We start from the raw sequence: 57,671 nt of genomic DNA, 5'->3' as shown, positions 1-57,671 counted from the left end.
TACCTCGGACCCCTCGGCGCCGACCCCGACCTGGTCCACCTCACCCCCGAGAACTCCCACCGGCTGCGCGCCCTCGCCGCCTGGTTCACCCTCCGCGCCTACGGCCGCGAGGGCCACCGCGAGATCGTCGAACGGGACATCGCCTGCGCCCGCTCCCTCGGCGAGCGGCTCGACCGCGACCCGGCCCTGCGGCTGCTGGCCCCGGTCCGCCTCAACGTCGTCTGCTTCACCCTCGCCCAGGCCCCCACCCCCGAACGCCTGGCCGCGCTGCGGGAGGCCGTCGCCGCCGACGTCTTCGTCACCCCCACGGTGTACGGGGGAACCCCCGCCCTGCGCGCCGCGTTCTCCAACTGGCGCACCACGCAGCAGGACGTGCGCCGGGCCGCCGAGGCCCTGAGCACGGCAGCGAAGGAGATCGCATGACGGACCGTCCCCTGACCCTCGCCGAGGTGGAGGCCCTCGCCCGCTCCGCGCACGAGGGGCAGACCGACAAGGCCGGCCGCCCCTACGCAGAGCACCTCGCGGCCGTCGCCGAGGGCGTCCGCCTGCGCGGCGGCAGCCCCGCCCAGCAGGCCGCGGCCTGGCTCCACGACGCCGTGGAGGACGAGGCGCTCACCCCCGCGCAGCTCACGGCGGCCGCCCTCCCGGAGGAGGTCAAGGCCATGGTCCTGGCCCTCACCAAACGCCCCGGGGAACCGCTCGCGGAATACGCCGCCCGCATCCTCGCCACTCCCGGCGCCCTCCTCGTCAAGGAGGCCGACCTCGCGCACAACGCGGACCCGGTACGCCTGTCCGTACTGGACGCGCCCACCCGCGACCGGCTGACCGCGAAGTACGCCCACGTCCGCTCGCTGCTCGGCATCACGGCCCCCTGACCCGCCCCGCCGTCCGCGACGCGCCCGAAATATGCCCGATACATGCCCGCTTGGCGGTATTGGCGTGATGGCGATTCGTCACGAGGCGGGTAGCGGCGGCCGGTTGGTGGGAGGATGGTGCATGTGGGGCGCGCGCGGCCGTGCGCCCGGGCCGGCCAGGGGACGACCGAAGGTGTGATCAGTAGTGGCCATTTCGCTGTCAGTCGTGGTTCTGTTGGCGATCATCCTGGTGATCATGATCCGCGGCAAGCACATGAAGGCCGGCCCCGCGATCGTCGCGGTCCTCTTCGGCTTCTTCCTCGCGTCCAGCTCCATCGCCCCGGACGTCAACCGCTTCCTGAACTCCCTCGCGGACACCATCGCGGGCATCAAGCTCTGAAACCCGGCGCCGCGGCGGCCCCTGAAACGACCAGGGCCAGTGGGAAGACCTGGCCCTGGGTCCTCAAGAGCGTTGCCGGGAATCGAACATACGGCTCAGGAGCACATGCACTTACTCGCTGGTCCACACATCGTCTTGCAGCCGTGAGGTGCGGTGTACGCGTCCCGCGATGACAGGCCCCCACCATTTGTCGGGTGGCCTGACGAGCAATCCGCAGCCAACCCCGGTAAACCCTGGATGAGTCAGCCGCCTGATGGGTAGTGTGGAGTGTCAACACCGGCCAGCCTTGCGGCACTGGCGAGGGTCACGCAGGGGGTTTTGCAGAGCACATGCCACTAGTCACTCTTACGGATCAAATGCTGCTGCATATTTCCACCAGCAAGAGTGCAGCGATATCCGCGCTACCAGCAGGCGGAAGCAAATATCCGTTCCCTACAGGGCAATTACTGCGCCAGATCGTGTCGGATCGCTTGCTTTTGGCGGGAGGGCATCTCGGGGCCGGGGATGCTCTCCTCTTCGCGATGCAGTACAGATCCGCTATCAGTCGTTTCTATTACGCAATGTATCAAGCTGCGCGCGCCATCGCTTTCGCCGAAACAAAGGGTGACGATCACGAGCGCCACAATATATTGCCACGTAATCTGCCGCCAGGTATCGACAATCCGGCCGCGCGTGAGGCGGAGCTCATAGATGCGCGCCTCCTGCGGAACCAAGCCGACTATGACATCTATCCGATGAAAGAGTCGGATTGGGAGGGTGACGCTCGTGCGCTCTCGGCAACCTCGGCCAATTTTGTCCAGATGTGCGAATCCTTCGCCCTGACGAACGGGTATATTTGATGGCGGCAAGTGAATATGAGTCCCGTATTGCTCGCATTCTTGATGACGCCGAGATTTCCATTGTGCGAGCCGAGGAAAGGTCATTTCCGGGTGAGCGATGGTTTCTTGTTTGGGTGCACGAAGATTCGATAGCCGCTGCGCAGAGCCTGGCCGGTGCTATCGAGCAGGAACTGAACTCGATCCATGATACGGAGAATGAATCTCTCGCCGTCACCTTCAGGCCGCATCGCACTGAGGCTGAAAAGCCGCGCGACTCTGCACCGAAGAGTGCTCTCGCGTCGTCAAAGGTTGATCAATTGATTCAACTGTTGGAGGCCCGGTCGCGGACATCCGACGCGCTTCCCAGCCTCAAATACATGGAGGATCCCCGGGCGAGCCTGGCTGCTGTCGGCGCGTCGCGGCACCACCTCGTGTACGGCCGGCGCGGCGTGGGGAAGACGGCGCTCCTTCTCGAGGCCAAGAACCTCGCGGAGAGAGAAGGGCATGTAACGGCGTGGATGAACGCCCATACTCTCCGATTGATGGACTCCTCTTCCGCATTTCTCATGATCGCGGACACAGTGCTTACCTCACTGATCCAGCACGCAGGCACGTCTCAGGGAGACTCTTTCGCTCGTCTGAAAGATATCAGCGAAAGGCTGTCTTCGCTCAAGGATGTCGGGGCAGGTGCCGAACTCGGTGAGGCTATTGCCGATTTGAACAGGGGGCTGCGAACCGTTCTTCGCGCAGGTATCGTTCGCCTCTACCTGTACTTGGACGACTTCTACCTATTCCCCATTTCGTCGCAGCCGCACCTTCTGGACTACTTGGCCAGTATGCTGCGCGATTGCGACGGGTGGTTGAAAATTGCGAGCATCGAACGCCTGACGCGGCCCTTTGAGCCTTCCTCGCACATCGGCATCGAAATTCCGCACGACGCATCCAAGATCGACCTCGACGTCACTCTGGAAGATCCGGAAGCCACGCAAAAGTTCCTGGAATCTGTGCTTACAAATTACACGGAAACCGTCGGCATCAGTAGGCCGTCGAGCATTACCCGCAATGCAGCGCTTGGCAGGCTGATCCTGGGTTCGGGCGGAGTGCCCAGGGACTACCTGAATCTTTTCGCGTCCTCTATTGTGGCAGCGCGATCTCGTGCAAATGCTAGGGAAGTCGGGCAGGAGGACGTCGCAGATGCTGCCGGAAGGGCAGCGCGAGGAAAGCTCAGGGATCTGGAGCAGGATGTATCCGCCGACAATGCCGACTCCTTGACCTCGGCTCTCGATTACCTTTCGTCATATGTTCGGGGGGAGGGGTATACCTATTTCCGAGTAAACGTTGCTCAGAAGTCTCACCCGGCGTACGAGGCTCTGGCACGCCTTGTTGACCTTCGATTCGCGCACCTGATTCAGGCAACGCTCTCGGATCAGCATCGCCAAGGAGTCAAGTACGAGGCGTATATTTTGGATCTGAGTCAGTACTCGGATGTCCGCCTAAAGCGAGGGCTCCACGTACTTGACCTCGAGGATGGGAAATGGACCTTCAGGCTAAGCGGTAAGGCCAACACACTCAGGAAGCTGAAGAGCACATTGTTTCGAGATGAGTTGCGGCGATCTCCGGTGCTCGACCTGGAGGCGCTGGGTCGGCATGCTGGACTGAACAGCGTGTGAGGTCGGCGGAGCGGCATTGGACGGCAGAGGCTCTGGCGAGTGACTGTGGCTCACTAAGCTTCCCGGCGCGTCGGGCGGCTCGTGAACCTGCCTGGTGTGGCCCGGCGTCGGGCACCTTAGAGGGGCACCCGAAGGGGTTGTCTGCAGCAGTGGAGCCGACGCCCCCATCCCCAAGCGGGCTCTTCCACCGTCCACTCGAGCCAGGCGGGTCGACGGCGGCCCGGGGGAGGGGCGCGGAGACACGAACGCAGGACCGGGTGCCGGGTCGCACCCGTCGCGCTGTCCGCGAGAACTCGTTCAGAAGCCGACGATCCCGCCGTCGCCGGTGGCGCAGGTTTGGTCCTCATCGCCGGTGCCGTGCTCGCCTCGAAGTTTCTGGCCGTAGCGGAACTGGCGTCTCGGTCGCCTTCTGCGCATAGTCCTGCGCTCGCTTTGCAAGCGCCACCCGGAGCCGTTCAGGGCGGGCAACGCCGTGGAAATCCAGGCCCCACCACTTCGGCGCCGGCGTGCCGACCAGCTTGCCGCTGGGACCAGGCCGATCACCATGGCAAGGCATGAGCCTTGCTGCAGGCGATCCGCCCGGACAGCCCTCCCCGGCTAGTTGATCAGGCGCAGCTCGTGCCAGATCACAGGCGCCAGCAGCATGCGCACACCGGGACAGGTCTACGGGCGGGAGGGCCCTGCAGTCCCTCTACCGCCGGTTGATCATGATGGCCGGGTTCCTCCGCCTGAGCTGGAGCTGATGGGGCGGCACCGCCTGGACGTCGACCTGGCGAGTGGGACCGTCTGTCTCCGCCCGTCCGTCGCCCAGCTGGGGAACGGACGGCGGGAGATCAAGGCACCGAAGAGCGCGGCCGACAAGAGGACGACCCTGACTCCGGCGCGCCCGTCGGCCCCCGGTTCGGTGTGCTGCTGTCTCCGTCAAGGCCAAGGGAAAGACTCCGCGTCGGAACCACTTCAACCTGTTGTGGAACGAGGCCTGTGTGTACACCCGATCTCCGGCACATCGGCACTGTGGCTGCGTCGCCCCGGGCCGGCACCTGCGGGCTGACGGCGAGGACGGGGCGGCAGCACCGCCCATGCTGCGCTTATCTCCCAGCACGCCGACGCCGGCTGTGACGGCGTGATCGTCGAGGCGCTGAACAAGCTGGTGCGGTGGAGGGGGGAGGACACGGAGCGCGCGGGAGTGATCACAGCGCCTGAAACGACCCCGGGAACGACTCAGGGCCAGGTCGGGGAGAATATCTCCGACCTGGCCCTGGGCCCTCGAGAGCGGGTGACGGGAATCGAACCCGCGTAGCTAGTTTGGAAGACTAGGGCTCTACCATTGAGCTACACCCGCAGCACGCGCGCCGCAGGTCCGGGGACCGCGGCACGGACAGCATCCTAGCGGGTCGCGCGGGGGGAGTGCACACCGCTTTTCCCGCCGTGTCCGGGCCCGCCCCTCCGCGCGCGTGCGCCCGCCGGGGAAACCACTGGCGTCGGAGGGTCTCCGGGCATGTACCCTACGTGTCGCACCGACGGGGTGTGGCGCAGCTTGGTAGCGCGTCCGCTTTGGGAGCGGAAGGTCGTCGGTTCGAATCCGGCCACCCCGACCACCAGTACCGCCCGCCACCGGGATCGTTCGTGAAGATCGCGTTGTGGGCTGATTGCCGCTTGCGGTTACTATGCAAGCTGCGTGCCCGTGTGTCTGATGTACCGGGCCGAATCCGTCGAGGCCGCTGAATCGCAGCGTTCCGGCAGAACCCCCAGCAGTCAGCCACAAGGAGACCGAACCGTGAAGAGCGCCGTGGAGACCCTGAACCCGACTCGGGTTCGGCTCACTGTCGAGGTGCCCTTCGAGGAGCTCAAGGACAGCCTCGACGCGGCGTACAAGAAGATCAACCAGCAGGTCACGGTGAAGGGCTTCCGCAAGGGCAAGATCCCGAACCGGGTCATCGACCAGCGCTTCGGCCGCGGTGCGGTGCTGGAGGAGGCCGTCAACGACGCCCTCCCGAAGTTCTACACCGAGGCCGTCAACGAGGCCGACCTGAACCCGCTGGGCCAGCCCGAGGTCGACATCACGGAGCTGAAGGACAACGAGCTCCTGAAGTTCACCGCCGAGGTGGACGTCCGCCCCGAGATCGAGATCCCGGACTACTCCGGCATCGAGGTCGAGGTCGACGCGGTCGAGGTCTCGGACGAGGACGTCGAGAAGTCGGTCGAGCAGCTGCGCAGCCGCTTCGCGTCCACCAAGGACGTCGAGCGCGCCGCGGCCGAGGGTGACGTCGTCACCATCGACCTCGAGGCCAAGGTCGACGGCGAGGTGCTCGCGGACGGCGTCGCCACCGACGTCTCCTACACCATCGGCTCGGGCGAGCTCCTCGACGGCATCGACGAGGCCGTGACCGGCCTGGAGGCCGGTGGCGAGGCCACCTTCACCTCGCAGCTGAAGGGCGGCTCCGCCGAGGGCAAGGACGCCGAGGTCACCGTCAAGGTCACCAAGGTTTCCGCCCGCGAGCTGCCGGAGCTGGACGACGAGTTCGCCCAGATGGCGAGCGAGTTCGACACCCTCGAGGAGCTCAAGGCGGACAGCCGCACGCGCCTCGAGAACATGAAGCAGTACGACCAGGCCACGCAGGCCCAGGAGCGCGTCCTGGAGAAGCTGCTGGAGCTCGTCGAGGTCCCGATCCCCGAGAAGCTCCTCGCGGACGAGGTCCAGACCCGCAAGCACAACCTGGAGCACCACCAGCTCGGCCAGATGGGCCTGAACCTCGAGAAGTTCCTCGAGATCCAGGGCAAGACGGCCGAGGAGTTCGACGCCGAGACCTCCGAGCAGGCCGTCAAGGGCATCAAGACCCAGTTCGTCCTCGACGCGCTGGTCAACAAGGAGAAGCTGGGCGTCAACCAGGAGGAGCTCACCGAGCACCTCATGCGCCGTGCCCAGTCCTCCGGCATGTCCCCCGACCAGTTCGCCCAGGCCGTCGTCGAGGGCGGCCAGGTCCCGATGCTCGTCGGCGAGGTCGCCCGCGGCAAGGCCCTCGCGGTCGTCGTCGAGGCTGCCAAGGTCGTCGACACCAACGGCGAGGTCGTCGACCTCTCCGACGACGAGGACGAGGTCGAGGCCGAGGCTTCCGCCGAGGTCACCGAGGCCGCCGCCGAGGGTGACGACGAGGCCAAGTAACACCCCGGGAGGATCCCTGGCGGAGTCTCCCGCAGTGCCCCGGAGGGCCCGGACGCAGCCGCGTCCGGGCCCTTCCCCGTGCCCTCGTGAAGTGCTCGGGAGCTTGCGCTCCGAGCGAACAGTTCGGGAAGCGGGATGGCGTTGTCCTACCTGCGCGTTAGGGTCCATGAATACGAGGGCACGGGAGTACCCGACGCCGGCGGGCATCGCCCCCTGGTAGGTCCGCGCCCCAGAACGAGACGCTGAGACGGCATGTGGCCGTCGGAGACGAGCAGGTGGATACGTGACGAATCTGAAGCCTTACGCCGCGGGTGAGCCGTCCATCGGTGGCGGCCTCGGCGACCATGTCTACAACCGGCTGCTCGGCGAACGCATCATCTTCCTCGGCCAGCAGGTCGACGACGACATCGCGAACAAGATCACGGCGCAGCTCCTCCTCCTGGCCGCCGAGCCGGAGAAGGACATCTACCTGTACATCAACAGCCCCGGTGGCTCCGTGACGGCGGGCATGGCGGTCTACGACACCATGCAGTACATCCCGAACGACGTCGTCACCATCGGCATGGGCATGGCGGCCTCCATGGGCCAGTTCCTCCTCACCGGCGGCGCGACGGGCAAGCGCTTCGCGCTCCCGAACACCGACATCCTGATGCACCAGGGCTCCGCCGGCATCGGCGGCACCGCCTCCGACATCAAGATCCAGGCCCAGTACCTGCTGCGCACCAAGCAGCGCATGGCCGAGATCACCGCCCACCACTCGGGCCAGACCGTCGAGGCGATCATCCGCGACGGCGACCGCGACCGCTGGTTCACCGCGGAGGAGGCCAAGGAGTACGGCCTCATCGACGAGATCATCTCCGCCGCGTCCCTGGTCCCGGGCGGCGGCGGCACCGGGGCCTGATCCCGGCCCGGCGTACGGGGGCCCGTACGAGGACCCGTACGCCAGCCCGCCCGAGCCAGGCACCCCCAGCCCGCAGAACGCCACCAGGACGGTGAACACCCAGATGCAGAACAACTTCTCCGCGAGCGGCCTCTACTCCGGCCCCCAGGTCGACAACCGCTACGTGATCCCGCGCTTCGTCGAGCGCACCTCGCAGGGCGTGCGCGAGTACGACCCGTACGCGAAGCTCTTCGAAGAGCGCGTGATCTTCCTCGGCGTGCAGATCGACGACGCCTCGGCCAACGACGTCATGGCGCAGCTGCTGTGCCTGGAGTCGATGGACCCCGACCGCGACATCTCGATCTACATCAACAGCCCCGGCGGCTCCTTCACCGCGCTGACGGCCATCTACGACACGATGCAGTTCGTGAAGCCGGACATCCAGACGGTCTGCATGGGCCAGGCGGCCTCCGCCGCCGCGGTCCTGCTCGCCGCCGGCACCCCCGGCAAGCGCATGGCCCTGCCGAACGCCCGCGTGCTGATCCACCAGCCCTCGGGCGGCACCGGCCGCGAGCAGCTCTCCGACCTGGAGATCGCGGCCAACGAGATCCTGCGCATGCGCGACCAGCTGGAGACGATGCTGGCCAAGCACTCGTCCACGCCGATCGAGAAGATCCGCGAGGACATCGAGCGCGACAAGATCCTCACGGCCGAGGACGCCCTGGCGTACGGCCTGATCGACCAGATCGTCTCGACCCGCAAGATGAACGCGGTCTGATCCTTGCCGGCAACTGGCGTGGCGACAGAGCGGAATCCCGCGATGTGAACCGCGTCAAGGGGGCCCCGAACGGGGCCCCCGGCAAGGTACCGTCGGATATGAGGCACCAGGAGCGCTGAACCAGGCGTCTCCCAGGCGAAGGGGAAGCACCTCGTGGCACGCATCGGTGACGGCGGCGACCTGCTCAAGTGTTCGTTCTGCGGAAAGAGCCAAAAGCAGGTGAAGAAGCTCATCGCAGGACCCGGTGTGTACATCTGCGACGAGTGCATCGACCTCTGCAACGAGATCATCGAAGAGGAACTCGCGGAGACCTCCGAGGTCCGGTGGGAGGAACTCCCCAAGCCCCGTGAGATCTACGAGTTCCTGGAGAGCTACGTCGTCGGCCAGGAGCCGGCGAAGAAGGCGCTCTCGGTAGCGGTGTACAACCACTACAAGCGCGTCCAGGCCGGCGAGAACGGCGGCGCGCAGGGCCGCGACGACGCGATCGAGCTCGCGAAGTCCAACATCCTGCTGCTGGGCCCCACGGGCTCCGGCAAGACCCTGCTGGCGCAGACGCTGGCCCGCATGCTCAACGTCCCGTTCGCCATCGCCGACGCGACGGCGCTGACGGAGGCGGGCTACGTCGGCGAGGACGTCGAGAACATCCTGCTGAAGCTGATCCAGGCGGCCGACTACGACGTCAAGAAGGCCGAGACCGGGATCATCTACATCGACGAGATCGACAAGGTCGCCCGCAAGAGCGAGAACCCGTCGATCACCCGGGACGTCTCCGGCGAGGGCGTCCAGCAGGCCCTCCTGAAGATCCTGGAGGGCACCACGGCCTCGGTGCCCCCGCAGGGCGGACGCAAGCACCCGCACCAGGAGTTCATCCAGATCGACACGACGAACGTGCTCTTCATCGTGGGCGGCGCCTTCGCCGGCCTGGAGAAGATCATCGAGTCGCGTGCGGGCGCCAAGGGCATCGGCTTCGGGGCGACGATCCGTTCGAAGCGCGAGATCGAGGCGAGCGACCAGTTCCAGGAGGTCATGCCGGAGGACCTGGTGAAGTTCGGGATGATCCCCGAGTTCATCGGCCGCCTGCCCGTCCTGACCTCGGTGCACAACCTGGACCGCGAGGCGCTGCTCCAGATCCTCGTCGAGCCGCGCAACGCGCTGGTGAAGCAGTACCAGCGCCTGTTCGAACTCGACGGCGTCGAGCTGGACTTCGAGCGCGAAGCCCTGGAGGCCATCGCCGACCAGGCGATCCTGCGCCAGACGGGCGCGCGCGGCCTGCGCGCCATCATGGAGGAGGTCCTGATGTCGGTGATGTACGAGGTCCCGTCCCGCAAGGACGTGGCCCGCGTGGTCATCACCGCCGACGTGGTCCGCTCCAACGTCAACCCGACGCTGGTCCCCCGCATCGTCCCGAAGGACCAGGGCCCGCACGAGAAGTCGGCGTAGCGACCCGCAGCGCACACGAAGGAGGGGCGCCCCGGACATCCGGGGCGCCCCTCTTCGTTTCCGGACGAAAGTGACCGATATTCGGTCGACAGTTCTGTCGCCCCATGGCGCGTGGCCCGAGTCCTTGATCGACTCCCTCTCGACCATCTTCTTGGAAGGGACGAGACATGAAGAAGAAGCGCGCAGGCGCCGTTCTGGCGGCGATGTTCGCCGCTGCTGCGCTGCCGATCGTGGTGGCTTCACCCGCATCGGCCGATCAGGGCGATTGCCAGTATGCGCTGCATCAGGCGGGCTACGTGATCGGTCCGAACGTGGAGAGTGCCTGCGCGGCGGGTGCCGCTCACCAGGCGTGGTCCTTCAGCCAGTGTTACGGATCTCTGCTCAACATAGGAGTCAGGCCTGCTGACGCCTTGGCAGCATGCTTGGAGGCGTAGGCATCATGTCGCGCCCGGTGCGGAACCGCCCGCACCGGGCGCCGGGCGATCAGGACTTGACGCGGGCGGTGTTGTAGAGCTTCGCCGTGAAGTCGGCGGTCTGCTCCAGGGTGTAGCCGGGCTTGCCGGCGAGGATGGAGACGGCGTCGCTGGCGCTGACCGCGGCCAGGGTGCTGTAGTCCCCCCAGATGCAGACGGGCAGCGTGAACTCCTTGATTCCCTTGCTCGGGTCCTTCGGAGTCGCCTTGATCTCCTGGCACTTGAGCACGGCGCCGTCGAACCCTTCGGGAGTGATCTCCTTCGGGCTGCCGACCAGTTCGACCGTCGACTTGTCGTTCTTCTGAGCGGCGTTCATCTTGAACATGGCGAAGTAGGCGTCGACCGACTTCTCCGGGTCGGCGATGTCGCCGTAGACGCCGCTGAAGTTGATCCCCTTCTGCGTGAGCGGATTCTTCGGGTCGCCGGCCATGTAGCTCATGCCCACCTGGGTGGGGTTCTTGATGCCGACGGCCTCGGCTTCCTGCTTGTCCTTGTCGCTGATGGGCTTCTCTTCGTACTTCGGGTTCTTCTGGAACTCGCCCACCGACTCCGGGGCGACCAGCTTGTAGCCCTTCGTGTCGTCCGAGACCGGGCCGCCGGCGCCCAGGAACCACCAGGCGCCGCCCGCGATCACGGCCACGGCGACGACCACCGCGATGATCGGGCCGGCCTTCGACTTCTTCGGGGGCTGCGGCGGGGGCGGCGCGTACGCCGGCTGCTGCGGCTGCTGCTGGTAGCCGTACGCGGGCTGCGGGGCCGGCGGGGGAGGAGGCGTCTGGTAGCCGCCCTGCTGTGGGTAGCCCTGCGGCGGGCCGGGCGGCGGCGGGGCCTGCTGGGGGTAGCCGTAGCCCGGCTGCTGCGGCTGCTGGCCGTACGGGTTCGGGGGCGGCGGGGGCTGCTGCCCGTAGGGACCCGGCTGCTGCGGCTGCTGGCCGTACGGCCCTGGCTGGTGGTAACTCATCCCGCGTCCCCCTGTGAGGTCTGCTTATCCGTTTCACACATCCTTGCGGAAGGCATGGGCGAGAGGGCACTCGGGCCCCCGCATTACCGGTTTCAGTACCGGACCGTTACGGCCCTAAACTGTGCCCGTGACCGAGAACACGCAGACACCCAGCGCCCCCGACTCCGAACTGCCGACCCAGTACGCGCCGGCCGAGGTAGAGGGGAAGCTCTACGAGCGCTGGGTGGAGCGTGGGTACTTCACGGCCGATCCCGCGAGCGAGAAGCCCCCGTACACCATCGTCATCCCGCCGCCGAACGTCACCGGCTCGCTCCACCTGGGCCACGCCTTCCAGCACACGCTCATGGACGCCCTGACCCGCCGCAAGCGCATGCAGGGCTTCGAGTCGCTGTGGCTGCCCGGCATGGACCACGCCGGCATCGCCACCCAGAACAAGGTCGAGCAGCAGCTCGCCGAGGAGGGCAAGTCCCGCCACGACCTGGGCCGCGAGGAGTTCGTCGAGCGGGTCTGGCAGTGGAAGGAAGAGTACGGCGGCAAGATCCTCGGCCAGATGCGCCGCCTCGGCGACGGCGTCGACTGGAGCCGTGAGCGCTTCACCATGGACGAGGGCCTGTCCAAGGCCGTCCAGACGATCTTCAAGAAGCTCTACGACGACGAGCTGATCTACCGCGCCGAGCGCATCATCAACTGGTGCCCCCGCTGCCTGACGGCCATCTCCGACATCGAGGTGGAGTACCAGGAGGACGCGGGCGAACTCGTCTCCATCCGCTACGGCGAGGGCGAGGACAGCCTCGTCGTCGCCACCACCCGGGCCGAGACGATGCTCGGTGACACGGCCATCGCCGTCCACCCGGACGACGAGCGCTACAAGCACCTGGTCGGCCGGCTCATCAAGCTGCCGCTCACCGACCGCTCGATCCCGGTCGTCGCGGACACGCACGTCGACCCGGAGTTCGGCACCGGCTGCGTCAAGGTGACGCCCGCCCACGACCCGAACGACTTCGCCATCGGGCAGCGCCACGACCTGCCCAACATGACGATCATGGACGAGCACGGTGTCATCACCGTCCACGGCCCCTTCCTCGGCCTGGACCGCTTCGAGGCCCGTTCCGCGGTCGTCGGCGCGCTGCGCGAGCAGGGCCGGATCGTCGCCGAGAAGCGCCCCTACCTGCACTCCGTCGGGCACTGCTCGCGGTGCAGCACCACCGTCGAGCCCCGCCTGTCCCTCCAGTGGTGGGTCAAGGTCGAGACGCTGGCCAAGGCCGCGGGCGACGCCGTCCGCGACGGCCGCGTCGCGATCCACCCGCAGGAGATGGAGAAGCGCTACTTCGACTGGGTCGACAACCTCAACGACTGGTGCATCTCGCGCCAGCTGTGGTGGGGCCACCGCATCCCGGTCTGGTACGGCCCGGACGGCGAGGTCGTCTGCGTCGGCCCCGACGACGAGGCGCCCACGGGCGAGGGCTGGACCCAGGACACCGACGTCCTGGACACCTGGTTCTCCTCCGGCCTGTGGCCGTTCTCCACGCTGGGCTGGCCGGAGAAGACCCCGGACCTGGAGAAGTTCTACTCCACCGACGTCCTGGTCACCGGCCACGACATCATCTTCTTCTGGGTCGCCCGGATGATGATGTTCGGCCTGTACGCCATGGACGGCGAGGTCCCCTTCAAGACGATCGCGCTGACCGGCCTGGTCCGCGACGAGCGCGGCAAGAAGATGTCGAAGTCCTTCGGCAACGTCGTCGACCCGCTCGACTGGATGGACAAGTACGGTTCCGACGCCGTCCGCTTCACCCTCGCCAAGGGCGCCAACCCCGGCACCGACGTGCCGATCGGCGAGGACTGGGTCCAGGCCTCCAGCAAGTTCGCCAACAAGATCTGGAACGCCACGCGCTTCGCGCTGATGAACGGCGCGACGATCGAGGGCGACCTGCCGCCGGTCGAGCGGATGTCGGCGACCGACCGCTGGATCCTGTCCCGGCTGAACAAGACGGTCGCGCAGGTCGACGGCTACTACGACGACTTCCAGTTCGCCAAGCTCAGCGAGGCCCTCTACCACTTCGCGTGGGACGAGGTCTTCGACTGGTACGTCGAGCTGTCGAAGACGACCTTCTTCGCGGGCGGCGAGCAGGCGAAGGTCTCCAGCCGGGTCCTCGGCGAGGTCATCGACGTCATGCTGCGGCTGCTGCACCCGGTGGTCCCCTTCGTCACCGAGACGCTGTGGACCACGCTGACCGGGCGTGAGTCCCTGGTCGTCGCCGAGTGGCCGAAGGACAGCGGCTTCCGCGACGACGCCGCCGAGGCCGAGATCGGGAGCGTCCAGGCCGTGGTCACCGAGGTCCGCCGGTTCCGCAAGGAGCAGGGCCTGCAGGACGGCCAGAAGGTCCCGGCCCGCCTGGAGCTGGCGGGTACGCCGCTGGCCGCGCACGAGGCCGCCATCCGGCAGCTGCTGCGCCTCCAGCCGGAGGGCGATGCCTTCAGCGCCACCGCGACCCTGCCGGTCGCCGGCGCCACCGTCGCGCTCGACCTGTCGGGCACCATCGACGTGGCCGCCGAGCGCAAGCGCCTGACCAAGGACCTGGGCGCGGCCGAGAAGGAGAAGCAGCAGGCGGAGGCGAAGCTCGGGAACGAGGCGTTCATCGCCAAGGCCCCCGACAACGTCGTGGACAAGATCAAGGGCCGTCTCGCCAAGGCCGAGGCGGACATCGCCCGGATCCAGGCGCAGCTGGCCGGGCTGCCCGCCGCGTAGCCCGTCGCGGCGCGCGGCGTCGCGTACTCGCGTACGAAGGCCCCCGCACCGTCGCAGGACGGTGCGGGGGCCTTCGCGCGTGCCGGCACCGGGACACGTGGGTGCTGTAGATCACCGGGTGGGTCCCACCCCCCGATCCGAACCCGGGGGACGACCACGGATGATGGGGGAATGCACGTCAAGCCCGCCCTCTCGGCGTTCCACCGGGCCCTGGCCCGCGGCCGCCGGATGGCCGGGGCCCGGGGCGCGTCGCCCCGGGCGCAGGACGTCCTCACGGCGCTGAGCTGCCTGGGGCTGATGGCGCTGGACCTGCCCGGGCTGGCGGCCGCCGACAACTCCCTGAGCGGCGCGGGCGCCGCCGCCGTGCTCACCGTGGGCTGTTCGGCGCTGCTGGTCCGGCGCCGGATGCCCTGGGCGGCGTACCTGACGGCCCTGCTGTTCATCGGCTGGCTGCACGAGCTGACCCTGATCCAGTTCGCGCTGTACTCCGTCGGCCGGTACCGGGGGCGCCGCGCCGCGGTCCTGGCCACCGCCGGGTACGTGGCCTTCGCGCTGGCGGTGTTCAGCGTGCCGGGCTGGCCGGAGCCGCGGGCCGAGACGCTCAGTGCCTTCCTCAGCCTGGTGGTGCCGATCGGGGTGCTCGCCTCCGCCGTCGGGATCGCCGCCTACCGGCACGACCTGGTGTGCGAGCTGGAGGCGCGGCGGGCCGAGACGGCGGTGCTGAGCGCCGTGCAGCAGGAGCGGACCTCGGTCGCCCGCGACGTCCACGACTTCGTCGGGCGGGAGCTGACGCTGCTGACGGTGCGCTCGGAGGTGCTGTCGGTGCGGGCGCGCGACACGCCGTACGCGAAGGACTTCGAGGAGCTGTCGGACACCGCCCGGCGGGCCCACCTGCTGCTGAACGAGATCATCGTCCAGCGCGGGGAGCGTGCCGCGACCCCCGGTGTGGACGGGCTGGCGGCGCTGGCGGAGCAGAGCGGGCGGGCCGGGTCGCCCGTCCGGCTGGCGATGGACCCGCAGGCGCACGCCCTGTCGCCGCTGCGGCAGGCGGCGGTCTACCGGGTGGTGCAGGAGTGCCTGACCAACGCGGCCAAGCACGCGCGCGGCGAGACCATCGACGTGTCGGTCCGCGTGGACGGCCCGCACGTGCGCATCGCCGTCGGCAACGGCCTGCCGGCCGGCGCCCCGGACCGGGCCCCGGTGTCGGCGGGCTCGGGTACGGCGAGCATGGCGGAGCGGGTGCGCAGCCTGGGCGGCACGCTGACGGCGACGCGGACGCCGCACGCGTACGAGGTCGTGGCGACGCTGCCGCGCGGCTGATCGCGGGCGTGCCGGAAGTCCCGGAACGGCCGGGCCGGAAGTCCGCGGGCCCTCGTCCGTAGACTGGACCCCGTGAGTGAGCAGCAGCCCGAGAGCCACGACCGCGACCGCGACGGTACCTTCGACGAGTTCGACCAGATCGTGGCGGAAGAGTCCGACCGCGACCCCGACCTGGCGGTGATCGAGGCCGGCAGCCGCACCCTGCGCGCCCAGGCCGGGCCGCCGTCGGGTGACCCCGTGCCGTCCCGCCCCGAGGATCCGGAGGTGGCGAAGGCGCTGCTGGAGGTGGAGCAGGAGCTCGCCACCCGCTGGGGCGAGACCAAGCTGGAGCCGTCCGTCAGCCGCATCGCCGCGCTGATGGACGTCCTGGGCGAGCCGCAGCGCGCGTACCCGTCCATCCACGTGACCGGCACCAACGGCAAGACGAGCACGGCCCGCATGATCGAGGCCCTGCTGAACGCCTTCGACCTGCGCACGGGCCGCTACACCAGCCCGCACGTGCAGTCGGTGACCGAGCGGATCAGCCTGGACGGGGCGCCGATCAGCGCCGAGCGCTTCGTCGAGACGTACCACGACATCAAGCCGTACGTGGAGATGGTCGACGCCGCCGAGGAGTACCGGCTGTCCTTCTTCGAGGTGCTCACCGGGATGGCCTACGCGGCCTTCGCGGACGCGCCGGTCGACGTGGCCGTCGTCGAGGTCGGCATGGGCGGCAGCTGGGATGCCACGAACGTGATCGACGGGACGGTCGCGGTGATCACCCCGATCAGCCTGGACCACACGGACCGGCTCGGCTCCACCCCCGGCGAGATCGCGCAGGAGAAGGGCGGCATCGTCAAGCAGGGCGCCACCGTGATCCTGGCGCAGCAGCCCGTGGACGCCGCGCAGGTGCTGCTGAAGCGGGCCGTGGAGGTCGACGCGACGGTGGCCCGCGAGGGCATGGAGTTCGGCGTCGTCGCGCGCGAGGTGGCGGTCGGCGGCCAGATGCTGACCCTGCGCGGGATGGGCGGCGAGTACGACGGCATCTTCCTGCCGCTGTACGGGGCCCACATGGCGCACAACGCGGCGGTCGCGCTGGCCGCCGTGGAGGCCTTCTTCGGGGTCGGCGGGGACCACGCGCGCGAGCTGGACGCGGACACGGTCCGCCGGGCCTTCGCCTCGGTGACCTCGCCGGGCCGCATGGAGGTCGTGCGCCGCAGCCCGACGGTGGTCCTGGACGCCGCGCACAACCCGGCGGGGGCGCGGGTGACCGCCGAGGCGGTCACCGAGGCCTTCGGCTTCAGCCGGCTGATCGGCGTCGTGGCCGCGAGCGAGGGCAAGGACGTCAAGGGCGTCTTCGAGGCCTTCGAGCCGATCTTCGCGGAGGTCGTGGTCACCGAGAACACCAGCCACCGGGCGATGGGCGCCGACGAGCTGGCGGCGATCGCGGTGGAGGTCTTCGGCCCGGACCGGGTGCAGGTGGAACCGCGGCTGGACGACGCGCTGGAGGCGGCCGTCACCCTTGCGGAGGAAGAGGCCGAATACGGAGGGGCCGGCGTCCTGGTGACCGGTTCCGTGATCACGGTGGGCGAGGCCCGCCTGCTGTTCAAGAAGGGCTGAGGGATCGATGCGCACGCTCTGCGCGAGCACGCTGATCGGTGAATTCTTCATCGTCGGCTTCGCGGGCCTGGTGGCCATGAAGAACCCGGACCTGACCCAGGCCCAGGTGTGGACGGTCTGCGGTGTGACGATGCTGGTGTCGGTGCTGCTGTGCGGGATGCTGTCGCGCCCCGGCGCGGTGCAGCTCGGCTGGGCGCTGCAGATCGGACTGATCGCGAGCGGTTTCGTGGTCCCGACGATGTTCTTCCTGGGCGCGGTCTTCGCGGGCCTGTGGTGGTGCTCGGTGCACTACGGCCGCAAGATCGACGCGATCAAGGCGAGCTGGGCCGCCCGGCAGGCGGAGGCCGCCGCTCCTGACGCTGCGTGACGGTTCACCGTTCCGGCCCTGTAGATTCGTCGCACCGCACCCGTTTGCCGCAAGGAGTTTTCACATGACCCAGCGCACGCTCGTCATCCTCAAGCCGGACGCCGTCAGGCGCGGCCTGGTCGGCGAGATCATCGGCCGCATCGAGCGGAAGGCCGGCTGGACCATTCCCGCGATGGAGCTGCGCACGCTGGACGCGGAGACCCTGGAGGCGCACTACGGGGAGCACAAGGGCAAGCCCTTCTACGAGCCCCTGATGGGGTTCATGGCGAGCGGTCCGGTCGTCGTCCTGGTCGTGGAAGGGGAACGCGCGATCGAGGGTGTCCGCCAGCTGGCCGGACCCACCGACCCGATCGCCGCCGCGCCCGGGTCCATCCGGGGGGACTTCGGCACGATCGTCCGGGAGAACCTGATCCACGCCTCGGATTCCGAGGAGTCTGCGGAGCGCGAGCTGAAGCTGTTCTTCCCGGCTCTCTGAGCTTCCTCGCATATTCCACGAGCACTCCTCACTGACGAGACATCAGCCGAATAGCGCTCACGACCTGGGGCGACCGAAGTAATTTCGGTCGCCCTTCGGTATTGCGGACACCGGCCGGGAACGCATGGCAAGGACTGGTCGTCACCACTAAGGGGGCGGGTTTCCGTTCCGGCGGGATCGCCGGAGTCCCGTCGCGCGGTGTCGGTACCCACGGCACTACGATGGGGCCTCCACCCACCACACCCACCTCGCCGACCTGACAGCAGCCGCTATCAACTGGAAGGCCAGACGCTCCTCATGGGGAACAAGGGGAACAACATGTCGTTCATCGGCCGTGACATGGCGATCGACCTCGGGACCGCCAACACGCTGGTGTACGTGAGGGGCCGGGGAATCGTTCTGAACGAGCCGTCCGTGGTCGCCATCAACACGAACACCGGTGGGATCCTGGCCGTCGGCTCCGAGGCGAAGAAGATGATCGGCCGGACACCCGGCAACATCGTCGCCGTACGCCCCCTCAAGGACGGCGTGATCGCCGACTTCGAGATCACCGAGCGCATGCTCCGGTACTTCATCCTCAAGATCCACAAGCGTCGCTACCTGGCGCGTCCGCGCGTCGTGGTCTGCGTGCCCTCCGGCATCACCGGAGTGGAGCGGCGCGCCGTCATCGAGGCGTCCACGCAGGCCGGCGCACGTCAGGTGCACATCATCGAGGAGCCCATGGCCGCCGCCATCGGCTCGGGCCTGCCCGTCCACGAGGCCACCGGCAACATGGTCGTGGACATCGGCGGCGGCACCACCGAGGTCGCCGTCATCTCCCTCGGCGGAATCGTCACGGCGCAGTCCATCCGGGTGGCCGGCGACGAGCTGGACAACGCGATCATCCAGCACATCAAGAAGGAGTACTCGCTCCTCCTCGGCGAACGCACCGCCGAACAGATCAAGATCACCATCGGGTCGGCGTACGACCTCGACAAGGACGAGCACACCGAGATCCGCGGCCGCGACCTCGTCTCCGGCCTCCCGAAGACCGTGGTCATCTCCGCCGCCGAGGTGCGCAAGGCCATCGAGGAGCCGGTCAACTCCATCGTCGACGCCGTCAAGACCACGCTCGACAAGTGCCCGCCGGAACTCTCCGGCGACATCATGGACCGCGGCATCGTGCTCACCGGCGGCGGCGCCCTGCTGCGCGGCCTGGACGAGCGGCTGCGCCGCGAGACCGGCATGCCGATCCACATCGCCGAGGACCCCCTCGACTCCGTGGCCCTCGGCTCCGGCAAGTGCGTAGAGGAGTTCGAAGCCCTCCAGCAGGTCCTGGACGCCCAGCCCCGGCGGTGATCGAATCCCCGCGAACGGGGCATGCGGAACACAAGGATCCGCCGTACGGGTGCTACCGCGCCGGTACGGCGGATCGTTGATATACAGGCACAGTCCGGCGCGGCCCCGGCTCCGCCGGAGCAGCTCCGCCGCACGGGTTTTCTACGAGGAAGGCACGGCCGCCGCACGTGAGGGACACACGAGAGAGCCGGCTGCTCCTGGTGCTGCTGATCGCCATCGCGTTCGCATTGATCACGGTGGACATCAGAGCGGGTGAGGAGTCACCGGTCGACGGGGCCCGCAGGGCCGCGGCAGCGGTCCTGGGACCGGTCGAGGAGGGCGTCGCGACCGCGGTGGACCCGGTCGCCCACGCCATAGGGGCCGTACGGGACTCCGACGAGCGCCACAACCGGATCACCACGCTGGAGCGCGAGAACGCGCTCCTGAAGACCAGGCTGGGCAGCGACGACCGCACCAAGAGCCGCATCCGCGAGCTCGACGAGATGCTCAAGCGGGCCGGCGCCGGACAGTACGGCATCAAGGGCGCGGAAGTCATCGCCATAGGAGCCGCCCAGGGCTTCTCCTGGACCGTCACCATCGACGCCGGCAGCAAGGACGGCATCGAGCGCGACATGACCGTCCTCAACGGGGACGGCCTCGTCGGCCGCGTCACCACCGTCGGCCCCGACACCGCCACCGTGCTGCTCGCCAACGACCCCGACTTCACCGTCGGCACCCGCCTGGAGAAGACCGGCGAACTGGGCTTCGCCACCGGCCAGGGCGACCGCGCCCTGTCCGTCCAGATGCTCAACGGCCGCGCCAAGATCAGCCCCGGCGACCGCCTGGTCACCTTCGGCTCCCGCGCCAACAAGCCCTTCGTACCCGGGGTCCCGCTCGGCGAGGTCGTCCGCGTCGACCCCTCCGGCGGCGGCCTCACCCGCACCGTGCACGTCCGCCCGTTCGTCGGCTTCTCCCGCCTCGACATCGTCGGCGTGGTCGTGATGCCGCCCCGCGACGACCCGCGCGACACCGTCCTGCCGCCCAAGCCCGAACCCCCGAAGCCCACGCCGACGGTCACCGTCACGGTCACGCCCTCCCCGAGCGTCTCCGGCCGGCCCGCGGACGAGGAGGAACGCTGAGCCATGCGCTTCAACCGGATCCTGCTCTCCGCCACCCTCGTCGTGGTCGCCCTCGTCCTCCAGGTCACCGTCCTGGGACGGCTCCAGCTCCCCGGCGCCGTCCCCGACCTGATGCTCCTCACCGTCGTCGCCCTGTCCCTGGTGTACGGGCCGACCTCCGGCGCCGTCCTCGGCTTCGGCGCCGGACTCCTCGCCGACCTGTCCCCGCCCGCCGACCACGCGGCCGGCCGCTACGCCCTGGTGCTGTGCATCATCGGCTACCTCGTCGGCCTGGCCCGCCCCGACAACGGCCGGTTCCGCTCGCTGTGGGGCCCGATGCTCACCGTGCTCGCCGCCGCCGTCGGCTCGATCCTGCTGTACGTCGCGGTGGGCGCCCTGGTCGGCGACACCGCCGAACGCCACGTCGGGCTCGGCGGGCTGCTGTTCACCGCCGTCCTGTACGACCTGCTGCTGGCCCCGTTCACGGTGCCGTTCATCATGGCCCTGGCCCGGCGCGCCGAGAACGACCCGATGGCCGTCGAAGCCGGCGGCGGCCCGCCGCAGGGCACCGACGTGTCCTCCGGCTGGCTGGCCGGCGGCACCGGACTCAGGGTCGGCAGCCAGCGCGGCGGCCTGCGGCTGCGGGCGTCGGTCGGCCGCGCCAACCGGGCCGGCCGCATAAAGGGCGTCAAAGGCGTGAAGAACGTCAGGAAGCTGTGACGGGGGAGCACCAGGCATGACCAACATTCCCGAGACCGGCCGCACCCCCCGGGTGCAGATCCGGCTCGTCATCATCCAGATCCTCGTCTTCTCCCTGCTGTTCACCCTCGGCGGCCGGCTCTGGTACCTCCAGATCCGCAACGGCCACGAGTACGCCGACGCGGCCAGGAACAACCACGTCCAGCGCGTGGTCCAGCCCGCCGTGCGCGGCTCCGTCCTGGACGCCCGCGGCGTCCCGCTCGCCGACAACGAGACCCGCCTGGTGGTCTCCGCGTCCCGCACCGAGCTGATGCGGATAAAGGACAGGGGCAAAGCCGTCCTGACCCGCCTCGCCGGCGTCCTGGACATGAAGCCGCAGGACGTCATGGACAAGGTCCGGCTCTGCGACTCCCAGACCCCCAAGCCCTGCTGGAACGGCTCCCCCTACCAGCCCATCCCCGTCACCATGGAGGCCACCACCCAGCAGGCCCTCCAGATCCGCGAACGCCCCGAGGACTTCCCCGGCATCACCGCCGAACCCACCGCCGTACGCCGCTACCCCGCGCCCGGCGCGGCCCGCACCGCGCAGGTCCTCGGCTACCTCTCGCCCGTCACCGACGAGGAGATCCAGAAGGCCAAGGACACCGACTCGCCGCACCTGCGCTCCGACCAGGTCGGCCGCTCCGGCATCGAGCGCACGTACGACAAGCAGCTGCGCGGCAAGGCACAGGTCACCTCCTACGAGGTCGACAACCTCGGCCGCGTCATGGGCGAGACCAAATCCGACCCGGGCGTCGCCGGATCCACCCTCGTCACCAGCATCGACGCCCGCGTCCAGGCCGTCGCCGAGTACGAGCTCCAGCAGGCGATGAAGACCGTCCGCAACGAGACCGACAACATCACCGGCCGCAAGTACGAGGCCGACTCGGGCGCCGTCGTCGTCATGGAGACCAAGACCGGCCGCGTCGTCGCCATGGCCTCCCAGCCCGACTACGACCCCAACGCCTGGGTCGGCGGCATCTCCGGCCAGGACTACGCCAAGCTCACCAGCAAGAACTCCAACTACCCGCTGCTCAACCGGGCCATCCAGGGCCAGGCCCCCGCGGGCTCCATCTTCAAGGTCGTCTCCGCGAGCGCCGCCGTGCGCGCCGGCTACGGCTTCGACGACAAGTACAACTGCAGCGCCTCCTACAACATGGGCGGCCGCAGCTTCGCGAACTTCGAGTCCAAGGGGCACGGCCCCATCACCCTCGGAGACGCCCTCAAGTTCTCCTGCAACACCGTCTTCTACGCCCTCGGCCACAAGGAATGGCAGCGCGACGGCGGCCTCGAACCCAAGAAGGACGCCCACGACTGGTTCTACCGCACCGCCCGCGAGTTCGGACTCGGCTCCGAGACCCACATCGACCTGCCCAACGAGGTCACCGGCCGCATCCCCGACCGCCACTGGAAGCAGAGCTTCTGGGAGGCCAACAAGGACTCCTGGTGCAAGCAGGGCAAGAAGGGCGGCACCTACGTCGAGCAGATCGCCTACGAGAGCTGCCTCGAAGGCAACCAGCTCAAGGCCTACGACAGCATCAACTTCGCCATCGGCCAGGGCGACGTCCTCGTCACCCCCATCCAGATGGCCACCGCCTACGCCGCCATCAGCAACGGCGGCACCCTCTACAACCCCACCGTCGGCAAGGCCGTGATCAGCCCCGAAGGCAGGATCGAGGAGATCAGGCCCACGCCCCACGGCAAACTGCCCATCGACGCCAAGACCATCGGCGACCTCGACCGGGGCCTGCGCTCCGTCGTCGAACCCGGCGGCACCGCCGCCTGGCGGTTCATCGGCTGGCCGCTCGACAAGGTCCCGATGCGGGCCAAGACCGGCACCGCCCAGGTCTACGGCAAGCAGACCACCTCCTGGCTCGCGACCTACACCGACGACTTCACCATCGTGATGACGATCTCCCAGGGCGGCACCGGCTCCGGCGCCTCGGGCCCCGCCGTGCGCAACATCTACAACGCCATGTACGGCTTCACCATGGACGGCAAGGAGACCGGCAAGGCCCTCCTGCCCAAGCCGGAGACGAAACTCCCCACCGTCCACCCCGACGGCACCATCGACGCCCCCGAGATCAAGCCGTACGTGCCCCCGTCCCCGGAGGAGCTGGCGCCGCCCGCGCTCGCCGGCCCGCCGCCCCTGCGGCATGACTGAGACGTGATGATGCAGACCGCCAACAAGTTCTCCGTGTCCCGGTACGCACCCCGGAAAGGACCGCTCGCCCGGCTGACGGCCCGGGACTCGGTCCTGCGCCGCCTCGACTGGCCGATACTGCTGTCGGCGCTCGCCCTGTCGCTGATCGGCGCCCTGCTCGTGTGGTCCGCGACCCGCCACCGCGACACCCTCAACCAGGGCGACCCGCAGTACTTCCTCTGGCGCCACCTGCTCAACACCGGCATCGGCCTCCTGCTGATGCTCGGTACGGTCCTCCTCGGCCACCGCAACCTGCGCGGCGCGGTCCCGGTCCTCTACGGGCTCTCGATCGTGCTCGTCGCGGCCGTGCTCACCCCGCTCGGCGCCACCATCAACGGCGCCCACGCCTGGATCGTCATCGGCGGCGGCTTCTCCCTCCAGCCCTCGGAGTTCGTCAAGGTCACGATCATCCTCGTGATGGCGATGCTGCTGGCGGCCCGGGTGGACGCGGGCGACCTCGAGCATCCCGAGCACCGGACCGTGGTCAAGGCGCTGTGCCTGGCCGCCGCGCCCATGGGCGTCGTGATGCTCATGCCCGACCTCGGCTCCGTCATGGTGATGGTCGTGATCGTGCTGGGCGTGCTGCTCGCCTCCGGCGCCTCCAACCGCTGGGTGCTCGGGCTGATCGGCGCCGGGACGGCCGGCGCCATCCTGATCTGGCAGCTGGGCGTCCTCGACCAGTACCAGATCAACCGCTTCGCCGCCTTCGCCAACCCCGAGCTCGACCCCGCCGGCGCCGGCTACAACACCAACCAGGCCCGCATCGCGATCGGAGGCGGCGGCCTCACGGGCTCCGGCCTGTTCAAGGGCCCGCAGACCACCGGCCAGTTCGTACCGGAGCAGCAGACCGACTTCGTGTTCACGGTCGCCGGGGAGGAACTCGGCTTCGTCGGCGGCATCATCATCCTCGGCCTGCTCGGCGTCGTCCTGTGGCGCGCCTGCATCATCGCCCGCGCCACCACCGAGCTGTACGGCACCATCGTGGCCGCCGGCATCATCGCCTGGTTCGCCTTCCAGGCCTTCGAGAACGTCGGGATGAACCTGGGGATCATGCCGGTGGCCGGACTGCCGCTGCCGTTCGTCTCCTACGGGGGCTCGTCGATGTTCGCCGTCTGGGTGGCCGTCGGACTGCTCCAGTCGATCAAGGTCCAGCGCCCCCTGTCCGCGTGACCCCGGCCCGGGGGTGGCGGAATCCGCCGCTCACCCCCGCGCCGCGAACCGTTCAGGACTAGATTCGACCCATGGCGGACACGAAACGCGAAATCGAGCGGAAATTCGAGTTCACGAAGCCCGGCGCGGAGCAGCGCGGAGCCCCCGACCTGACCGGCACGGCCGGCATCGCCACCGTCGTCGACCGGGGCGTCGCCGACCTCGACGCCGTCTACTACGACACCCCCGACCAACGGCTCGCCGCCGACGGCCTCACCCTGCGCCGCCGCACCGGCGGCAAGGACGCCGGCTGGCACCTCAAACTCCCCGTCGCCCCCGGCACCCGCGACGAGGTCTCCGCCGCCCTCAGCGACACCGTCCCCGGCCCCCTCGCCGTCCTCGTCCGCTCCCGCGTCCGCGATGCCCCCCTGGAACCCCAGGTCCGGCTGCTCTCCTCCCGGCGCACCAGCCACCTCCTCGACGCCGGCGGATCCCTGCTCGCCGAACTCAGCACCGACGCCGTCACCGCCGAACGCGACGGCACCACCGCCACCTGGACCGAGGTCGAGGTGGAACTCGCCGACGGCAGCGACCCGGCCCTCCTCGACGCCGTCGAGAAGACCTTCGAGAAGGCCGGGCTCAAGGTCTCCGACGCCCCCTCGAAACTCGCCCGCGCCCTCGCCGAGACCGGCAAGGAGCCCCCCGCCCGCCCCGCACCCGACCCCGCCGACGAGACCGCCGGCGCGTACGTCCTCGCCTACCTGCGCGCACAGGTCGACACCCTCGTCACCTACGACCCCGGCGTACGGCGCAACCAGCCCGACTCCGTGCACCAGATGCGCGTCGCCTGCCGCCGCCTGCGCAGCGCCTTCAAGACCTACCGCAAGATCCTCGACCGGGAGGCCACCGACCCCATCGGCGAGGAACTGCGCCGCCTCGGCGAGGAACTCGGCGCCGACCGCGACCGGGAGGTCCTCCACGAGCACTTCCGCGCCCAGCTCGCCGACCTCCCCCACACCCTCCTCGCCGGCCCCGTCCACAAGCGCCTGCGCACCTGGAACGGGGCCCGCCGCACCGCCACCCGCCGCCGCGCCCTCGCCGCCCTCGACCACCCCCGCCACCTCACCCTCCTCGACACCCTCGACGCCCTGCTCACCGACCCGCCCCTGCTGCCCCAGGCCGCGAAACCCGCCGCCAAGGCCCTGCCCAAGGCGATCCTGCGCGACTACCGCCGGCTCGCCACCCGCGTCGACCACGCCCTCTCCCTGGACCCCGGACAGGAACGCGACCACGCCCTGCACGACGCCCGCAAGGGCGCCAAGCGCGCCCGCTACGCCGCCGAGGCCGCCGAACCCGCCCTCGGCAAACCCGCCAGGAAGCTCGCCAAGGCCATGGAGGCCGTCCAGGACGTACTCGGCGAGCACCAGGACAGCGTGGTCGCCCGCACCGCGCTGCACGACCTGACCCACCAGGCCCACGGCGCCGGCGAACCCTCCTTCACCTGGGGACTCCTCCACGGCCGCGAGGAGGCCCGGGCGGAACGCAGCGAACGCGACCTCCCGGCCGTCTGGGCCGAGGCCTCGGACCGCGCCCTGCGCTCCGCCCTCGGGTGATCATCGCGAGCAGGGGGCCGCCGCCGCCTCGGGTACTCTGGAGAGTCGCCCCCTGCCCGCTTCACGAAAGTCGCGTGATGTCCGAGTCGGTCTTCCCACAGCTCGAAGCTCTGCTCCCGCATGTGCAGAAGCCCATCCAGTACGTCGGTGGTGAGCTCAACTCCACCGTGAAGCCGTGGGAGTCGTGTGACGTCCGCTGGGCGCTCATGTACCCGGACGCCTACGAGGTGGGCCTGCCCAACCAGGGCGTCATGATCCTCTACGAGGTGCTCAACGAGCGCGAGGGCGTCCTCGCCGAGCGCACCTACTCGGTGTGGCCGGACCTGGAAGCCCTGATGCGCGAGCACCAGGTGCCCCAGTTCACCGTCGACAGCCACCGCCCCGTCTCCGCCTTCGACGTGTTCGGCCTGTCCTTCTCCACGGAGCTGGGCTACACCAACATGCTCACGGCCCTGGACCTCGCGGGCATCCCGCTGGAGTCCAAGGACCGCACCGTCGACCACCCCATCGTCCTCGCGGGCGGCCACGCGGCCTTCAACCCCGAGCCGATCGCGGACTTCATCGACTGCGCCGTCATCGGCGACGGCGAGCAGGCCGTCCTCGACATGACCGAGATCATCCGCACCTGGAAGGCCGAGGGCCGCCCGGGCGGACGCGAGGAGGTCCTGCTGCGCCTCGCGAAGACCGGCAACGTCTACGTGCCGGGCTTCTACGACGTCGAGTACCTGGAGGACGGCCGCATCGGCCGCGTGGTGCCGAACCGCTCCGGCGTGCCGTGGCGCGTCTCCAAGCACACGGTCATGGACCTCGACGAGTGGCCGTACCCCAAGCAGCCCCTGGTCCCGCTCGCCGAGACCGTCCACGAGCGGATGTCCGTGGAGATCTTCCGCGGCTGCACCCGCGGCTGCCGTTTCTGCCAGGCCGGCATGATCACGCGCCCCGTGCGGGAGCGAAGCATCACCGGCATCGGCGAGATGGTGGAGAAGGGCCTGAAGGCGACGGGCTTCGAGGAGGTCGGCCTCCTCTCCCTGTCCTCCGCGGACCACACCGAGATCGCCGACATCGCCAAGGGCCTCGCGGACCGCTACAGCGACGACAAGGTGGGCCTGTCCCTGCCGTCGACCCGCGTGGACGCCTTCAACGTGGACCTCGCGAACGAGCTGACCCGCAACGGCCGCCGGTCGGGCCTGACCTTCGCCCCCGAGGGCGGCTCCGAGCGCATGCGCAAGGTCATCAACAAGATGGTCTCGGAAGAGGACCTGATCCGTACCGTCGCCACCGCCTACGGCAACGGCTGGCGCCAGGTGAAGCTGTACTTCATGTGCGGCCTGCCGACCGAGACCGACGAGGACGTCCTCCAGATCGGCGACATGGCCGTCAACGTCATCGCCAAGGGCCGCGAGGTCTCCGGCCAGAACGACATCCGCTGCACGGTGTCGATCGGCGGGTTCGTGCCGAAGCCGCACACCCCCTTCCAGTGGGCCCCGCAGCTGTCGGCCGAGGAGACGGACGCCCGCCTCGGCAAGCTCCGCGACAAGATCCGCGGCGACAAGAAGTACGGCCGCTCGATCGGCTTCCGCTACCACGACGGCAAGCCGGGCATCGTGGAGGGCCTCCTCTCGCGCGGCGACCGCCGCATCGGCGACGTCATCCGCGCGGTCTACGAGGACGGCGGCCGCTTCGACGGCTGGCGCGAGCACTTCTCGTACGACCGCTGGATGCGCGCGGCGGAGAAGACCCTGCCGGCGTACGGCGTGGACGTGGCCTGGTACACGACCCGCGAGCGCACGTACGAGGAGGTCCTGCCCTGGGACCACCTGGACTCGGGCCTGGACAAGGACTGGCTCTGGGAGGACTGGCAGGACGCCCTCGACGAGACGGAGGTCGAGGACTGCCGCTGGACCCCGTGCTTCGACTGCGGCGTCTGCCCGCAGATGGACACCCACATCCAGATCGGCCCCACCGGCAAGAAGCTGCTGCCGCTGACCGTCGTGAAGTAGCCCGCCGTGCCCGTGCCCCCCACCGTCCGACGGTGGGGGGCACACCTGTGCCCGCGCCGCTCGGCAGGGCGGTGGGGGGCCGGGCGCAACGGATGGGGTGGTTCTGGTGTCCTTAGCGGCATGCAGATGGAGAAGTCGCAGGCCGCGCAGGGTGGGGACGGGTGTCTGGCCGGGGTGGTCAGGGTGCCGGTGAAGATCGTGGCCGTGCTGGTGGTGCTGCCGGTGCGGGCGGTGTGGGACCTGCTCGTGCTGGGGGCGCGGGCCGCGCAGCGGCATGTGCTCGCGCCGCTGGGGCGGGCCGCCGGCTGGGTCCTCGTACGGGTGTACCGCCACCTGCTGCGGCCGGTGCTGCTCGTCCTCTTCTACTGGCCCTGGGTCGGCGCGTGGCGGTACCTCGTCGTGCCCGTCGCCACGGTGGTCCACCGGTACCTGCTGCGGCCCCTCGGGACGGCGGCCGCCTGGCTGTGCGTCGCGTTCGGGCGGTACGTGCTGGTGCCCGTCGGGAGCGCGATCGGGTGGGTGCTGCGGCACGTGGTGGTGCTGCCCGCCGGCTGGCTGTACCGGGAGGTGCTGGCGCCGTTGGGCCGCGGGCTGCGGTGGCTGGTGCGCGGGCTGTGCATGCTGGTGTTCGTCTGGCCCTGGGTGGGTCTGTGGCGGTACGTCCTGGCCCCCGTGGGGCGCGGGCTCCTCTGGGTGGGGCGGTACGTGCTCCTGCCGCCGCTCGCGCTGCTGTACCGGTACGTCCTGACGCCCCTCGGCCACCTCCTCCTTGGCGCCTGGCACATCGCCGGCCGCATCACCCGCGCCCTCGGCCGCGGGCTGCGCCTGCTGTGGCGCGGCTGCGTCGCCCGGCCCGCCGCGTGGGTCTACCGGCAGGTGGCCACTCCGGTCGGGCACGCCGTGCGCGAGGTGTGGCGTACCTCCCGCGCCGCGGTGCGGGAGGCGCGGGCCGAGGTGCGGCGCGTGCTGTTCGGGGGGCCGCCCGTGGAACCGGCGAGGTCACGGGCGCGTACTCTGGGTAGTACGACAGCCGCCGACGCGGCACCCGCTCCCGAGATCTCCCTGCGCAACCGGCGGGGGTGAGCCGGACGGGTCGACAGGACTCAGGGCGGCGCGCGAGCCGTGACGCCCCGCACAAGGAGAAGAACCACTGGGCAAGCGACAGCCCGAAGGCCCGCCTCCCGCACCGGTGGTGCAGCGCATCCGACTGCGCTACACCAAGCGTGGCCGCCTCCGGTTCACCAGTCACCGAGACTTCCAGCGCGCCTTCGAGCGCGCCCTGCGCCGCGCCGAGGTACCCATGGCGTACTCGGCCGGCTTCACCCCCCACCCCCGCGTCTCGTACGCGAACGCCGCTCCCACCGGCACCGGCAGCGAGGCCGAGTACCTGGAGATCGGCCTCGCGGCGGCCCGTGACCCCGAGAAGCTCCGCGAGCTGCTCGACGAGTCCATGCCGGTCGGCCTCGACATCGTCGACGCCGTCGAGGCCCGGACCTCCGGGCTCGCGGACCGGCTGACGGCCTCCGTGTGGGAGCTGCGGCTGGAGGGCGTGGAGCCCGCCGACGCCGCGCGGGCGGTGGAGTCCTTCCTGGCCGCCGAGACGGTGGAGGTGCAGCGCCGGACCAAGAACGGCATGCGGACCTTCGACACCCGTGGCGCCGTCGTCAGTCTCGAGGCGGTTCCCGCCCAGGCTGATAGGCCGCTGGACAATGCCTGTGCGATACTGCGGCTGGTTGTTCGGCATTTGACACCTGCCGTGCGACCCGACGACGTCCTGTCCGGTCTCCACGCTGTGGCCGACCTGGCGCCGCCGGTCCCCGCAGCGGTGACCAGGCTGGCGCAGGGGCTCTTCGACGAGGAGTCCGGCACGGTGACCGACCCGCTCGCGCCCGACCGCGAAGCTGTCACGGCCGCCCCACCCACGGCCGCCGTGAACGCCGACGCGAAGGCGCCGGAAGGTCCCGCCGCGTAGGGATCGTCGTCGTCGCGCCGCCCTGGCACTCGGGAGCCACCTGGGTCGGGCAGCGCACAGACCTGAAGACTTCCGCCAGGCCGTACGGACAAGACGTACGGAACCGGCGGCCATGGACTACAGCTCCCGTGTGGCGAACGCGCCCCGGAGGCCGGCTCCGCGCCCATCGCGCGGAGCCGTGCCGGACCGGACGTCAGCCGCGGCGCCCGGGAGCGTGACGGGAGAACCGCCCGCATGCTCGAGAACGAAAACGACAACACCCCCGCCGCCGACAGTGGCAGCCCCAGCGACAACCTGCCCCCGCGCAGGCGTCGCCGCGCGGCATCCCGGCCGGCCGGCCCGCCCGGCGGCGTCGCCGAGACGCCCGTAGAGGCCGCTCCCGCTCCCGCCGCCGCGCCCGTCGCGGAGGAGGCTCCGGCCGCTCCCGCTCCGCGTGCCCGCCGTCGTGCCACCCGTGCGGTGGCCGCTCCGGCCGCCGAGGCCGCCGAGGTGGTCGTGGAGTCGGCTCCGGCTGCTGCTCCGGCCGCCGAGGAGGCTCCGGCCGCGCCGGCTCCGCGTACCCGCCGCCGCGCCACCCGCGCCGTCGCCGCCCCCGCTGCCGAGTCCGCGCCGGAGGCGCCCGCAGAGGCGGCCCCCGCCGCGCCGGTCGAGGAGGAGGCTCCGGCCGCTCCCGCTCCGCGTGCCCGTCGCCGTGCCACCCGTGCGGTGGCCGCTCCGGCAGCCGAAGCCGTCGAGGCCGCCGAGGTCGTCGAGGCCGTCGCGGAGCCGGCTGCCGCCCCCGCGGTGGAGGAGGAGGCTCCGGCCGCTCCCGCTCCGCGTGCCCGTCGCCGTGCCACCCGCGCCGTAGCCGCCCCGGCCGCTGCCGAACCCGTCGAGGTCGTCGTGGAGCCGGCCCCGGCCGCTGCTCCCGCCGCCGAGGAGGCTCCGGCCGCGCCGGCTCCGCGTACCCGCCGCCGCGCCACCCGCGCCGTCGCCGCCCCGGCCGTCGAGGAAGCGGAGGAGGCGGAGGAGGAGCAGGCCCCGGCCGCCGCGGTGGAGGCCCCGAAGGCCACCCGTACCGTCGCCGACGCCGTGGACGCCCCGAAGCGCGGCCGCCGCCGCGCCACCCGTTCCTCCGCCCCGGCCGCTCCCGCTGCCCCGGCCGCCCCCGCGCAGCCGGCCGCCCCCGCGCAGCCGGCCGCCGCCGCCGAGCCGGAGGCCGCCCCGTCCGGCCGCCGCCGCGCCGTGCGCCCCTCCGTGGCCGTCTTCCAGGCCCCGGTCTTCGCCGAGCCGATGTTCCAGACCCCGGAGACCGCCGCCCTCGCCGCCGCGGCCGCTGCCGCCGCCTCGGCGGAGGAGGCCGAGGAGGTCGAGGAGGAGGAGACCGAGGCCGAGGCCGAGGTCCAGGCTCCCGCCCCGCAGCCGGCCGGCCGTCGCCGCCGCCGTCGCGGTGGTGTCGAGCCCGTGGCCCCGGCCGAGCCGGAGGCCGTGGAGGAGGAGCCGGAGGCCGAGGCAGCCGAGTTCGACGAGGACGAGACCGACGAGTCGGGCGAGCGTCCCTCGCGCCGTCGCCGCCGTGGGGGCCGCCGTCGCCGCCGCGGTGAGGCCGCCGACCTGGACGAGTCCGCGTACGAGGAGGGCGAGGCCGCCGCGTCGGAGGCCGAGTCCCGCGAGGACGAGCACGAGGACGACGAAGACGAGGCGGAGGAGGCCCTCGGGTCCGCCTCCAGCCGCCGTCGCCGCCGTCGCCGTCGTCGTAGCGGTGACGGTGCCGTCGAGGTCGAGGCGGGCGAGGAGGACGGTGTCCGCACCGTGCTCAAGGTCCGCGAGCCGCGCCCGGCGCGCGAGAAGGCCGAGCCGTCCGACGAGGTGCAGTCCATCAAGGGCTCGACCCGTCTGGAGGCGAAGAAGCAGCGCCGCCGCGAGGGCCGTGAGCAGGGCCGCCGCCGCGTGCCGATCATCACCGAGGCCGAGTTCCTGGCCCGCCGTGAGGCCGTCGAGCGCGTGATGGTGGTCCGCCAGGCCGGCGAGCGCACGCAGATCGGCGTCCTCGAGGACAACGTGCTCGTCGAGCACTACGTCAACAAGGAAGAGGCCACCTCGTACGTCGGCAACGTCTACCTGGGCAAGGTCCAGAACGTGCTGCCGTCGATGGAGGCCGCCTTCATCGACATCGGCAAGGGCCGCAACGCCGTCCTGTACGCCGGTGAGGTCAACTTCGAGGCGCTCGGCATGGCCAACGGGCCGCGCCGCATCGAGTCCGCCCTGAAGTCCGGCCAGTCCGTGCTGGTCCAGGTCACCAAGGACCCGATCGGCCACAAGGGCGCCCGCCTGACCAGCCAGGTCTCGCTGCCGGGCCGCTACCTGGTCTACGTGCCCGAGGGTTCGATGACCGGCATCAGCCGCAAGCTGCCCGACACCGAGCGCGCCCGGCTGAAGACCATCCTCAAGAAGATCGTCCCCGAGGACGCGGGCGTCATCGTGCGCACCGCCGCCGAGGGCGCGAGCGAGGACGAGCTGCGCCGTGACGTCGAGCGTCTGCAGGCCCAGTGGGAGGACATCCAGAAGAAGTCGAAGCAGATCACGACCTCTTCGCCGAGCCTGCTGTACGGCGAGCCGGACATGACCGTCCGCGTCGTGCGCGACATCTTCAACGAGGACTTCTCGAAGGTCATCGTCAGCGGTGACACCGCCTGGGAGACCATCCACGGCTACGTGAACCACGTGGCTCCGGACCTGGCCGACCGGCTGTCGCGCTGGACCTCCGAGGTCGACGTGTTCGCGACGTACCGGATCGACGAGCAGCTCGCCAAGGCGCTCGACCGCAAGGTGTGGCTGCCCTCGGGCGGTTCCCTCGTGATCGACAAGACCGAGGCGATGATCGTCATCGACGTCAACACCGGCAAGTTCACCGGTCAGGGCGGCAACCTCGAGGAGACCGTCACCAGGAACAACCTGGAGGCGGCCGAGGAGATCGTCCGCCAGCTGCGGCTGCGCGACCTGGGCGGCATCGTCGTCATCGACTTCATCGACATGGTCCTGGAGTCCAACCGCGACCTGGTGCTGCGGCGCATGCTGGAGTGCCTGGGCCGCGACCGTACGAAGCACCAGGTGGCCGAGGTCACCTCGCTGGGCCTGGTCCAGATGACCCGCAAGCGGGTGGGCCAGGGTCTGCTGGAGTCCTTCTCCGAGACCTGTGTCCACTGCAACGGCCGCGGTGTGATCGTGCACATGGAGACCCCGACAGCGGTCGGCGGCGGTGGCAACGGCAAGCGCTCCAAGCGCCGCGCCGGCCGCGCCCTGGAGCACGAGCACGAGCACGAGCTGGAGACGGCCGGGGCCGTCGAGGCCGAGGTGCTGGAGGCCGAGACCGAGACCGAGGCCGAGGTGGCCGCGGAGCTCGCCGCGCCGCGGGCGCTGCCGGAGCCGGCGTTCGCGCCGGACGAGGAGCTGTACGGCAGCGCGGCGGAGGCCGAGGCCGCCGCCGGCATCAGCGGGCGCCGCAACCGCCGCCGTGCCACCCGCAAGGCGACCGCTCCGGCGGGCGCGCCGCGTGGTGCCCGGTCCGCCGCTCCGGAGCCGGTGACCCCGGTGGTGGAGGCCGAGCCGGTCACCGAGCCCGCCGACACGGTGCTGGAGCCGGCCACCGAGGTCGTCGCCGAGGCCGTGGAGGCCGCGGAGACGGTCGAGGCCGCGCCGGCCGCCCCGGTGGAGGAGGCCGCGCCGAAGGGCCGCACCCGTCGCCGGGCGACCCGTAAGGCGACGGCCGCGGAGCCGGAGCCGGTCGTGGCCCCGGAGCCCGTGGCCGAGGCCGAGCCGGAGCCTGAGCCTGAGCCGGTCGTGGAGGCCGTCGCGGAGCCGGTCGCCGTGCCCGTGGTCGAGGAGCCGGTCGTCGCGCCCGAGCCCGTGGTCGCCGAGACCCCGGCCGAGCCCGTCGTGGCGGCCGCACCGGCCCGTCCGCGCCGTCGTGCCGTACGCAGGGCCACCGCGCCCGCCGGTGCGGCGGAGGCGGCCGTCGTGGTCGTCGAGGCCCCGGCCGCCGAGCCCGCGCCGGTGGAGGCGCAGGCCCCGGCCGAGACCGGAGCCGAGGCCGAAGCCGAGGCGCCGGCACCCGCCAAGAAGGCCACCCGCAAGGCTCCGGCCAAGAAGGCGGCCACCACGGCGAAGAAGGCCCCGGCCAAGAAGGCGGCGGCCGCCAAGAAGACCGTCGCGAAGAAGGCGACGGCGAAGAAGACCACGGCGAAGCGGGCCACGAAGAAGACCGCGGCGGCGGAGCAGAGCGCTCCGTCCGTCTCGGCTCCGACCGAGGACTGATCCGTTCCGTGACCGTGGACCCCGCCTCCGGGCGGGGTCCACGGTGCCGCGGGGCCCGGTTTGACCCTCCGGAACCAGCCCCGTAACCTAGACCGTCGGCGTGTCTTGAACGATTACCCGTTCAGCGTGCGTCGCGCTCCTGAGCACCTTCCTCCTGTACGCCCGCGCGAGCGGGTGGGTCGCGGGAGAGGCCGCTCGTCCAATTCCGGATCACCGCGGGCCCCGGCCCGCGTGAGCGGCTGGCTTCAGGAGCATCCGTCCCGAGTGAGAGAGAGATCCGCGTGTACGCCATCGTGCGCAGCGGTGGTCGCCAGCACAAGGTTGCTGTCGGCGACATCGTTGAGGTTGACAAGATTTCCACTGCCAAGGCTGGCGACACGGTCGAACTCTCGACCCTGCTCGTTGTCGACGGCGACGCCGTGACCAGCGACCCGTGGGTGCTGGCCGGGATCAAGGTCACGGCCGAGGTCGTGGACCACACCAAGGGCGCCAAGATCGACATCCTGCGCTACAAGAACAAGACCGGCTACCGCCGTCGCCAGGGTCACCGCCAGCAGTACACGGCGATCAAGGTCACCGGTATCCCCACGGCTGCGAAGTAAGAGGGACTGAGACATGGCACACAAGAAGGGCGCATCGTCCACCCGGAACGGGCGCGATTCCAACGCTCAGCGGCTCGGCGTGAAGCGCTTCGGCGGTCAGGTCGTCTCCGCCGGCGAGATCCTCGTCCGCCAGCGCGGCACCCACTTCCACCCGGGTGCGGGTGTCGGTCGCGGTGGCGACGACACGCTGTTCGCGCTGCTGCCGGGTGCGGTGCAGTTCGGTACGCACCGTGGCCGCAAGGTCGTCAACATCGTTCCGGCCGCCTGATCCAGCTTCCCGCTGCATCACACGCGTTCGTAACATCCCGAGGGCGGATCTCAGCTCTTCCCGGCGCATGCCGGGAAGAGGGGTCCGCCCTCGGCGCGTTGTCACATAGACACGTTTAATGGGCAGCAAGGTCTGCCCGGGACATTCCCGTATGTATCTGGAGGAACACCCATGACCACCTTCGTGGACCGCGTCGAGCTGCACGTCGCCGCGGGTAACGGGGGCCACGGCTGCGCCTCCGTACACCGGGAGAAGTTCAAGCCGCTCGGCGGCCCCGACGGCGGCAACGGCGGCCGTGGCGGCGACGTCATCCTGGTGGTGGAGCAGGCGATCACCACCCTGCTGGACTACCACCACAGCCCGCACCGCAAGGCCACCAACGGCAAGCCCGGCGAGGGCGGCAACCGCTCCGGCAAGGACGGCCAGGACCTGGTCCTGCCCGTGCCGGACGGCACCGTCGTCCTCGACAAGGAGGGCAACGTCCTCGCCGACCTCGTCGGCCAGGGCACCACCTACGTCGCCGCCGAGGGCGGCCGTGGCGGCCTCGGCAACGCAGCGCTCTCCTCCGCCCGCCGCAAGGCCCCCGGCTTCGCGCTCCTCGGTGTCCCCGGCACCACCGGCGACATCGTCCTGGAGCTGAAGACCGTCGCCGACGTGGCGCTGGTCGGCTTCCCGAGCGCCGGCAAGTCCTCGCTGATCTCGGTGCTCTCCGCCGCCAAGCCGAAGATCGCGGACTACCCCTTCACCACGCTCGTCCCGAACCTGGGCGTGGTCACGGCCGGCTCGACCGTCTACACCATCGCCGACGTCCCGGGTCTGATCCCCGGCGCCAGCCAGGGCAAGGGCCTCGGCCTGGAGTTCCTGCGCCACGTCGAGCGCTGCTCCGTGCTGGTGCACGTCCTCGACACGGCCACCCTGGAGTCGGACCGCGACCCGCTCGGCGACCTCGACCTCATCGAGGAGGAGCTGCGGCTCTACGGCGGCGGTCTGGAGAACCGTCCGCGCCTGGTCGTGCTGAACAAGGTCGACATCCCCGACGGCCAGGACCTCGCCGAGATGGTCCGCCCGGACCTGGAGGCCCGCGGCTACAAGGTCTTCGAGGTCTCCGCGGTGGCCCGCACGGGCCTGAAGGAACTGTCGTACTTCCTCGCCGAGGTCGTGGCGAAGGCGCGGGCCCGCAAGCCCAAGCAGGAGGCGACCCGTATCGTCATCCGGCCGAAGGCCGTGGACGACACCGGCTTCACCGTCGCCTACGACGAGGTGGAGGAGGTCTACCGGGTGCGCGGCGAGAAGCCGGAGCGCTGGGTGCGCCAGACCGACTTCAACAACGACGAGGCCGTCGGCTACCTCGCCGACCGGCTCAACCGCCTCGGTGTCGAGGACGCGCTGCGCAAGGCCGGTGCCAAGGCGGGCGACGGCGTCGCCATCGGCTCCGAGGAGAACGCGGTCGTCTTCGACTGGGAGCCGACCGTGATGGCCGGCGCCGAGATGCTGGGCCGCCGCGGTGAGGACCACCGTATGGACGCCCCGCGTCCGGCCACCCAGCGCCGCAAGGAGAAGGACGCCCGGCGCGGCGACAGCGCCCAGCAGGAGTACGACGAGTTCCGTCCCTTCTGATGCGGTTCCCCGGACGCGTGACGCCGTGCTCGCCCGAACGCGGCTGCACGCCGTTCGCCTAGGATCCTGCGGGTGAGCAGCAGCCATTCCAGCAGTGACACCCCCGCGGCCCCCGGCGTCTCGGTGGTGGTGATCGCGTACAACGACGCCGGGCTCGTGGGCGAGGCCGTCTCCTCGGCCCTCGCCCAGGGCCCGGTGGTCGCCGAGGTCATCGCCGTGGACGACGCCTCCTCGGACGGGACCGGGCGCGTGCTGGACGAGCTGGCCGCGGCCCACCCGCGTCTGAGGGTCGTCCACCGCACGGAGAACAGCGGCGGCTGCGGCACCCCCCGCAACGACGGGATCGCCGCCGCACTCTCCCCGTACGTGCTGTTCCTGGACAGTGACGACGTCCTGCCGCCGGGCGCCGCCGAGGCGCTGCTGCGGGCGGCCGAGGAGCACCGGGCGCCGGTCACGGTCGGCGCGTGCGTGCGCCGCGAGCTGCCGGAGGGCCGCGAGGTGCCCTGGATGCCCGGCCTGTACACGCCGGGCGAGGTGATCGAGCGGCCCGCCGACCGGCCCGAGCTGGTCCGCGACACCCTCTGCGTCAACAAGCTGTACGAGCGGGCCTTCCTGGAGGAGCACCGGATCCGCTTCCCCGACGGCCGGTTCGTGTACGAGGACTTCGTCTTCACCTCCCGCGTCCTGGCGGCCGCCCCCCGGATCGCGGTCATCGGCGACCTCGTCTACGTCTGGCACGTGCGCCGCAGCGCCGCCCGGGTGTCGATCTCCCTGGACCGCAAGGACGTCGGCAACTGGCGCTCCCGCGTCGAGGCGCACCGCACCGCCTCCCGCACCCTCGCCGCCGCCTCCCCGGAGCTGGGGCGCGCCTGCCAGGTGAAGTTCCTGGACTACGACCTGCGGATGTACCTGCGCGAGCTGGGCCGGGACCCGGAGTACCGGGCCGCCTGGTGGACGCTGACCCGTGCGTACCTGGCGGGCTTCGACCCCGCCGACGTCGAGGCGGCCCCCGCCCGCGCCCGCTGGGCCGCGCGGGTGCTCGCGGCGGCCGAGGCGCCGCCCGGCGACGTGGAGCGGCTGATGCGCTTCGCCGCCGAGCCGGCCCGGCTGCTGCCCCCGTACGCCCGTGACGCGGCGGGGCGGCCGGTGTGGAGCGCGGAGCTGCCGGTGCCGCTGGACGGGCTCGACGCCCTGCCGGTGTCCGAGCTGCCCGTCTGCGTCGACGCCGAGCCCGCCGGGGGCGCCGCCGTACGGATCCGGGTGCGCGACCTGTACGGGCGGCTCGCCGCGGCCGGTCCGCAGACCGTCCGGCTGAGCTTCCCGCCCCGGGCGGGCGGCGATCCCGTGCTGGGGCCTCCGGTGGAGCTGCGCGCCGCCGCCGACGGGGACGGGTGGACCGCCGAGGTGCCGTTCCGGCCGGCCGGGCTGGCCGCCGAGGGGCGCCGCCGGGGGCTGCGCGGGATGCAGGCCTGGGACGTCCGGGTGGGCGTGGGCTGCGCCGACGGGAGCTCCCTGGTCACCTCCCTGCGCCCCCTGGGCGGACTGCTCCGCCGCAGGGCCCTGCCCAGCAGCCGGTACGGTGTTCTGCTGGCGCAGCCCTACCGCACGGCCGCCGGGGCGCTGGCCGTGCGCCTCGCGCCCGGTGCCGGGGGCGCGCTGACCTTCGTACGCAACCGCCTCGACCGCGCCCGCACGCGCAGGTCACGCTAGAGCTCGGGAGATACGCATGACATTTCTGATCACCGGTGGCGCCGGCTACATCGGCGCGCACGTCGTCCGGGCGATGCTGCTCGCGGGGGAGCAGGTCGTGGTTTTCGACGACCTCTCCACGGGCAGGGAGGAGCGCGTACCCGAGGGCGTCCCGCTGGTGACGGCGTCGGTGCTGGACCGCCTCGCCCTGGACCAGGCCCTCACCGAGCACAGGATCACCGGCGTGGTGCACCTGGCGGGCAAGAAGCAGGTCGGCGAGTCCGTCGAGAAGCCGCTGTACTACTACCGCGAGAACGTCCAGGGCCTCACGGTGCTGCTGGAGGCCGTGGCGCAGGCCGGGATCCGCAACTTCCTCTTCTCCTCCTCCGCCTCCGTGTACGGCATGCCCGACGTGGACTCCGTCACCGAGGAGACCCCGTGCCGGCCGCTGAGCCCGTACGGCGAGACGAAGCTGGCCGGTGAGTGGCTGGTCCGCGCCGCCGGCAAGGCGCACGGCATCTCCACCGCCTGCCTGCGCTACTTCAACGTGGCGGGCGCGGCCACCCCCGAGCTCGCCGACACCGGGGTCTTCAACCTGGTCCCGATGGTCTTCGAGCGCTACGACGCCGGCGAGGGCGCCCGCATCTTCGGGGACGACTACCCGACGCCGGACGGCACCTGCATCCGCGACTACATCCACGTCGAGGACCTCGCGGACGCCCACGTGGTGGCCGCCCGCCGGCTGGCCGAGTGGGGGGCGGCGGGGGAGTACAAGGACCTCACCGTCAACATCGGGCGCGGCGAGGGCGTGTCCGTGAGGGAGATGGTGGAGCTGCTGAACGCGGGTACCGGGCACAGCTACGCGCCCGTCGTCACCCCGCGCCGTCCCGGTGACCCGGCGAAGGTCGTGGCCTCCGCCGACCGGATCGCGGCCGAGCTGGGCTGGAAGGCGCGGCACGACGTCCGCGAGATGATCACCTCGGCGTGGGCGGGCTGGGAGGCCAACCGCACGTCCGCCCACCGGGACCACCACAAGGACATCCACACGGTCTGACCCACCCGGCCCCGCCGCGCAGGGGGCTGCGGCCCGCCGGGTCGCCGTGTACGCAAGCCGCCCGCCCCGGACCGGGTCCGGGGCGGGCGGCTTGCGTACACGGCGGTGGTCAGCGGTCGAGGAAGGCGAACAGCGCTTCCCACCGGTCGGTGATCTCCTCGGGCGCGTAGCGCCGCACGTTGCGGAAGGCCTCGTCGCCGAGTGCCTCGCGCGTGTCGCGGTCCGACATCAGCGTGTCGAGGTGCCCGGCCAGCTCCATCGTGTTGCCCAGGCGGGCCAGCAGGCCGTCCTCGCCGTGCCGCACGATCTCGCGCACGCCCGGCGCGCAGTCGAAGGCGGCCACGGGCAGGCCCGCCGCCATCGCCTCCAGCAGGGTGATCGGGAACCCCTCGGCGCGGGAGGCCTGGGCGAAGACGGAGGCCTCGCGCAGCGCGCCGAGGACGTCGCAGGTGCTGCCCATCCACTCCACGGAGTCGTCCAGGCCGAGCGAGGTGCAGTGCGCCCGCAGGGTCGCCTCCTCGGTGCCCGCGCCGTAGATCCGCAGGGTCCAGTCGGGGTGGCGCGGGACCGCGTCCGCCCACGCGTCGAGCAGCAGGTCCACGCCCTTCTCGAAGGCGAGGCGGCCCACGCTCGCGACGACCTTGGCGGTACGGGGAGCGGGGGAGTCCGGCGTGAACGGCAACGGGTTCGGCATGCTGTCGACGTTCTGCATGCCGGCCCGGATCCACAGGTCCGCGTCCTCCGGGGTGAGCACCAGCATCCGGTCGGCCTCGGGGTAGAAGCGGCGGACCCGCTCGCCCCGGCTGGACTTGTGGCTGGCCTCGAAGGACTCGTGGCTCATCCCGATGACCGACAGCCCCTTGGTGTCGGCGAGGGCCACCCACTCCATCGCCCAGACCTGCGTGACGATCACGACGGCGCCGGGCCGGGCCGCGCGGAACAGGGCGCTCAGCGTCTCCGCCTTGGCCCGCATCAGGGCCCGCCGGGCCGCCTGGCGGCGCCGCTCGGGCGCGTTGAGGCGGCCCTTGATGCCGTGGAGCCTGCGGGCCTTCGGCGGGTGGGTCTCGTACAGGGTCGTCATCTCGTACGGGAGGCCGTCGGGCAGCTGCTGTCGGATCTCCGCGGCGACGGGCGCGATGCCGACGACGTGCACCCGGTGGCCGCGGTCGGTGAAGAGCCGGGCCATCTGGTGCGACCAGGTGGTCACGCCGCCCAGCTCGTCCACGCTGTTGGAGACGAGGAAGATGTCGCGGCCGCCCGGCGCGTCGGACTCGTGGGGCTGCTGGCTCACTTGCCGCTCCTGGTGAAGAACTTCTCGACGATCCGGCGGGCGGCGTCCCCGCGGTCGTACTCCCCGAACTCGGTGAGGAAGCGCCGGCGGGCCTCCGCGTACTTGGCGTCGGCCTCGTCGAAGGCGGAGACGGCCTGCATCAGCTCGTCCGCCGTGGCCACCACCGGTCCCGGCGCCTTCTCCTTCAGGTCGAAGTAGGTGCCGCGGATGTCCGTCGCGTACTTCTCGTAGTCGTAGGCGAAGAACAGCATCGGCCGGTCCAGCACCGCGTAGTCGAACATCACGGACGAGTAGTCCGTGATCAGCCCGTCGGCCAGCGCCAGCAGCGGGGTGATGTCGTGGTGCCGGGACACGTCGATCACCCGGCCGGCCACCGACGGCGGCAGCGAGACGCTGTTGAGGTAGTGGGTGCGCACCAGCAGCGTGAAGCGGTCGCCGAGCCGGTCCGCGAACTCCTCCACGTCGAAGGGGAACTCGAAGCCCTCCACCGTGCCGTCGGCGGCCGCCCGGAAGGTCGGCGCGTACAACAGCACCCGCTTGTCCGGGTCGATGCCCAGCTCCGCGGCGAGCGGACCGCGCACGCGCTCACCGCTGTCCGTCTCGGCGCGGTGCGCCTCGACGAGGGCGTCGTTGCGCGGGTAACCGGTGCGCAGCAGCACCTCGTCGCGCAGCCGGAAGCCCCGGGCGAGGGTGCGCACGTCGTGCTCCGAGCGGACCAGGAAGTGGTCGAAGCGGTCGACGGCCGCCTGGAGGCGGTCCTGCGCCGGCCGGCCCTGCGCCTTGGTCCGGGGCTCGTGGAAGCCCATCCGCTTGAGCGCGGAGCCGTGCCAGGTCTGGATGTACGTGGTCCCCGGGCGCTTGCGCAGCGCCAGCGGGAAGCCCTGGTTGTCGACCCAGTACTCGGCCTGGGCCAGCGCCCGCAGGTAGGGCCAGCTCCAGCGCCGCACCAGGGTGGCGCCTTCGGGGAAGCCGGTGGGCTTGCCGCCCGCGTAGGACCAGATCGCCTCGAAGGGCGCGCCCTGGCGGACCATCTCCTCGTAGATCGCCCTCGGGCTGTCGCTGTACTGCTTGCCCATGTGGCTCTCGAAGACGACCGTGCCCTTCTTGACCGGCAGCTTCGAGAAGACCTCGTGGTAGACCTTCACCTTCTGCTCGCCCGAGCCCAGGTTGCGGCGGGCCCTCAGGGCCCGGCGCAGGCTGCGCTTGACCACGCCGGCGGCCTTGCCGTGCATGGCGCTGCTGATCAGCTTCTGGGTGCGTACGGCCGGGGCGCCCTCGGCGGTCAGGACGTAGGAGAGGTTGCCCTTCTTGGTGATCTCCGGCTGGAAGCGGTCGGAGACCAGCCGGGTCAGGCGCGGGCGCACCCGCAGGCGGGCGGCCGACTCCAGGTCGACCCCGCCGGCCGACACGCGGGTGGTGATCCGGTCGCCGCCGGCGGTCAGCTTCAGGCGCACGTCCCAGACGGCGTCGATGATGCCGAGCGGGCGGACGGTGCTGCCGATGTCGGCCGTGGCGGTCCACTCGATCGTGTCACCGGCGTGGCGCACGGTTGCCGCCGGGAAGCTGAAGGAGCGCACCCCGATCTGCCGGCGGGCCCGGAACTCCAGGGAGGCCTTGAGCGCGGTGCCCTCCTTGATGCGGCCCAGGGGGTTCACGACGGCGCCGGACAGGGTGACGGTGCCGCGCCCGTCGTCCTCGTACGAGGTCAGGCGGTTGCCCAGGATCAGGGAGGAGAGCGGGGCCGTGTGGAAGCCCTGCTCGGTGACGTCCAGTATCCGGCGGCCCTCGGCGTCGTCGAGGTGGGCGCCGCACCAGTAGACGCGGCCGTCGCGCTCGGCGAGGGGGGAGGACAGCCGGCCCTTGTTGGTCATCGCGTCGGCGGCCGGGAGGAGGTTGTCCCAGTCCTCCTTGCCGAGCAGGTAGGCGCAGATGGCCTGGAGGTGGTTGACGCTCTCGTAGGCCGCCGGGTCGATGCCGGCCAGGTAGCCGTTGGCGAGCCGGGCGAACTCCCGGCGGTACTCGTCGCCCAGCAGCGGCAGGTCGCGCAGGTGCAGGACCAGGTCGTGCTTGAGGAACTTGGCGTCCTTCGCGGTCCTGATGGCGGTGTGGCCCTCGGCCGCCAGCAGCTCGTCGACCCGGCGGTGGATCTCCATCCGGTGGACGAAGTTCTCGATCTCGTGGCGCCGGTTGCTGATCGACTTCGACTGGGCCTTCTCGACCACGTTCCAGAAGTAGACGTGGTTCGGGATCAGGGTGATGCGCCGGGCGGCGACGTAGGCCTGGGCCGAGAACAGCAGGTCCTCGTAGTGGATGCCGACGGGGAACTCCAGGCCCTGTTCGAGCAGGAAGGAGCGCCGGTAGCACTTGTTGGTGGAGAGGGTGTCGTAGACCAGCAGGTCCGGGTACTCGGTGATCGACTCCAGCGTGCGGGTGTGGGAGTAGATCCACGGGTACCACTCCGTGGTCTTGCCCCACCGGTTGTCGAGGTGCACGCGCACGCACATGCCCGAGACCAGGTCGGAGCCGGTGCGCTCGGCGGCCGCCAGCATGTTCCGGCAGGCGTTGCGCTCCAGTACGTCGTCGCTGTCCAGGAACATGACGTAGCTGCCGGTGGCCTGCCGGATGCCGTGGTTGCGGGGCGCGCCGCAGCCGCCGCTGTTCTCGGGCAGCCGGAAGGCGCGCACGCGTCCCGGGTGCGCGGCCTCCAGCTCCTGGGCGACCGCGTAGGACCGGTCCTTGCTGCAGTCGTCCACGATCACGACTTCGACCCCGCGCAGGGTCTGGTCCAAAACCGACTGGACGGCTGTCGGAAGACGCTCTGCGTCGTTGTAGACGATGACGACCACGGAGACGTCAGGCACGTGCACCTCGATCCCTTCGTTCCATTCCGCTTATTCAGTCAAAGCTACCGTGTGCGGCACGCGACTCGGGCAGGCCGGCCACCGGCGTGCATACTTCTAAGGAAGAGGTGAGTGGCGGGTCCGGTCGCCGACAATCACCCGTAAGGACGCAGCAGGAAGTGCTCATGACCAAGCTGTCGGTAGTTGTCCCCTGTTACAACGAAGAAGCCGTCATCGACCGGTTCGACGCCGAGATCCGCAGGGTCCTGGACGCCCTGCCCGTCGAGTACGAGGTCTGCTACGTCGACGACGGCAGCCGTGACGGGACCCTCGGCAAGCTCCGCAAGATCGCCGCCGAGCACGGGGAGCAGACGCGGTACGTCTCCTTCAGCCGGAACTTCGGCAAGGAGGCGGGCATGCTCGCCGGGCTGCGCGAGGCCACCGGCGACGCCGTGGTGATCATGGACGCGGACCTCCAGCACCCGCCGGAGCTGATCGCCACCATGCTGGAGCACTACCGGCAGGGCCACGACCAGATCATCGCCCGGCGCACCCGCGAGGGCGACAAGAAGGTCCGTTCCGCCCTCAGCCGCCTCTACTACCGCGGGGTCAACCGCTGGGTGGACGTGGAGCTCACCGACGGGGTCGGCGACTTCCGGATGCTCTCGCGCCCCGCCGTCGACGCCCTGCTCGCGCTCCCCGAGTACAACCGCTTCTCCAAGGGCCTCTTCTCCTGGATCGGCTTCGACACCGTCCACTTCGACTACCAGAACGCCCAGCGCGAGGCCGGCGAGACCAAGTGGAAGTTCGGGTCCCTGCTGAACTACGGCATGGACGGGCTGATCTCCTTCAACAACAAGCCGCTGCGCCTCGGGATCTGGCTCGGCGTGTCGCTGGTGGCGCTGACCGGCCTGTACGCGCTGTGGATCACCGTCATGGCGATCACCCACGGCATCGACTCGCCCGGTTACGTCACGATCGTCGCCATGATCGCCGGTATCGGCGGCATGCAGATGATCATGCTGGGGCTGATCGGCGAGTACATCGGCCGCATCTACTACGAGAGCAAGCGCCGCCCGCACTTCCTGGTGAAGGAAGCGCACGGGGCCGAGCGGGTGCCCGGCATCTCCGAAGCCGTGATCGCGGAGCGCAGCCGCTGATGGGCGACCGCGACGGCCGGCGCGGGCAGCTCGGCCAGATCTTCCGGTTCGCCCTCGTGGGCGGGGTGAACACCGGCACCTTCTTCGGCATCTACCTGCTGCTGCACCCGTGGATGCCCTACTTCGCCGCGTACACGCTGGCCTTCCTGCTGTCGATGGTCGGGTCGTTCTTCATGAACACCTACTTCACCTACCGCACCCGGCCCACCTGGAAGAAGTTCCTCCTCTTCCCGCTGACGAACGTCACCAACTACGTCATCCAGTCCGCGGGCCTCTACGCCCTCGTCACCTGGGCGGGGATGGACACCCGGATCGCGCCGCTCGTCGCGGCCGTCGTCGCCATCCCGTTCACCTTCCTCCTCTCGCGCAGGATCCTGATCCCGGGCACCGGCGGCCGCGCCGGTGCCGCCTCCGGGCCGGAGCCCGAGCGGGTGCCGGGGTGCTCCTCGTCCACGGTCTGAAACCGGCGGGCGGGCCCGGCGCCCCACCCCGTAGCCTGGGCCGGTCGCACGGATCGGTCGGTTTGGTGAGGGGAAAGACGTGTCAACGGCTAGGCAAGGTGTCGTGGACGCCCGCAGGATCGTGGTCAAGGTCGGCTCCTCCTCCCTGACCACCGCGGCGGGCGGACTCGACGCCGACCGCGTGGACGCGCTGGTCGACGTACTCGCCAAGGCCCGCAGCGGCGGGGAGAAGGAGATCGTCCTGGTCTCCTCCGGAGCCATCGCGGCGGGCCTCTCCCCGCTCGGCCTGGCACGCCGCCCCAAGGACCTCGCCCGGCAGCAGGCCGCCGCCAGCGTCGGACAGGGCCTGCTCGTCGCCCGGTACACCGCCTCCTTCGCCCGCTACGGCGTCCGCGTCGGACAGGTCCTGCTGACCACCGACGACACCAGCCGGCGCGCCCACTACCGCAACGCCTACCGGACCCTGGACCAGCTCCTCGCCATGGGAGCCCTGCCGGTGGTCAACGAGAACGACACCGTCGCCACCGACGAGATCCGCTTCGGCGACAACGACCGGCTCGCCGCCCTCGTCGCCCACCTCGTCCGCGCCGACCTCCTCGTCCTGCTCTCCGACGTCGACGGGCTCTACGACGGCGACCCGTCCCTGCCGGGCACCACCCGCATCGACGAGGTGCGCGGTCCCGAGGACATCGCCCACGTCTCCATCGGCAGCGCCGGCAAGGCGGGCGTCGGCACCGGCGGCATGGTCACCAAGGTCGAGGCGGCGCGGATCGCCGCCGCCGCCGGGATCCCGGTGGTCCTCACCTCCGCCAGCCAGGCCGCCGACGCGCTGGCCGGCCGCGAGACCGGTACGCACTTCCACGCCACCGGCCGCCGCTCCGCGGACCGGCTCCTGTGGCTCCAGCACGCCTCCACCCCGCAGGGGCACCTCGTGCTGGACGACGGAGCCGTCCGCGCGGTCACCGAGCGCGGCAGCTCCCTGCTCGCCGCCGGCATCGCCGCCGTCGAAGGCGACTTCAGCGCGGGCGACCCCGTGGAACTGCGCGCCGCCGACGGCCGCGCCGTGGCCCGGGGCCTCGTGAACTTCGACGCGAAGGAACTTCCGCAGCTTCTCGGCCGCTCCACCCGTGAGCTTGCGCGGGAGCTCGGACCTGCGTACGAGCGGGAGGTCGTCCACCGCGACGATCTGGTGCTGCTGCAGGGCTGAGATCCGGCAAAACCGCCGCGCGGCGGGCGGGGGACTGGTCAACTGTGTGGGGCGGACACGTGTAGCGCAGACAGGAGGCGGGCTGGTGAGACGAGCGCTGACCAGCGTGGGCGGCGGTGGGGACGAGCAGGCCGAGGTCTCCCGGCTGTGGCACATCACCCTGAGCGTCTCCGGCAAGCCGGCGCCGCTGTCCGAGGTGCGGCGCGGGCTGGAGCAGCTCGCGCACGACCACCCCTTCCTGCTGACGAGCCGGTACGCCGACGACCACGCGGAGATCCGGTACTGGGAGGAGGCCCGCGACCTCCACGACGCGGCGGCCGTCGCGCTGCGGCTCTGGGGCGAACACCGCTCCTCGGCGCAGCTGCCGCCGTGGGAGATCGTCGGCCTGGAGGTCATCGACCGCCCGACGTACCACCAACGCGTGGCGGAAGGCTACGGCCCACCCCCGGCCCACCCGGTGGGCGTGCACCCCTACTAGACGCGCCGCTCGCGCGGCTCGGCGCCTGGGCGCCTCACCGGCTTCGCGCCGCTGCGCCGGACTCCGTCCGGCGGACGCGGGGCACCTCCCAGCGGTAGGGGGGCGGAGCCCCCAGGGGGTCCGGGGCGCAGCCCCGGGGAACGGGCGAAGGGCGGGTAGGGGACCTCGCCCCGCGCAGCCAACCACCCGCACCCGACGCACCGGCCCCAGCCGGGCGGCACCGGTCCCGCCCCGGGACGGGGTCGGCGCGGCGGCGCGAGGCCGGGTGGGCGGCCCCGGCGCCGGGCCGGGCGAGCGGCGGGTGGGGAAGGGGCCGTCTCGGGGGGTGGAACCCCGGCGGCAGCCGGCGGGGCGGGGATTACCCTGGGCCGCATGACCTCGCTCGACGACGCCACCGCCACCTCCCCCGTCACCGCCACCGCGCGGGCGGCCCGTACCGCCGCCGCCGCCATCGCCCCACTGCCGCGGTCCGCCAAGGACACGGCCCTGCTGGCCATCGCGGACGCGCTGGAGGCCCGTACCGACGAGATCGTCGAGGCCAACGCCGAGGACACCGCGAAGGCCAGGGCGGCCGGCACCAGCGAAACCGTCATCGACCGCCTGACCCTCACCCCGGAGCGCGTCCGCGCCATCGCCTCCGACGTGCGGGACGTGGCGGCCCTGCCCGACCCCGTCGGCGAGGTCGTCCGCGGCTCCACCCTCCCCAACGGCATCGACCTCCGCCAGATCCGCGTCCCCCTCGGGGTCGTCGGCATCATCTACGAGGCCCGCCCCAACGTCACCGTCGACGCCGCCGCGCTCTGCCTGAAGTCCGGCAACGCCGTCCTGCTCCGCGGCAGCTCCTCCGCCTACGCCTCGAACACCGCGCTCGTCGGCATCCTGCGCGACGCCATCGAGGACGCCGGCCTGCCCGCCGACGCGATCCAGCTCGTCCCCGGCGAGTCCCGCGACTCCGTCCGCGAACTGATGCGCGCCCGCGGCCTCGTCGACGTGCTCATCCCGCGCGGCGGTGCCTCGCTCATCAAGACGGTCGTCGAGGAGTCCATCGTCCCGGTCATCGAGACCGGTACCGGCAACTGCCACGTCTACGTCGACGCCGAGGCCGACCTTGACATGGCCGTGGACATCCTCATCAACTCCAAGGCCCAGCGGCCCTCCGTCTGCAACGCCGCCGAGACCCTCCTCGTGCACCGCGACATCGCCGCCGCCTTCCTGCCGCGCGCCCTGGACGCGCTCGCCGAGGCCGGCGTCACCGTCCACGGCGACGACCGGGTGCTGGCCGCGGCCGAGGGGGGCAAGGCCACCGCCGTGCCCGCCACCGACGAGGACTGGGCCGCGGAGTACCTGTCGTACGACATCGCCGCCGCCGTCGTGGACTCCCTCGACGACGCCGTCGCCCACATCCGCCGCTGGACCTCCGGTCACACCGAGGCGATCGTCACCACCTCGCAGGCCGCCGCCCGCCGCTTCACCCAGCTGGTCGACTCGACCACGGTCGCCGTGAACGCCTCCACCCGGTTCACGGACGGTGGCCAGTTCGGCTTCGGCGCCGAGATCGGGATCTCCACCCAGAAGCTGCACGCCCGGGGCCCGATGGGCCTTCCCGAGCTCACCTCCACCAAGTACATCGTCACCGGCGACGGTCACGTGCGGTAACCGCGGAGGGGACACGGTGTGGCCGGAACCGGCTCACACCCTGCCCAAAGACGCCCCCCAGGTCTACGCTGGTCCCGTGCCGGACGACGTGGGGGGCAAGCCGTTCCCGGACGACGGGAAGCCCGACGACGACCGCGGAGGCGCGGATCACGACTTCGCCTCCGTGGTGTTCGACGAGGCCTTCGTCCGGAACGCCGAAATCCATGAACCGAGCGCGGCCGAGCGCCAGCGCGCAGCCGACCGGGCGCGCGCCGAGGCCGAGGCCGCCCGGGTCGCCGGAGGCTGGGCGGGGGACGAGGACTACGGCCACCCCGACGGGTACGGCCTCGACGACCCCGGCTGGGAGCCCGGCCCGTACGGCTACGGCTACGGGTACGCCGAGGGCCCGTACGGCGCCTACGGAGGGGCCCTGCGCCCCTACCGCGGCCGTTCGCCCTGGCTCCGCCCGGTCGCCTGGGTGCTCGCCGTCGTGATGGGGCTCGGCATGGTCGCGCTGGCCTTCAGCGCCGTCTACCGCAGCGCCTCCGGCGACCAGGACCCCGCACCCGCCCCGGCCAGTACGCCGCTCAGGGAAGTCACCGGCGTCGGCGCGTTTACCTACCCCGTCGGCCGCCAACCCTGAAGGTACGACCCCACTTCCTGCGCCGGAGCTGGGGGCTTCTCTGAAGCGGGGACAGCGGGAGAAGCGATGGCCGTTCCAGGAGATCCGCCCAACGGCACCCCCGATGGCATCGGCGGGGGTGACGACGAACTGCGCCCGGACGAGTACCGCTCGGTGGTGTTCGACGAGGACTTCGTCCGTGCTGCCCGGCTCCAGGAGTTCTCCGCCCAGGAACGCATGGGCGAGCACGCCCCGGCCGTCCGCAGCCGCTCCCTCTGGTCCGGCGGCGGCTCCGCCGGCCCCCGCACCGGCACCCCGGGCCGCGGCGCCCGCCAGGGCATGCTGCTCGTACTGCTCATCGCCACGGCCTTCGCGGTCGCCGTCTACATGGGCGTGCGCAACCCGTACGTCCCCCCGGCCGGCGGCAACGCCGAGCCGCTCATCAGCACCGTCGTCCCCCTGGCACCCGCCTCCGAGGTGCCCGGCGGCCGGCCGGGCGACCTCTACGCGGACAGCCCGGCGGCCGACTACCGCATCGGGGCGGCCGGGATCACGCTCCCCGCGGCACGGCGCACGCACCACTTCACCGAGGGCCAGGTCGTCGCCGCCTTGTCCATCGCCAAGGACTACCTGGTGCAGTCCTCGCTGGACCCGGACGTGCTCTCCGGGACGGCCTCCCGGCCCGTGCGGGTACTCCTGGACCCCGGGCAGCTGGCCCAGTTCGACGAGAGCATGGCCGCGCCCTCCGGCGACGGCCGGCACGCCGCCACCGGCTGGCTGGTCCGCTTCGACCCCGGCACCGCCGTCGTCGCCGACCCGCGCGTCCGGGTGAGCGGCAGCCTCGCCGTCCAGGAGGTGAACCCGGAGGTGCTGGAGGTGAGCACGGACCACACTTTCGTGTACGCCGTCCGTCCGGCGGCCGTCCCGCCCGCCGCCGACGGGGCCTCGCTCTTCACCGTGCGCCGCGAGCTGCGCCTGCGCTTCGACCGCGAGGACCTGACGACCCGCCGGGCGGAGGTCTCCTCGGCCTACGTGATGGCCGGGCCGCAGGACTGCGCCACCGAGCCCGCCGAAGGCTTCCGCCCCCTGCCGGCCGGAGCCGGGCCGACGACCGTGGGCCCGCCCGCGAGCGACCCGTACGCGAGCGGCCACCCCCGGCGCACCGCCGGGCTGTGCGGCGTACTCGCCCCGGCCGCCGCGCCGAGCAGCACGCCGGCGCCCTCGCAGCCGCCCCCGCAGTCACAGGCGCCCCCGCCGGCCTCCGTCAGTCCCCTTCGGTAGCGCCCGCGGGCCCTGCGGAGCCCGTGGGGCCCGGGGAGCCCTTGGCGTCGCCGGCGTCGCGCGGGGCGCCGCCCGTACCGGTGAAGCGGTCGCGCAGCTTCCCGCCCAGGTCGCCCGCACCGCCGGCTATGTCGCCGACCAGCTTCATCAGCGGATCCCTGCTGGTGCGCACCGACTCCGCGTAGTGCGACGCGGACTGGCGGAAGGAGTCGGTCACCGAGGTGTCCTTGTCCTCGTCCCGCTTCGGGTAGTGGCCGTCCATGATCCGCTGGTGGTCCCGGCTCAGGGACCACTTCTTCAGCTCGGCGGCCCGTACCGTGGTGAAGGGGTGGGTCCGCGGCAGCACGTTGAGGATCTTGAGCACGGAGTCGCGCAGGTCGCCGCTCTCCTCGTACTCCTCGGCCTGGGCGAGGAAGGCGTCGACGTTCATCTCGTGGAGGTGGTTGCCGCCGGCGATCTTCATCAGGCCGCGCATCGACGCGTTCACGTCCTGCCCCACCAGCAGACCGGCCCGGTCCGCCGACAGCTCCGACTTGCGGAACCACTCGCGCAGCGCCGTCACGATCGCCGTGACCGCCACCGTGCCCAGCGGGATCCAGGCCACCTTCAGCGCCAGGTTCGTCAGGAACAGCAGCACCGTGCGGTACACGGAGTGCCCGGACAGCGCGTGGCCCACCTCGTGGCCCACCACCGCCCGCATCTCCTCCTCGTCGAGCAGCTCCACCAGCGCCGTCGTCACCACGATGATCGGCTCGTCCAGCCCGATGCACATCGCGTTGGGCTTCGGGTCCTGCTGCACGTACATCTGGGGGACCTTCTCCAGGTCCAGGATGTAACAGGCGTCGCGCAGCATTTCGTGCAGGTGCGGGAACTGGGTCTCGCCCACCCGCACCGAGTCCGACAGGAACAGCAGCCGCAGGCTGCGCTCCGGGAGGAGCCCGCTGAGGGCCTTGAACACCGTGTCGAATCCGGCGAGTCTGCGCAGCGCGACCAGCGCCGAGCGGTCCGCCGGGTGTTCGTAGGCCCGCGAGGAGATTCCGGGGAACCTCCTCCGCTCGCGTGCCGGTGTCGTCTCGGATCCGGTGTCCGTCATGGCGCCCTCCCCCTGGATCGGCTGTGGTCACGTGCGTGCATCCTCTCCAACGCCTGAGTCGGCGTGAGCGTGCCCGAGGCCCCCGCATACGATGTGAGGGAAGTCTCCGCCCGCTCCCCGACTCGATAGGTACCTGCCTGATGAGCCTCTCCACCACCGCCCACGACCTGGTCCTCCTCGCTGCGGAGGAAGGCGGGCACGGCGGCAACCACGAAAGCCTGAGCCCGTACCTGACCGGTGGCGGTGCGTTCGTCGTCCTGCTGCTCATGCTCTGGGTGACCACCCGCCTGAACCGCGACCGCTAGGCCGCCTCCTACCGGGTTCGTTCCGGACCGGGCTCCGTACCCGACCGGGCCGCCGCGCGCACGGCACCGGGCCAGTAGGCTCTGCGCTCATGGGAGAGCAGGAAATGCCTACGGGCCCGGTCAAGCGCCGGCTCGGCGTGATGGGCGGGACGTTCGACCCGATCCACCACGGACACCTGGTGGCCGCCAGTGAGGTGGCCGCCCTCTTCCACCTCGACGAGGTGGTCTTCGTGCCGACGGGCGAACCGTGGCAGAAGTCGCAGCGGGCCGTGTCGCCCGCCGAGGACCGCTACCTCATGACGGTCATCGCGACCGCCTCGAACCCGCAGTTCTCCGTGAGCCGCATCGACATCGACCGCGGCGGCCCCACGTACACCATCGACACGCTGCGGGACCTGAGCGCGCTCAACGCCGACGCGGACCTGTTCTTCATCACCGGTGCCGATGCCCTCGCCCAGATCCTGACCTGGCGCAACGCGGACGAGCTGTTCTCCCTCGCCCACTTCATCGGAGTGACCCGGCCCGGCCACCTCCTCACCGACGACGGCCTCCCCGAGGGCGGGGTCTCGCTGGTCGAGGTGCCCGCGCTCGCGATCTCCTCCACGGACTGCCGTACGCGGGTCGCCCAGGGCGATCCCGTCTGGTATCTGGTGCCGGACGGTGTGGTGCGCTACATCGACAAGCGTGAGCTGTACCGGGGAGCCTGAGCTTCCGGAGAGAGGGGCCCCGCGGTGAACGACCCACAGGATCCGTACGACCCGTACGCCGCCCAGCTGCAGCTCATCGGCTACGACTCGTACGGCAGGCCCGTGTACGGCCAGGTGCCCGCGCAGTCTGCCCCGCCCCCGTACGGGCAGCCCTACCAGGACCACCAGCAGTACCCCGGGTACGAGCAGCCCTACGAGACCTCGTACCCGTACCCGCAGGACCCGCAGGACCCGCAGGGGCAGGGCTACGACCCCTACCCGCCGCAGCAGGAGTACTCCCAGGCGTCCGCCCCCGGGTACGGCACCCAGCAGCTCCCGCACTGGATCCCGCAGCAGAGCGCCCCCCAGGAGCCGCCGGCCGCGGCCCCGCCGGCCGCCCAGGTGCCCGAGCCGCGCCGGGCCACCGCGGAGGAGTCCGCGCCGGCCACCCCGGACACGGACGACGCCCCCGGCTACCGCACGGAACAGTTCGCCTTCATCGACCAGCCCGACGAGGACTCCGAGGTCATCGACTGGCTCGCCTTCACCGAGAGCCGGACCGAGCGGCGTGAGGAGGCCCGCCGGCGCGGCCGCAACCGGGTCGTCGCGCTGATCGTCGTCCTCGCCCTGTTCGTCGTCGGCGGCGCGGGCTACCTCTGGTACGCGGGCAAGCTGCCGTTCCTCGACGGCCCTGGGCAGAAGCAGGGCGCCCCGGCCACCGCCGGGGCGCAGAAGCGCGACATGATCGTCGTCCACCTGCACAACACCAAGCGGGGCGGCAGCTCCACCGCCCTCCTCGTGGACAACGTCACCACCCGGCAGGGCGCCACCGTCCTGATCCCCAACGCACTCGGCGTCCCCAAGCAGGACGGCACCGGAACCTCCCTCGGCAAAGCCGTCGAGGAGGGCAGCCTCGGCACCCGCGAGTCCCTCGACACCGTCCTCGGCACCCGCATCGGCGGCACCTGGCGCCTGGACACCCCCTTCCTGGAACGGCTCGTCGAGCTGGTCGGGGGCATCGAGGTGGACACCGACACCGCCGTCCCGGCCGACGAGCAGGCCAAGACCCCGGCCGTCGGACAGGGCTCACGGCAGAGCCTGACCGGCGCCATGGCCGTCGCGTACGCCACCCACCGCGCCCAGGGCGAGCCGGAGGCCAGGCAGCTGGAGCGCACCGGCAAGGTCCTCTACGCGGTCCTGCGCAAGATCCCGGGCGACCCGAAGGCGGCGGCCACGACCGTTGACAGCATGGGCCAGATCCTCGATCCGGGACTGGACGCGCAGAACCTCGGCGGACTGCTGTCGCGGATCGGCGAGCACGCCAAGGTCGCGGCGTACCGCACCGAGGTGCTCACCGTGAAGCCGGACGGGGGCCTGACCGACGACGCCAACAAGAAGGTGGTCAAGGAGATCCTCGGCGGCTCCTTCACCGCGGCCCAGCCCGGCGCCGCCCTCCGCGTGGGCCTCAAGGACGCCACCGGGAGCGAGAAGGCGCAGATCGCGGCGAAGGCGGCGCTGCTGAACGGCGGCTACGGCCTCGTGGACGGCGGCAAGGCCGACCGGACGGCCGCCACCTCGCAGATCACGTACCAGGACGACGCCCAGCGGGACCGGGCGGTCGACGTCGCCAAGACGCTGGGGCTGCCGGAGTCCGACGTGAAGAAGGCCGAGAACGCGGTGAACGCGGACGTCGTGGTGATCCTGGGCGGGGACTACAAGCCGTCCTGACCTGGCCCTCCCGCCCGCGCGGTACGTCAAGCGCGGGCGGCGTCGGCGGTACATGAGACCCTTGTAGGGATCTGCCCGCCAACCCGAAAGCATGGCCAGTGACCGCCACGGACCGCTCCATCGAGCTCATCACCACCGCAGCCCAGGCCGCGGCCGACCGGCTCGCGCACGACATCATCGCGTACGACGTCAGCGACGTGCTGTCGATCACCGACGCCTTCCTCCTCGCCTCCGCGCCCAACGACCGCCAGGTCAAGTCGATCGTGGACGAGATCGAGGAGCGGCTGCTCAAGGAGCTCGGCGCCAAGCCGGTGCGCCGCGAGGGCGACCGCGACGCCCGCTGGATCCTGCTCGACTACGTCGACATCGTCGTCCACGTCCAGCACAGCGAGGAGCGCGTCTTCTACGCGCTGGAGCGCCTGTGGAAGGACTGCCCCGAGATCGAGCTCCCCGAGGACGCCAAGCTCACCATCGGCAAGGCCGAGGAGCACGCGAAGCTGCGCGAGGCACAGGGTGGCGACGACGACCTGGACGGTGATCTGTTCTGAGCACGACCGCCACCGGCAAGACCGGCAGGAAGATCGTCCTCTGGCGGCACGGCCAGACCTCGTGGAACCTGGAGCGCCGCTTCCAGGGCTCCACGGACATCGAGCTGACCGAGACGGGTGTGGCGCAGGCGCGCCGCGCCGCCCGGCTGCTCGCCTCGCTGAAGCCGGACGCCATCGTGGCCTCCGACCTGCGGCGGGCCGCGAAGACGGCTGCCGAGCTGGCCGCCGTCACCGGCCTGCCCGTGGCGCACGACGAGGCGCTGCGCGAGACCTACGCCGGCGAGTGGCAGGGCCTCACCCACGAGGAGATCCTCGAGAAGTACGGCGAGCAGTACGCGGCGTGGAAGCGCGGCGAGCCCGTCCGGCGCGGCGGCGGTGAGCTGGAGACCGAGGTCGCCGACCGGGCCGCCCCGGTGGTGCTCGGTCACGCCGACCGGCTGCCGGAGGGCGGCACGCTCGTCGTCGTCAGCCACGGCGGCACCATCCGTACGACCATCGGGCGCCTGCTGGGCCTGGAGTCGTACTACTGGGAGGGTCTCGGCGGCCTTTCCAACTGCTGCTGGTCCGTCCTCGGCGAAGGCGCCCGGGGCTGGCGCCTGCTGGAGCACAACGCCGGCACGCTGCCGGAACCGGTGCTCGGCGACGACGACTGACGCCTTCCGCGGCGTGCCGCAGGGGCGCGAGGGGCGGCTCGGACCCGGATTTCACTTTCCGGCTGGTCACAGGCTAGAGTTCTTCTTGTTCGCAGCGAAGAACACCGGAAACGGGGGGAACGCGGCGGAGAGCGGGGCTATAGCTCAGTTGGTAGAGCGCCTGCATGGCATGCAGGAGGTCAGGAGTTCAATTCTCCTTAGCTCCACAATCAGGATCCCGTCCCCAACAGGGGGCGGGATCCTTGCGTTTGCCCCCCTTTGTGCGCTTGCTGCCCCGGGCGCTGCCGACGTGGCAGAATCGGACCGCCGGAGGGGGACACGACGGCCCGACGCGGGAGGGAGTCGCTGACGGATGGGTGCACACCGGCGGCGGTGCGACTGGTGCGACAACGGCACGCCGATCGTGCGGGACATGGAACCGGTCAATCCCGACTACCAGTACTGGTGCGAGGAATGCGCGCGGGCGCTGATCATAAAAGGCGACCCGATCGAGACGTACCGGGAGCTGGAGGGCGAGCCGATCTACGGCCGCCTGCTCGACGAACACTGCACGCTGAAGCGGTTCTACCAGTTCGCCCGCGCATGAGCATTCCGGTCAAACCGGACAGGCGTCGGGCCCCCTCGGAAGGCCCCGGGAAACCGATTTTTGGAGTGGGGCCATGACCGTGTAATGTTCTCGATGTCGCCAGGGGGAACCGGCAAGGGAAACCGAGAAGGGGCCCGGCGGCAGAGAAGCAAGGGGCTATAGCTCAGTTGGTAGAGCGCCTGCATGGCATGCAGGAGGTCAGGAGTTCAATTCTCCTTAGCTCCACAGTGAAGAAGCGGGCCACCCGGATCGGGTGGCCCGCTTCTCGTCGTGCTCCGGGTCTTCCGGTGGCCGGTCCGGGTGCCCGGCCGGTGGAACGTCCGAGCGCTCGTAGGGGCCGCTGCGGTACCCTGACGCCATGCGTGCCGTACGCCTTCTGCTTACCGAGCCGCGCTGATCAGTGCCGACCCTTCGAGACGGTCGGCATCGGCGCGGCGTCCCCTCCTGTGCGAGGGGTTTTTTCGTTTGGGCAGGCAGAGACGGCAGAGACGATCGATGGAGCTTCAGAAATCATGAGCGAGACGAACACCCCGGCCCCCGAGGCGGCCGAGGGGCACCGTTACACGGCTGCCATGGCCGCCGACATCGAGGCACGCTGGCAGGACGTATGGGACGCGGAGGGCATCTACGAGGCGCCGAACCCGACCGGTGACCTGGCCGGGGAGCCCGCGGTCGTCGCCCGGCCCAAGAAGTTCATCATGGACATGTTCCCGTACCCCTCCGGTGCGGGCCTGCACGTGGGCCACCCGCTCGGATACATCGCCACCGACGTCTTCGCCCGCCACCAGCGGATGACCGGCCACAACGTCCTGCACACCCTGGGCTTCGACGCCTTCGGCCTGCCCGCCGAGCAGTACGCCGTGCAGACCGGCACCCACCCGCGCGTGTCGACCGAGGCGAACATCGAGAACATGAAGGTCCAGCTGCGCCGGCTGGGCCTGGGCCACGACAAGCGCCGGTCCTTCGCGACGATCGACCCGGACTACTACAAGTGGACCCAGTGGATCTTCCTGCAGATCTACAACTCCTGGTACGACACCGACGCGCAGAAGGCCCGCCCGATCTCCGAGCTGGTCGCCGCCTTCGAGAACGGCAGCCGTGAGGTCCCCGGAGGCCGCGCCTGGGCCGGCCTGAGCGCCGCCGAGCGGGCCGACGTGCTGAACGGCTTCCGCCTGGCCTACGCCTCGGACGCGCCCGTGAACTGGTGCCCCGGGCTGGGCACCGTACTGGCCAACGAGGAGGTCACCGCCGACGGCCGGTCCGAGCGCGGGAACTTCCCCGTCTTCAAGTCCCGCCTGAGCCAGTGGAACATGCGGATCACGGCCTACGCCGACCGCCTGCTGGACGACCTGGACGCGCTGGACTGGCCCGAGGCCATCAAGCTGCAGCAGCGCAACTGGATCGGCCGCAGCGAGGGCGCGCGCGTCGACTTCGCGCTGGGCGACGAGGCCATCACCGTCTTCACCACCCGCCCCGACACGCTGTTCGGCGCCACCTACATGGTGCTGGCGCCGGAG

At 70.9% G+C, this 57,671-nt stretch carries 48 protein-coding genes and 4 tRNA genes (2 of these 52 running past the window's edge); 47 read left to right on the top strand and 5 right to left on the bottom strand.

The genetic code is table 11. The features are described from left to right. From ACZ501_RS03695 to ACZ501_RS03675, 5 genes are all read left to right on the top strand, one after another. Nucleotides 1-423: the end of a pyridoxal phosphate-dependent decarboxylase family protein gene (locus tag ACZ501_RS03695; RefSeq protein ID WP_468792214.1), read on the top strand. 963 nt of this gene lie to the left of the window's left edge; only the last 423 of its 1,386 coding nucleotides appear in the window; its start codon lies off the left edge, out of view; it ends in the stop codon at nt 421-423. After that, a complete protein-coding gene (locus ACZ501_RS03690; protein ID WP_361601700.1) occupies nt 420-875 on the top strand; it encodes an HD domain-containing protein in 456 nt (151 codons plus the stop codon). Before ACZ501_RS03695 ends, ACZ501_RS03690 begins: the two co-directional genes overlap by 4 nt. A 184-nt stretch (nt 876-1,059) precedes the next feature. Next, complete coding sequence (locus ACZ501_RS03685) at nt 1,060-1,254, top strand: hypothetical protein (protein ID WP_361601697.1); 195 nt, start codon at nt 1,060-1,062, stop codon at nt 1,252-1,254. A gap of 356 nt (nt 1,255-1,610) precedes the next feature. Then, nucleotides 1,611-2,093: a hypothetical protein gene (locus ACZ501_RS03680; RefSeq protein WP_361601694.1), complete on the top strand. Its 483-nt coding sequence runs from the start codon at nt 1,611-1,613 to the stop codon at nt 2,091-2,093. Further along, the gene (locus ACZ501_RS03675; RefSeq protein WP_361601691.1) at nt 2,093-3,742 is read left to right on the top strand and encodes an AAA family ATPase; all 1,650 of its coding nucleotides are present in this window, start codon (nt 2,093-2,095) and stop codon (nt 3,740-3,742) included. The genes ACZ501_RS03680 and ACZ501_RS03675 overlap by 1 nt, the downstream gene beginning before the upstream one ends. A 1,271-nt stretch (nt 3,743-5,013) precedes the next feature. Here the strand turns inward: ACZ501_RS03675 and ACZ501_RS03670 are convergent. Further along, nucleotides 5,014-5,084: transfer RNA gene (locus tag ACZ501_RS03670), tRNA-Gly, on the bottom strand. Between the two features lie 179 nt (nt 5,085-5,263). On the opposite strand from ACZ501_RS03670, the gene ACZ501_RS03665 reads away from it, so the two are divergent. From ACZ501_RS03665 to ACZ501_RS03640, 6 genes are all read left to right on the top strand, one after another. After that, nucleotides 5,264-5,340 (top strand) — tRNA-Pro (locus tag ACZ501_RS03665). A 179-nt stretch (nt 5,341-5,519) separates the two neighbouring features. Continuing rightward, the gene (tig, locus tag ACZ501_RS03660) at nt 5,520-6,905 is read left to right on the top strand and encodes a trigger factor (protein ID WP_468792211.1); all 1,386 of its coding nucleotides are present in this window, start codon (nt 5,520-5,522) and stop codon (nt 6,903-6,905) included. Nucleotides 6,906-7,188: 283 nt separating this feature from the next. Continuing rightward, nucleotides 7,189-7,806 (top strand): ATP-dependent Clp protease proteolytic subunit, encoded by a 618-nt coding sequence (locus ACZ501_RS03655; RefSeq protein ID WP_361601682.1) that lies wholly within the window; start codon nt 7,189-7,191, stop codon nt 7,804-7,806. Between the two features lie 103 nt (nt 7,807-7,909). Further along, nucleotides 7,910-8,563: an ATP-dependent Clp protease proteolytic subunit gene (locus tag ACZ501_RS03650; protein WP_361601710.1), complete on the top strand. Its 654-nt coding sequence runs from the start codon at nt 7,910-7,912 to the stop codon at nt 8,561-8,563. Nucleotides 8,564-8,716: 153 nt separating this feature from the next. Then, nucleotides 8,717-10,003 carry an ATP-dependent Clp protease ATP-binding subunit ClpX gene (gene clpX, locus ACZ501_RS03645; protein WP_030229634.1) on the top strand — a complete coding sequence of 429 codons (1,287 nt, stop codon included), beginning with the start codon at nt 8,717-8,719 and terminating at the stop codon, nt 10,001-10,003. A gap of 167 nt (nt 10,004-10,170) precedes the next feature. Then, nucleotides 10,171-10,437 carry a hypothetical protein gene (locus ACZ501_RS03640; protein ID WP_468792208.1) on the top strand — a complete coding sequence of 89 codons (267 nt, stop codon included), beginning with the start codon at nt 10,171-10,173 and terminating at the stop codon, nt 10,435-10,437. 49 nt (nt 10,438-10,486) lie between these two features. On the opposite strand, the gene ACZ501_RS03635 is transcribed toward ACZ501_RS03640, so the two are convergent. After that, nucleotides 10,487-11,437 carry a hypothetical protein gene (locus ACZ501_RS03635; protein WP_468792205.1) on the bottom strand — a complete coding sequence of 317 codons (951 nt, stop codon included), beginning with the start codon at nt 11,435-11,437 and terminating at the stop codon, nt 10,487-10,489. 127 nt (nt 11,438-11,564) lie between these two features. Here ACZ501_RS03635 and ACZ501_RS03630 point away from each other — a divergent pair, with 127 nt between their 5' ends. The 20 genes from ACZ501_RS03630 (at nt 11,565) to galE (ending at nt 39,580) form a co-directional block, all read left to right on the top strand. Further along, on the top strand, nt 11,565-14,186 hold the full coding sequence (locus ACZ501_RS03630) for a valine--tRNA ligase (RefSeq protein ID WP_362457267.1): 2,622 nt from the start codon (nt 11,565-11,567) through the stop codon (nt 14,184-14,186). A 171-nt stretch (nt 14,187-14,357) separates the two neighbouring features. Continuing rightward, nucleotides 14,358-15,506 (top strand): sensor histidine kinase, encoded by a 1,149-nt coding sequence (locus ACZ501_RS03625; RefSeq protein ID WP_468792202.1) that lies wholly within the window; start codon nt 14,358-14,360, stop codon nt 15,504-15,506. A 72-nt stretch (nt 15,507-15,578) separates the two neighbouring features. Then, nucleotides 15,579-17,105, top strand: coding sequence for a bifunctional tetrahydrofolate synthase/dihydrofolate synthase (folC, locus tag ACZ501_RS03620; protein WP_361601666.1), 1,527 nt, complete (start codon nt 15,579-15,581; stop codon nt 17,103-17,105). 7 nt (nt 17,106-17,112) lie between these two features. Next, complete coding sequence (locus tag ACZ501_RS03615; RefSeq protein WP_361601663.1) at nt 17,113-17,472, top strand: DUF4233 domain-containing protein; 360 nt, start codon at nt 17,113-17,115, stop codon at nt 17,470-17,472. A 64-nt stretch (nt 17,473-17,536) separates the two neighbouring features. After that, nucleotides 17,537-17,947: a nucleoside-diphosphate kinase gene (gene ndk, locus ACZ501_RS03610; RefSeq protein WP_125821114.1), complete on the top strand. Its 411-nt coding sequence runs from the start codon at nt 17,537-17,539 to the stop codon at nt 17,945-17,947. Nucleotides 17,948-18,265: 318 nt separating this feature from the next. Continuing rightward, nucleotides 18,266-19,285, top strand: coding sequence for a rod shape-determining protein (locus ACZ501_RS03605; RefSeq protein WP_030008578.1), 1,020 nt, complete (start codon nt 18,266-18,268; stop codon nt 19,283-19,285). Nucleotides 19,286-19,452: 167 nt separating this feature from the next. Then, complete coding sequence (gene mreC, locus ACZ501_RS03600) at nt 19,453-20,403, top strand: rod shape-determining protein MreC (RefSeq protein ID WP_361601660.1); 951 nt, start codon at nt 19,453-19,455, stop codon at nt 20,401-20,403. Between the two features lie 3 nt (nt 20,404-20,406). Beyond that, entirely contained in the window at nt 20,407-21,102 is a 696-nt protein-coding gene (gene mreD, locus ACZ501_RS03595) for a rod shape-determining protein MreD (protein WP_361601657.1), read from the top strand. 16 nt (nt 21,103-21,118) lie between these two features. Beyond that, entirely contained in the window at nt 21,119-23,284 is a 2,166-nt protein-coding gene (gene mrdA / locus ACZ501_RS03590; RefSeq protein ID WP_361601654.1) for a penicillin-binding protein 2, read from the top strand. A gap of 9 nt (nt 23,285-23,293) precedes the next feature. Further along, the gene (gene rodA / locus ACZ501_RS03585) at nt 23,294-24,493 is read left to right on the top strand and encodes a rod shape-determining protein RodA (RefSeq protein WP_361601706.1); all 1,200 of its coding nucleotides are present in this window, start codon (nt 23,294-23,296) and stop codon (nt 24,491-24,493) included. Between the two features lie 71 nt (nt 24,494-24,564). After that, nucleotides 24,565-26,085, top strand: coding sequence for a CYTH and CHAD domain-containing protein (locus tag ACZ501_RS03580; protein WP_468792199.1), 1,521 nt, complete (start codon nt 24,565-24,567; stop codon nt 26,083-26,085). 74 nt (nt 26,086-26,159) lie between these two features. Further along, entirely contained in the window at nt 26,160-28,085 is a 1,926-nt protein-coding gene (locus ACZ501_RS03575; protein ID WP_468792196.1) for a TIGR03960 family B12-binding radical SAM protein, read from the top strand. Between the two features lie 120 nt (nt 28,086-28,205). Then, nucleotides 28,206-29,168, top strand: coding sequence for a hypothetical protein (locus ACZ501_RS03570; RefSeq protein ID WP_361601642.1), 963 nt, complete (start codon nt 28,206-28,208; stop codon nt 29,166-29,168). 109 nt (nt 29,169-29,277) lie between these two features. Next, nucleotides 29,278-30,057, top strand: coding sequence for a TIGR03936 family radical SAM-associated protein (locus ACZ501_RS03565; RefSeq protein ID WP_361601639.1), 780 nt, complete (start codon nt 29,278-29,280; stop codon nt 30,055-30,057). A gap of 234 nt (nt 30,058-30,291) precedes the next feature. Then, nucleotides 30,292-34,350, top strand: a complete 4,059-nt coding sequence (locus tag ACZ501_RS03560) for an Rne/Rng family ribonuclease (RefSeq protein WP_468792193.1) — start codon at nt 30,292-30,294, stop codon at nt 34,348-34,350. Nucleotides 34,351-34,631: 281 nt separating this feature from the next. Continuing rightward, nucleotides 34,632-34,952, top strand: coding sequence for a 50S ribosomal protein L21 (rplU, locus tag ACZ501_RS03555; RefSeq protein ID WP_007264039.1), 321 nt, complete (start codon nt 34,632-34,634; stop codon nt 34,950-34,952). 13 nt (nt 34,953-34,965) lie between these two features. After that, complete coding sequence (gene rpmA / locus ACZ501_RS03550; protein ID WP_007264038.1) at nt 34,966-35,220, top strand: 50S ribosomal protein L27; 255 nt, start codon at nt 34,966-34,968, stop codon at nt 35,218-35,220. 171 nt (nt 35,221-35,391) lie between these two features. Continuing rightward, nucleotides 35,392-36,837, top strand: a complete 1,446-nt coding sequence (gene obgE, locus ACZ501_RS03545; protein WP_361609761.1) for a GTPase ObgE — start codon at nt 35,392-35,394, stop codon at nt 36,835-36,837. A gap of 72 nt (nt 36,838-36,909) precedes the next feature. After that, a complete protein-coding gene (locus ACZ501_RS03540; protein WP_468792190.1) occupies nt 36,910-38,547 on the top strand; it encodes a glycosyltransferase family 2 protein in 1,638 nt (545 codons plus the stop codon). Between the two features lie 16 nt (nt 38,548-38,563). Continuing rightward, nucleotides 38,564-39,580 carry a UDP-glucose 4-epimerase GalE gene (gene galE, locus ACZ501_RS03535; RefSeq protein WP_468792187.1) on the top strand — a complete coding sequence of 339 codons (1,017 nt, stop codon included), beginning with the start codon at nt 38,564-38,566 and terminating at the stop codon, nt 39,578-39,580. A gap of 109 nt (nt 39,581-39,689) precedes the next feature. Here galE and ACZ501_RS03530 read toward each other — a convergent pair whose 3' ends face one another. Then, nucleotides 39,690-40,871 carry a glycosyltransferase gene (locus ACZ501_RS03530; RefSeq protein ID WP_361610106.1) on the bottom strand — a complete coding sequence of 394 codons (1,182 nt, stop codon included), beginning with the start codon at nt 40,869-40,871 and terminating at the stop codon, nt 39,690-39,692. Beyond that, entirely contained in the window at nt 40,868-43,738 is a 2,871-nt protein-coding gene (locus ACZ501_RS03525; RefSeq protein ID WP_362465907.1) for a bifunctional glycosyltransferase/CDP-glycerol:glycerophosphate glycerophosphotransferase, read from the bottom strand. Before ACZ501_RS03525 ends, ACZ501_RS03530 begins: the two co-directional genes overlap by 4 nt. 158 nt (nt 43,739-43,896) lie before the next feature. Between ACZ501_RS03525 and ACZ501_RS03520 the strand changes: the two genes are divergently transcribed. The 7 genes from ACZ501_RS03520 to ACZ501_RS03490 all read left to right on the top strand — a co-directional run bounded on the left by ACZ501_RS03520 (nt 43,897) and on the right by ACZ501_RS03490 (nt 50,555). After that, nucleotides 43,897-44,871 (top strand): glycosyltransferase family 2 protein, encoded by a 975-nt coding sequence (locus tag ACZ501_RS03520; protein ID WP_361610108.1) that lies wholly within the window; start codon nt 43,897-43,899, stop codon nt 44,869-44,871. Beyond that, nucleotides 44,871-45,332 (top strand): GtrA family protein, encoded by a 462-nt coding sequence (locus ACZ501_RS03515; protein ID WP_362465910.1) that lies wholly within the window; start codon nt 44,871-44,873, stop codon nt 45,330-45,332. The genes ACZ501_RS03520 and ACZ501_RS03515 overlap by 1 nt, the downstream gene beginning before the upstream one ends. A gap of 79 nt (nt 45,333-45,411) precedes the next feature. Continuing rightward, entirely contained in the window at nt 45,412-46,539 is a 1,128-nt protein-coding gene (proB, locus tag ACZ501_RS03510; protein WP_361610110.1) for a glutamate 5-kinase, read from the top strand. Nucleotides 46,540-46,621: 82 nt separating this feature from the next. After that, nucleotides 46,622-47,017 (top strand): hypothetical protein, encoded by a 396-nt coding sequence (locus ACZ501_RS03505; protein ID WP_361610111.1) that lies wholly within the window; start codon nt 46,622-46,624, stop codon nt 47,015-47,017. A gap of 372 nt (nt 47,018-47,389) precedes the next feature. Beyond that, nucleotides 47,390-48,673, top strand: coding sequence for a glutamate-5-semialdehyde dehydrogenase (locus ACZ501_RS03500; RefSeq protein ID WP_468792184.1), 1,284 nt, complete (start codon nt 47,390-47,392; stop codon nt 48,671-48,673). A 76-nt stretch (nt 48,674-48,749) separates the two neighbouring features. Next, entirely contained in the window at nt 48,750-49,295 is a 546-nt protein-coding gene (locus tag ACZ501_RS03495) for an SCO2584 family spore wall biosynthesis protein (RefSeq protein ID WP_468792181.1), read from the top strand. Between the two features lie 66 nt (nt 49,296-49,361). Next, nucleotides 49,362-50,555, top strand: a complete 1,194-nt coding sequence (locus ACZ501_RS03490; RefSeq protein ID WP_468792178.1) for an SCO2583 family membrane protein — start codon at nt 49,362-49,364, stop codon at nt 50,553-50,555. Here ACZ501_RS03490 and ACZ501_RS03485 read toward each other — a convergent pair. Further along, nucleotides 50,539-51,648 carry a M48 family metalloprotease gene (locus ACZ501_RS03485; RefSeq protein ID WP_468792175.1) on the bottom strand — a complete coding sequence of 370 codons (1,110 nt, stop codon included), beginning with the start codon at nt 51,646-51,648 and terminating at the stop codon, nt 50,539-50,541. The two genes, ACZ501_RS03490 and ACZ501_RS03485, sit on opposite strands and share 17 nt — an antisense overlap. Before the next feature lie 140 nt (nt 51,649-51,788). Between ACZ501_RS03485 and ACZ501_RS03480 the strand changes: the two genes are divergently transcribed. From ACZ501_RS03480 to leuS, 9 genes are all read left to right on the top strand, one after another. Further along, nucleotides 51,789-51,953, top strand: coding sequence for a hypothetical protein (locus ACZ501_RS03480; RefSeq protein WP_361601772.1), 165 nt, complete (start codon nt 51,789-51,791; stop codon nt 51,951-51,953). Nucleotides 51,954-52,042: 89 nt separating this feature from the next. Beyond that, the gene (nadD, locus tag ACZ501_RS03475) at nt 52,043-52,660 is read left to right on the top strand and encodes a nicotinate-nucleotide adenylyltransferase (RefSeq protein ID WP_361601769.1); all 618 of its coding nucleotides are present in this window, start codon (nt 52,043-52,045) and stop codon (nt 52,658-52,660) included. A gap of 24 nt (nt 52,661-52,684) precedes the next feature. Then, nucleotides 52,685-54,367 (top strand): LCP family protein, encoded by a 1,683-nt coding sequence (locus ACZ501_RS03470; protein ID WP_468792172.1) that lies wholly within the window; start codon nt 52,685-52,687, stop codon nt 54,365-54,367. Nucleotides 54,368-54,465: 98 nt separating this feature from the next. Next, entirely contained in the window at nt 54,466-54,915 is a 450-nt protein-coding gene (rsfS, locus tag ACZ501_RS03465; protein WP_361601763.1) for a ribosome silencing factor, read from the top strand. Next, entirely contained in the window at nt 54,912-55,568 is a 657-nt protein-coding gene (locus ACZ501_RS03460; RefSeq protein WP_361601790.1) for a histidine phosphatase family protein, read from the top strand. Before rsfS ends, ACZ501_RS03460 begins: the two co-directional genes overlap by 4 nt. 133 nt (nt 55,569-55,701) lie before the next feature. Beyond that, a tRNA-Ala gene (locus ACZ501_RS03455) sits at nt 55,702-55,774 on the top strand. A gap of 146 nt (nt 55,775-55,920) precedes the next feature. Beyond that, a complete protein-coding gene (locus tag ACZ501_RS03450) occupies nt 55,921-56,154 on the top strand; it encodes a hypothetical protein (RefSeq protein ID WP_266577344.1) in 234 nt (77 codons plus the stop codon). A gap of 152 nt (nt 56,155-56,306) precedes the next feature. Continuing rightward, a tRNA-Ala gene (locus ACZ501_RS03445) sits at nt 56,307-56,379 on the top strand. A 287-nt stretch (nt 56,380-56,666) separates the two neighbouring features. Beyond that, nucleotides 56,667-57,671: the beginning of a leucine--tRNA ligase gene (gene leuS / locus ACZ501_RS03440; RefSeq protein ID WP_468792169.1), read on the top strand. 1,860 nt of this gene lie beyond the right edge of the window; only the first 1,005 of its 2,865 coding nucleotides appear in the window; it begins with the start codon at nt 56,667-56,669; its stop codon lies off the right edge, out of view.

This window comes from Streptomyces sp. NPDC034085 (assembly GCF_055575555.1).
Note: the sequence above shows the minus strand (reverse complement) of the source record. Positions and strands in the feature narration are given on the sequence as shown.

Excerpts from the sequence above, each read along its gene's own strand:
- ACZ501_RS03690 (WP_361601700.1), top strand. The coding sequence starts at position 420 with ATGACGGACCGTCCCCTGACCCTCGCCGAGGTGGAGGCCCTCGCCCGC.
- ACZ501_RS03680 (WP_361601694.1), top strand. The coding sequence starts at position 1,611 with ATGCTGCTGCATATTTCCACCAGCAAGAGTGCAGCGATATCCGCGCTA.
- ACZ501_RS03675 (WP_361601691.1), top strand. The coding sequence starts at position 2,093 with ATGGCGGCAAGTGAATATGAGTCCCGTATTGCTCGCATTCTTGATGAC.
- ACZ501_RS03650 (WP_361601710.1), top strand. The coding sequence starts at position 7,910 with ATGCAGAACAACTTCTCCGCGAGCGGCCTCTACTCCGGCCCCCAGGTC.
- ACZ501_RS03640 (WP_468792208.1), top strand. The coding sequence starts at position 10,171 with ATGAAGAAGAAGCGCGCAGGCGCCGTTCTGGCGGCGATGTTCGCCGCT.
- ACZ501_RS03635 (WP_468792205.1), bottom strand. The coding sequence starts at position 11,437 with ATGAGTTACCACCAGCCAGGGCCGTACGGCCAGCAGCCGCAGCAGCCG.
- ACZ501_RS03625 (WP_468792202.1), top strand. The coding sequence starts at position 14,358 with ATGCACGTCAAGCCCGCCCTCTCGGCGTTCCACCGGGCCCTGGCCCGC.
- ACZ501_RS03615 (WP_361601663.1), top strand. The coding sequence starts at position 17,113 with ATGCGCACGCTCTGCGCGAGCACGCTGATCGGTGAATTCTTCATCGTC.
- ndk (WP_125821114.1), top strand. The coding sequence starts at position 17,537 with ATGACCCAGCGCACGCTCGTCATCCTCAAGCCGGACGCCGTCAGGCGC.
- ACZ501_RS03605 (WP_030008578.1), top strand. The coding sequence starts at position 18,266 with ATGTCGTTCATCGGCCGTGACATGGCGATCGACCTCGGGACCGCCAAC.
- mreD (WP_361601657.1), top strand. The coding sequence starts at position 20,407 with ATGCGCTTCAACCGGATCCTGCTCTCCGCCACCCTCGTCGTGGTCGCC.
- mrdA (WP_361601654.1), top strand. The coding sequence starts at position 21,119 with ATGACCAACATTCCCGAGACCGGCCGCACCCCCCGGGTGCAGATCCGG.
- rodA (WP_361601706.1), top strand. The coding sequence starts at position 23,294 with ATGCAGACCGCCAACAAGTTCTCCGTGTCCCGGTACGCACCCCGGAAA.
- ACZ501_RS03580 (WP_468792199.1), top strand. The coding sequence starts at position 24,565 with ATGGCGGACACGAAACGCGAAATCGAGCGGAAATTCGAGTTCACGAAG.
- ACZ501_RS03570 (WP_361601642.1), top strand. The coding sequence starts at position 28,206 with ATGCAGATGGAGAAGTCGCAGGCCGCGCAGGGTGGGGACGGGTGTCTG.
- ACZ501_RS03560 (WP_468792193.1), top strand. The coding sequence starts at position 30,292 with ATGCTCGAGAACGAAAACGACAACACCCCCGCCGCCGACAGTGGCAGC.
- rpmA (WP_007264038.1), top strand. The coding sequence starts at position 34,966 with ATGGCACACAAGAAGGGCGCATCGTCCACCCGGAACGGGCGCGATTCC.
- obgE (WP_361609761.1), top strand. The coding sequence starts at position 35,392 with ATGACCACCTTCGTGGACCGCGTCGAGCTGCACGTCGCCGCGGGTAAC.
- galE (WP_468792187.1), top strand. The coding sequence starts at position 38,564 with ATGACATTTCTGATCACCGGTGGCGCCGGCTACATCGGCGCGCACGTC.
- ACZ501_RS03520 (WP_361610108.1), top strand. The coding sequence starts at position 43,897 with ATGACCAAGCTGTCGGTAGTTGTCCCCTGTTACAACGAAGAAGCCGTC.
- ACZ501_RS03515 (WP_362465910.1), top strand. The coding sequence starts at position 44,871 with ATGGGCGACCGCGACGGCCGGCGCGGGCAGCTCGGCCAGATCTTCCGG.
- ACZ501_RS03500 (WP_468792184.1), top strand. The coding sequence starts at position 47,390 with ATGACCTCGCTCGACGACGCCACCGCCACCTCCCCCGTCACCGCCACC.
- ACZ501_RS03490 (WP_468792178.1), top strand. The coding sequence starts at position 49,362 with ATGGCCGTTCCAGGAGATCCGCCCAACGGCACCCCCGATGGCATCGGC.
- ACZ501_RS03485 (WP_468792175.1), bottom strand. The coding sequence starts at position 51,648 with ATGACGGACACCGGATCCGAGACGACACCGGCACGCGAGCGGAGGAGG.
- ACZ501_RS03480 (WP_361601772.1), top strand. The coding sequence starts at position 51,789 with ATGAGCCTCTCCACCACCGCCCACGACCTGGTCCTCCTCGCTGCGGAG.
- nadD (WP_361601769.1), top strand. The coding sequence starts at position 52,043 with ATGGGAGAGCAGGAAATGCCTACGGGCCCGGTCAAGCGCCGGCTCGGC.
- ACZ501_RS03450 (WP_266577344.1), top strand. The coding sequence starts at position 55,921 with ATGGGTGCACACCGGCGGCGGTGCGACTGGTGCGACAACGGCACGCCG.